Source organism: Mycobacterium bohemicum DSM 44277, assembly GCF_001053185.1.
Lineage (GTDB): Bacteria > Actinomycetota > Actinomycetes > Mycobacteriales > Mycobacteriaceae > Mycobacterium > Mycobacterium bohemicum.
In genome coordinates this window covers 334,858-392,528 of sequence record NZ_CSTD01000005.1, presented here as the reverse complement: position 1 = coordinate 392,528, position 57,671 = coordinate 334,858, and the positions used below count along the sequence as shown (strand labels likewise).

At 69.8% G+C, this 57,671-nt stretch carries 47 protein-coding genes and 7 pseudogenes (1 of these 54 running past the window's edge); 17 read left to right on the top strand and 37 right to left on the bottom strand.

Features of this window, described 5'->3' with window-relative positions:
- Window positions 1–717: the 3' end of a helix-turn-helix transcriptional regulator gene (locus BN971_RS21750; RefSeq protein WP_249262758.1), read on the top strand. Its footprint begins 1,710 nt before the window's first position; the window shows 717 of its 2,427 coding nt (coding positions 1,711–2,427); its start codon lies beyond the left edge, outside the window; it ends in the stop codon at window positions 715–717.
- A gap of 552 nt (window positions 718–1,269) precedes the next feature.
- Window positions 1,270–1,461 carry a hypothetical protein gene (locus BN971_RS21740; protein WP_085178864.1) on the top strand — a complete coding sequence of 64 codons (192 nt, stop codon included), beginning with the start codon at window positions 1,270–1,272 and terminating at the stop codon, window positions 1,459–1,461.
- Between the two features lie 74 nt (window positions 1,462–1,535).
- Here the strand turns inward: BN971_RS21740 and BN971_RS21735 are convergent, their stop codons facing one another.
- A complete protein-coding gene (locus BN971_RS21735) occupies window positions 1,536–3,365 on the bottom strand; it encodes a phosphoenolpyruvate carboxykinase (GTP) (RefSeq protein ID WP_085178865.1) in 1,830 nt (609 codons plus the stop codon).
- Window positions 3,366–3,504: 139 nt separating this feature from the next.
- The gene (locus tag BN971_RS21730; protein WP_249262757.1) at window positions 3,505–4,941 is read right to left on the bottom strand and encodes a hypothetical protein; all 1,437 of its coding nucleotides are present in this window, start codon (window positions 4,939–4,941) and stop codon (window positions 3,505–3,507) included.
- 132 nt (window positions 4,942–5,073) lie between these two features.
- On the opposite strand from BN971_RS21730, the gene trmB reads away from it, so the two are divergent.
- The 4 genes and pseudogenes from trmB to BN971_RS21710 form a co-directional block, all read left to right on the top strand.
- Window positions 5,074–5,871 (top strand): tRNA (guanosine(46)-N7)-methyltransferase TrmB, encoded by a 798-nt coding sequence (trmB, locus tag BN971_RS21725; RefSeq protein ID WP_170322215.1) that lies wholly within the window; start codon window positions 5,074–5,076, stop codon window positions 5,869–5,871.
- A gap of 40 nt (window positions 5,872–5,911) precedes the next feature.
- Window positions 5,912–6,631, top strand: a complete 720-nt coding sequence (locus BN971_RS21720; RefSeq protein ID WP_085178882.1) for a PIN domain-containing protein — start codon at window positions 5,912–5,914, stop codon at window positions 6,629–6,631.
- Between the two features lie 49 nt (window positions 6,632–6,680).
- Window positions 6,681–8,171: pseudogene (locus tag BN971_RS21715) on the top strand (MMPL family transporter); the annotation flags it as partial.
- 386 nt (window positions 8,172–8,557) lie between these two features.
- A pseudogene (locus BN971_RS21710) lies at window positions 8,558–8,950 on the top strand (lysylphosphatidylglycerol synthase domain-containing protein); the annotation flags it as partial.
- Here the strand turns inward: BN971_RS21710 and BN971_RS21705 are convergent.
- The gene (locus BN971_RS21705) at window positions 8,860–9,303 is read right to left on the bottom strand and encodes a hemophore (RefSeq protein ID WP_428978073.1); all 444 of its coding nucleotides are present in this window, start codon (window positions 9,301–9,303) and stop codon (window positions 8,860–8,862) included. The pseudogene BN971_RS21710 and the gene BN971_RS21705 sit on opposite strands and share 91 nt — an antisense overlap.
- Here BN971_RS21705 and BN971_RS26060 point away from each other — a divergent pair.
- Both BN971_RS26060 and BN971_RS21700 read left to right on the top strand, forming a co-directional pair.
- Window positions 9,212–9,475: a hypothetical protein gene (locus BN971_RS26060; RefSeq protein ID WP_249262762.1), complete on the top strand. Its 264-nt coding sequence runs from the start codon at window positions 9,212–9,214 to the stop codon at window positions 9,473–9,475. The genes BN971_RS21705 and BN971_RS26060 overlap by 92 nt on opposite strands.
- A gap of 165 nt (window positions 9,476–9,640) precedes the next feature.
- Window positions 9,641–12,727, top strand: coding sequence for an MMPL family transporter (locus BN971_RS21700; RefSeq protein ID WP_249262756.1), 3,087 nt, complete (start codon window positions 9,641–9,643; stop codon window positions 12,725–12,727).
- A 73-nt stretch (window positions 12,728–12,800) separates the two neighbouring features.
- Here the strand turns inward: BN971_RS21700 and BN971_RS21690 are convergent, their stop codons facing one another.
- Window positions 12,801–13,490 carry a hypothetical protein gene (locus BN971_RS21690; RefSeq protein WP_085178874.1) on the bottom strand — a complete coding sequence of 230 codons (690 nt, stop codon included), beginning with the start codon at window positions 13,488–13,490 and terminating at the stop codon, window positions 12,801–12,803.
- 7 nt (window positions 13,491–13,497) lie between these two features.
- Window positions 13,498–14,151: a hypothetical protein gene (locus BN971_RS21685; RefSeq protein WP_085178875.1), complete on the bottom strand. Its 654-nt coding sequence runs from the start codon at window positions 14,149–14,151 to the stop codon at window positions 13,498–13,500.
- A 42-nt stretch (window positions 14,152–14,193) separates the two neighbouring features.
- On the opposite strand from BN971_RS21685, the gene BN971_RS21680 reads away from it, so the two are divergent.
- On the top strand, window positions 14,194–16,170 hold the full coding sequence (locus tag BN971_RS21680; RefSeq protein ID WP_085178876.1) for a M13 family metallopeptidase: 1,977 nt from the start codon (window positions 14,194–14,196) through the stop codon (window positions 16,168–16,170).
- Between the two features lie 47 nt (window positions 16,171–16,217).
- Here the strand turns inward: BN971_RS21680 and BN971_RS21675 are convergent, their stop codons facing one another.
- From BN971_RS21675 to ricR, 5 genes and pseudogenes are all read right to left on the bottom strand, one after another.
- Window positions 16,218–18,482 (bottom strand): molybdopterin-dependent oxidoreductase, encoded by a 2,265-nt coding sequence (locus tag BN971_RS21675; protein WP_085178877.1) that lies wholly within the window; start codon window positions 18,480–18,482, stop codon window positions 16,218–16,220.
- Window positions 18,479–19,063, bottom strand: coding sequence for a TetR/AcrR family transcriptional regulator (locus tag BN971_RS21670; protein WP_085178878.1), 585 nt, complete (start codon window positions 19,061–19,063; stop codon window positions 18,479–18,481). The genes BN971_RS21675 and BN971_RS21670 overlap by 4 nt, the downstream gene beginning before the upstream one ends.
- Before the next feature lie 144 nt (window positions 19,064–19,207).
- Window positions 19,208–19,735 (bottom strand): annotated as a pseudogene (locus BN971_RS21665) (L,D-transpeptidase); the annotation flags it as partial.
- 267 nt (window positions 19,736–20,002) lie between these two features.
- The gene (locus BN971_RS21660) at window positions 20,003–21,256 is read right to left on the bottom strand and encodes an MFS transporter (protein WP_372512040.1); all 1,254 of its coding nucleotides are present in this window, start codon (window positions 21,254–21,256) and stop codon (window positions 20,003–20,005) included.
- 109 nt (window positions 21,257–21,365) lie between these two features.
- Entirely contained in the window at window positions 21,366–21,674 is a 309-nt protein-coding gene (gene ricR, locus BN971_RS21655; RefSeq protein ID WP_085179516.1) for a copper-sensing transcriptional repressor RicR, read from the bottom strand.
- A gap of 117 nt (window positions 21,675–21,791) precedes the next feature.
- Here ricR and ilvD point away from each other — a divergent pair, with 117 nt between their 5' ends.
- Window positions 21,792–23,483, top strand: a complete 1,692-nt coding sequence (ilvD, locus tag BN971_RS21650) for a dihydroxy-acid dehydratase (protein ID WP_085179517.1) — start codon at window positions 21,792–21,794, stop codon at window positions 23,481–23,483.
- A gap of 16 nt (window positions 23,484–23,499) precedes the next feature.
- Here the strand turns inward: ilvD and BN971_RS26780 are convergent, their stop codons facing one another.
- From BN971_RS26780 to BN971_RS21640, 4 genes and pseudogenes are all read right to left on the bottom strand, one after another.
- On the bottom strand, window positions 23,500–23,700 hold the full coding sequence (locus BN971_RS26780; protein WP_428978072.1) for a fibronectin type III-like domain-contianing protein: 201 nt from the start codon (window positions 23,698–23,700) through the stop codon (window positions 23,500–23,502).
- 108 nt (window positions 23,701–23,808) lie between these two features.
- Window positions 23,809–24,534 (bottom strand): annotated as a pseudogene (locus BN971_RS26775) (glycoside hydrolase family 3 protein); the annotation flags it as partial.
- Between the two features lie 120 nt (window positions 24,535–24,654).
- Window positions 24,655–25,752 (bottom strand): annotated as a pseudogene (locus BN971_RS26770) (glycoside hydrolase family 3 N-terminal domain-containing protein); the annotation flags it as partial.
- A 44-nt stretch (window positions 25,753–25,796) separates the two neighbouring features.
- Window positions 25,797–26,636, bottom strand: coding sequence for an alpha/beta hydrolase (locus tag BN971_RS21640; protein WP_085179521.1), 840 nt, complete (start codon window positions 26,634–26,636; stop codon window positions 25,797–25,799).
- 75 nt (window positions 26,637–26,711) lie between these two features.
- On the opposite strand from BN971_RS21640, the gene BN971_RS21635 reads away from it, so the two are divergent.
- Together BN971_RS21635 and BN971_RS21630 are read left to right on the top strand one after the other, a co-directional pair.
- Window positions 26,712–27,692 carry a sigma-70 family RNA polymerase sigma factor gene (locus tag BN971_RS21635; protein ID WP_085179522.1) on the top strand — a complete coding sequence of 327 codons (981 nt, stop codon included), beginning with the start codon at window positions 26,712–26,714 and terminating at the stop codon, window positions 27,690–27,692.
- A complete protein-coding gene (locus tag BN971_RS21630; protein WP_085179523.1) occupies window positions 27,689–29,110 on the top strand; it encodes an alpha/beta hydrolase domain-containing protein in 1,422 nt (473 codons plus the stop codon). Before BN971_RS21635 ends, BN971_RS21630 begins: the two co-directional genes overlap by 4 nt.
- Here BN971_RS21630 and BN971_RS21625 read toward each other — a convergent pair.
- On the bottom strand, window positions 29,107–30,240 hold the full coding sequence (locus BN971_RS21625; protein ID WP_085179524.1) for an NAD(P)H-dependent amine dehydrogenase family protein: 1,134 nt from the start codon (window positions 30,238–30,240) through the stop codon (window positions 29,107–29,109). The genes BN971_RS21630 and BN971_RS21625 overlap by 4 nt on opposite strands.
- 114 nt (window positions 30,241–30,354) lie before the next feature.
- Here BN971_RS21625 and BN971_RS21620 point away from each other — a divergent pair, with 114 nt between their 5' ends.
- Genes BN971_RS21620 through BN971_RS21605 form a run of 4 tightly spaced genes read left to right on the top strand, consistent with a single transcriptional unit; the run spans window position 30,355 to window position 34,520 of the window.
- Complete coding sequence (locus BN971_RS21620) at window positions 30,355–31,176, top strand: MarR family transcriptional regulator (protein WP_085179832.1); 822 nt, start codon at window positions 30,355–30,357, stop codon at window positions 31,174–31,176.
- A gap of 4 nt (window positions 31,177–31,180) precedes the next feature.
- Entirely contained in the window at window positions 31,181–31,906 is a 726-nt protein-coding gene (locus BN971_RS21615; RefSeq protein ID WP_085179525.1) for a pirin family protein, read from the top strand.
- Window positions 31,907–31,947: 41 nt separating this feature from the next.
- The gene (locus tag BN971_RS21610) at window positions 31,948–33,330 is read left to right on the top strand and encodes a YhgE/Pip domain-containing protein (protein ID WP_085179526.1); all 1,383 of its coding nucleotides are present in this window, start codon (window positions 31,948–31,950) and stop codon (window positions 33,328–33,330) included.
- A 56-nt stretch (window positions 33,331–33,386) separates the two neighbouring features.
- Entirely contained in the window at window positions 33,387–34,520 is a 1,134-nt protein-coding gene (locus BN971_RS21605) for a phosphodiester glycosidase family protein (RefSeq protein ID WP_170322213.1), read from the top strand.
- On the opposite strand, the gene BN971_RS21600 is transcribed toward BN971_RS21605, so the two are convergent.
- From BN971_RS21600 to fadD5, 14 genes are all read right to left on the bottom strand, one after another.
- Complete coding sequence (locus BN971_RS21600) at window positions 34,513–35,199, bottom strand: YoaK family protein (protein ID WP_085179528.1); 687 nt, start codon at window positions 35,197–35,199, stop codon at window positions 34,513–34,515. The two genes, BN971_RS21605 and BN971_RS21600, sit on opposite strands and share 8 nt — an antisense overlap.
- Window positions 35,200–35,212: 13 nt before the next feature.
- A complete protein-coding gene (locus BN971_RS21595; RefSeq protein WP_085179529.1) occupies window positions 35,213–35,908 on the bottom strand; it encodes a hypothetical protein in 696 nt (231 codons plus the stop codon).
- A complete protein-coding gene (locus BN971_RS21590; protein WP_085179530.1) occupies window positions 35,875–36,429 on the bottom strand; it encodes a mammalian cell entry protein in 555 nt (184 codons plus the stop codon). The genes BN971_RS21595 and BN971_RS21590 overlap by 34 nt, the downstream gene beginning before the upstream one ends.
- Window positions 36,426–37,400 carry an RDD family protein gene (locus tag BN971_RS21585; RefSeq protein ID WP_085179531.1) on the bottom strand — a complete coding sequence of 325 codons (975 nt, stop codon included), beginning with the start codon at window positions 37,398–37,400 and terminating at the stop codon, window positions 36,426–36,428. The genes BN971_RS21590 and BN971_RS21585 overlap by 4 nt, the downstream gene beginning before the upstream one ends.
- Window positions 37,397–38,218: an Mce protein gene (locus tag BN971_RS21580; RefSeq protein ID WP_090350551.1), complete on the bottom strand. Its 822-nt coding sequence runs from the start codon at window positions 38,216–38,218 to the stop codon at window positions 37,397–37,399. The genes BN971_RS21585 and BN971_RS21580 overlap by 4 nt, the downstream gene beginning before the upstream one ends.
- A complete protein-coding gene (locus BN971_RS21575; protein ID WP_085179533.1) occupies window positions 38,188–39,738 on the bottom strand; it encodes an MCE family protein in 1,551 nt (516 codons plus the stop codon). Before BN971_RS21575 ends, BN971_RS21580 begins: the two co-directional genes overlap by 31 nt.
- Entirely contained in the window at window positions 39,732–40,898 is a 1,167-nt protein-coding gene (locus BN971_RS21570) for a virulence factor Mce family protein (RefSeq protein WP_170322212.1), read from the bottom strand. Before BN971_RS21570 ends, BN971_RS21575 begins: the two co-directional genes overlap by 7 nt.
- A 50-nt stretch (window positions 40,899–40,948) precedes the next feature.
- On the bottom strand, window positions 40,949–42,520 hold the full coding sequence (locus BN971_RS21565) for a virulence factor Mce family protein (protein ID WP_085179534.1): 1,572 nt from the start codon (window positions 42,518–42,520) through the stop codon (window positions 40,949–40,951).
- A complete protein-coding gene (locus BN971_RS21560; protein WP_090350549.1) occupies window positions 42,517–44,049 on the bottom strand; it encodes a virulence factor Mce family protein in 1,533 nt (510 codons plus the stop codon). The genes BN971_RS21565 and BN971_RS21560 overlap by 4 nt, the downstream gene beginning before the upstream one ends.
- Entirely contained in the window at window positions 44,046–45,086 is a 1,041-nt protein-coding gene (locus BN971_RS21555; protein ID WP_085179536.1) for a virulence factor Mce family protein, read from the bottom strand. Before BN971_RS21555 ends, BN971_RS21560 begins: the two co-directional genes overlap by 4 nt.
- A complete protein-coding gene (locus tag BN971_RS21550; RefSeq protein WP_085179537.1) occupies window positions 45,083–46,405 on the bottom strand; it encodes an MCE family protein in 1,323 nt (440 codons plus the stop codon). Before BN971_RS21550 ends, BN971_RS21555 begins: the two co-directional genes overlap by 4 nt.
- Before the next feature lie 4 nt (window positions 46,406–46,409).
- Window positions 46,410–47,279 carry an MlaE family ABC transporter permease gene (locus tag BN971_RS21545; protein WP_090350548.1) on the bottom strand — a complete coding sequence of 290 codons (870 nt, stop codon included), beginning with the start codon at window positions 47,277–47,279 and terminating at the stop codon, window positions 46,410–46,412.
- Between the two features lies 1 nt (window position 47,280).
- Entirely contained in the window at window positions 47,281–48,048 is a 768-nt protein-coding gene (locus tag BN971_RS21540) for an MlaE family ABC transporter permease (protein ID WP_085179539.1), read from the bottom strand.
- A gap of 281 nt (window positions 48,049–48,329) precedes the next feature.
- Complete coding sequence (fadD5, locus tag BN971_RS21535) at window positions 48,330–49,970, bottom strand: fatty-acid--CoA ligase FadD5 (RefSeq protein ID WP_085179540.1); 1,641 nt, start codon at window positions 49,968–49,970, stop codon at window positions 48,330–48,332.
- Between the two features lie 138 nt (window positions 49,971–50,108).
- Here fadD5 and BN971_RS21530 point away from each other — a divergent pair, with 138 nt between their 5' ends.
- Window positions 50,109–50,813 (top strand): GntR family transcriptional regulator, encoded by a 705-nt coding sequence (locus BN971_RS21530; RefSeq protein ID WP_085179541.1) that lies wholly within the window; start codon window positions 50,109–50,111, stop codon window positions 50,811–50,813.
- A gap of 17 nt (window positions 50,814–50,830) precedes the next feature.
- On the opposite strand, the gene BN971_RS21525 is transcribed toward BN971_RS21530, so the two are convergent.
- From BN971_RS21525 to BN971_RS21490, 8 genes and pseudogenes are all read right to left on the bottom strand, one after another.
- On the bottom strand, window positions 50,831–51,271 hold the full coding sequence (locus BN971_RS21525; protein WP_085179542.1) for an SRPBCC family protein: 441 nt from the start codon (window positions 51,269–51,271) through the stop codon (window positions 50,831–50,833).
- Window positions 51,272–51,280: 9 nt separating this feature from the next.
- The gene (locus tag BN971_RS21520) at window positions 51,281–51,760 is read right to left on the bottom strand and encodes an acyl-CoA thioesterase (protein WP_085179543.1); all 480 of its coding nucleotides are present in this window, start codon (window positions 51,758–51,760) and stop codon (window positions 51,281–51,283) included.
- A gap of 3 nt (window positions 51,761–51,763) precedes the next feature.
- On the bottom strand, window positions 51,764–53,071 hold the full coding sequence (locus tag BN971_RS21515; RefSeq protein WP_085179544.1) for a hydroxyacid-oxoacid transhydrogenase: 1,308 nt from the start codon (window positions 53,069–53,071) through the stop codon (window positions 51,764–51,766).
- 30 nt (window positions 53,072–53,101) lie between these two features.
- Window positions 53,102–54,295, bottom strand: coding sequence for an enolase C-terminal domain-like protein (locus BN971_RS21510; RefSeq protein ID WP_085179545.1), 1,194 nt, complete (start codon window positions 54,293–54,295; stop codon window positions 53,102–53,104).
- Window positions 54,296–54,316: 21 nt separating this feature from the next.
- Window positions 54,317–55,206: pseudogene (locus BN971_RS21505) on the bottom strand (alpha/beta hydrolase).
- Window positions 55,203–56,681 carry a flavin-containing monooxygenase gene (locus BN971_RS21500; protein WP_085179547.1) on the bottom strand — a complete coding sequence of 493 codons (1,479 nt, stop codon included), beginning with the start codon at window positions 56,679–56,681 and terminating at the stop codon, window positions 55,203–55,205. Before BN971_RS21500 ends, BN971_RS21505 begins: the two are co-directional and overlap by 4 nt.
- Window positions 56,663–57,391: an SDR family NAD(P)-dependent oxidoreductase gene (locus BN971_RS21495; protein ID WP_085179548.1), complete on the bottom strand. Its 729-nt coding sequence runs from the start codon at window positions 57,389–57,391 to the stop codon at window positions 56,663–56,665. Before BN971_RS21495 ends, BN971_RS21500 begins: the two co-directional genes overlap by 19 nt.
- An 88-nt stretch (window positions 57,392–57,479) precedes the next feature.
- Window positions 57,480–57,671: pseudogene (locus BN971_RS21490) on the bottom strand (HpcH/HpaI aldolase family protein); the annotation flags it as partial.

Here is a 57,671-nt window from a genome sequence, read left to right as displayed (position 1 = left end):
CTCGACTGGGGACTGGCCAACATGGCGGCGGGCAGCGTCGATCTCGCGCGCGGTCGCTTCGCCGCGGCGGCGTCGCGCATGGAGCAGACGGTGGCGGCGCTCACCAACGAGTCGGCCGCATGGTGGAGCGTGCCCCGAATGTGGCTGGCCCAAGCCTATTGCGGGCTCGGCCGCGCCGAGGCGGCCGACGCCACGATCGCCGAACTGCACAGCCGTGCGGGTGCCCACCGCGCCGTGTTCCGCCCGCAACTCCGCATCATCGAGGCGTGGCTCGCCGCCGCCCGGCAAAACACCAGCGGCGCCGTCGCGGCAGCCACCGAGGCGGCCGATCTGGCCCGGCAATCCGGTCAGCGGGCGATCGAAATGCTGGCCCTGCATCACGCGGCACGTTTCGGGGACCGCAACGGGCTTGCACGTCTCGTCGAGGTCGCCGGAACCGTCGATGGCCGTCTGGCGCCGGCGCACGGCGCCTACGGTGCGGCGCTCCGCGACCGCGACCCGGCGCTCGCCGCGGCGGCCCGGCCGCTGCCGCTGACCACCCGGGAACGCGATGTCGCCAAGCTGGTGGCCGCGGGACTGACCAGCCGCGAGATCGCCCAGCGGCTCAGCCTGTCGGCCCGCACCGTCGAGGGCCACGTGATGCATGCCTGCACCAAGCTCGGCGTCCCGGACCGCAGGGCTTTGGCGGAATTCATGCAACGCGACGGCCGGACGTAGTAGCCTGCCGATCGCCCCTAGGAACCCGATCTCCGAGCCGGGTGAACGCGGGCACGTAGCGGGCTACGCGGTGCCGTCCCGCTTGCCCCCGTGTGGTCGGCGGTCGCTTACGCCTGATGAAGGGGCAAATCCGCGCTGCGGCAGGGCATCTGCGCCATCCCGCGCACGAGCCGACGCCAGGTATCTTGCCGGTCGGTGCGGCCCGCGGGTCCGCGAAATCAGGTAGCCGGCTACGGATGTGCCCGCCGCGGCCACCGTCATAGCGTGACGTCATCGCATCGCCCCGAGGTGAGGACAACAGGTGAAGGAATCACGCGGACTAGTGCACGACTCTTCCCGGCAGCGCTTATCTCTTGCCCAGCCCCATTTTTCGGTGGCGTCGAACGCAACCGGGACCGGAAGGCTCCACGCCGCGGACAGGCGTCTGAAGGACAACATCTGGCTGTCGCCGAGCCTGGCCGCCGGGGCCATCGCCGCCCGGGTCGTGTGCTTCCTCGAAAGGCGCGCACCCATGCGCGCCCGCCAAGCGCGTCAAACGTACCGGGAGGTCTCGTGATCATCGGCCACAATCGCGGTCAATCGGACGAGAAGACGGTCGTGATCGATCTGCTCGCCGCAAAACGCGAGCGGCTCAGGCGGAAGGTCGGGTCGGCGCACCCCGCACTGTGGGAAGCGGAAACGCGAATCGAACTCGCGACGGTCACGCCGATTCGCGGTGCCCGACGGGGGTGGATGACGTCGTGATCGACGCGAGACACTCGCCCCCGCGGGGTGGGGCGAGTGTCTCGGACGGTGTCGCTAGTCGGACCTAGTTGGACCTAGTTGGACTCGGACAGCCGCTGCTTGAGCGCCTCGAACTCGTCCCGGACGCCGGTGGGCAGCTTGTCGCCGACGAACTCGAACCACTCCTCGATCAGCGGCAGCTCCTGGCGCCACTCGTCGGCGTTGACCGCCAGGGCCCGCTCGACGTCCGCGCCTGCGACGTCGAGGCCGTCGAGGTCCAGGTCCTTGGCGGTGGGAACGATGCCGATCGGCGTCTCCTGGCCGCCGGCCCGGTGCTCGATGCGGTCGACGATCCACTTGAGCACCCGGCTGTTCTCGCCGAAGCCCGGCCACAGGAACTGACCCTCGTCGCCGCGGCGGAACCAGTTGACGAAGAACACCTTCGGCAGCTTGGACTCGTCGGAATTCTTGCCCAGGTCGAGCCAGTGCTGGAAGTAGTCACCGACGTGGTAGCCCAGGAACGGCAGCATGGCCATCGGGTCGCGGCGCACCGTGCCGACCTTGCCCTCGGCGGCGGCGGTCTGCTCGCTGCCCATGGTGGCGCCCATGAACACGCCGTGCTGCCAGTCGCGCGCCTCGGTCACCAGCGGCACCGTGGTCTTGCGGCGGGCGCCGAACAGGATGCCCGAGATCGGCACGCCCTGCGGGTCGTCCCACTCCGGCGCCAGGATCGGGCACTGCGACATCGGGGTGCAGTACCGCGAGTTCGGGTGCGCGGCTTTGGTTTCCGTCTCGCGGATGTACCAGTCGTTGCCCTTCCAGTCGATCAGGTGGTCCGGCTCGCCCTCCAGGCCTTCCCACCACACCTCGTCGTCGTCGGTGAGCGCGACGTTGGTGAAGACGGTGTTGCCCGCGGCGATGGTCCGCATGGCGTTGGGGTTGGACTTCCAGTTGGTGCCCGGCGCCACCCCGAAGAAGCCGAACTCGGGGTTGACCGCGTAGAGCCGGCCGTCCTTGCCGAACCGCATCCAGGCGATGTCGTCACCGAGCGTCTCGGCGCGCCAGCCTTCGATGGTCGGCTGCAGCATGGCCAGGTTGGTCTTGCCGCACGCGGACGGGAACGCCGCGGCGAAGTAATAGGCCTTGTTCTCCGGGGAGATCAGCTTGAGGATCAGCATGTGCTCGGCCAGCCAGCCCTCGTCGTGGGCCATCGCCGAGGCGATCCGCAGCGAGTAGCACTTCTTGCCCAGCAGGGCGTTGCCGCCGTAGCCGGAGCCATAGCTCATGATCTCGCGGGTCTCCGGGAAGTGGGTGATGTATTTGGTCTCGTTGCACGGCCACGGCACGTCCTGTTGACCGGGCTCCAGCGGGGCCCCGACGGAGTGCAGCGCCTTGACGAAGAACCCGTCGTCGCCGAGCTTGTCCAGCGCGGCCTTGCCCATGCGGGTCATCACCTTCATCGAGACGACGACGTATTCGGAGTCGGTGATCTCGACGCCCAGCTTGGGGTCGTCGGCGCCGAGCGGCCCCATGCAGAACGGGACCACGTACATGGTGCGGCCGCGCATGCAGCCGCGGTACAGGTCGTTGAGGGTGGACCGCATCTCGGCGGGGTCCATCCAGTTGTTGGTCGGCCCGGCGTCCACCTGGCGCTCGGAGCAGATGAACGTCCGCGACTCGACGCGGGCCACGTCCGAGGGGTCGGACAACGCCAGGAAGGAGTTCGGGTACTCCTTGGGGTTCAGCCGCTTGAACGTGCCCGCGTCGACGAGCTGATCGGTCAGCCGCTTCCACTCCTCGTCGGAGCCGTCGGCGAACACCACGCGGTCGGGCTGGGTTAGCTCGGCGACCTCCTGTACCCACGCCAGCAGCCCGGGATGTTTAGTGGGCGCGGTGTCTAGGCCGGGAATGGTCGCTGAGGTCATCGAACTCTCCTGGATGTCTGCGTACTTCTGCTTCGGTGCATTTGTATGCGTCCGCCCACACAACGGTTTCTATGGTGGCGTTAACTACAGGTTATCGCGGGCGCCTTGTCCGGGAAGCCTCGGGCAGGTATAAGCCTTCTCACAACAACGATTCAGAAGCCGGTTCACCGGGGCCTTCCGGGGGCGCGGGTTCGCCGAGTTCGGCACGCACCGCGTCGAGCGCGGCCCGCACCGCCGGCATCTCCCGGTCCCGCGCCGCCGCCGCCCGCGCCGACGCGATCGCGTGCTCGCGCAGTTCGGTGTCGATCGCGCTGACCTGTGCCGACACCCGAGCCCCCTCGGCCTCGTCGAGCGCCGCCAGCGCCGTGCTCAGCGCCGCCTCGGCGGCCAGCACGCGGGTGGCCACCATTTCCTCCGCCACCGAACGCAGCGACGACGTCACCTCGCCCACCCAGCGGTCCAGCAGCGCGCGGTCGTGCAACAGCCCGCGCAGGTGCACCACCACCAGCGTGAGCACTAGGCCGATCGCCACGCACGCCGCCGCGGCGGCGAGGGCAAGCCCGGGGGCCATCCGCGACGCCACGCCGCTGACCAGGCGGTTCAGCGTGAGGGCCACACCCACCCCGAACCCCGCGCCCAGCAGCGTCATCAGCACCGTTTCCTGCCGCCGCGATGTCAGCGGCGGCGCCGGGACGTCAACGGCCGGCGGCTGCTCCGGCGGCGGCAGCGCGGTCGGCACCCCGAGCGCCCGGCCCACCTCGGCGAGCTGCGCGGTGGTGCCTTCGTCGACCTCGGCGACCACCGCGTCCAGCCGGGCCCGCGCGTGCGCCTCGAAGCCGGGAACCCCGCGCCGCGGCACACCCGCGGCGTCCTCCTGCAGCTCGGTGCGCACCGAGCTGCAGCGGTTGCGCGCGAAGTGCGACAGCTGAACGCGGGCCTGCTGGATCTGGCCGCGCAGCGCGATGCTGCGCCGCGTCTTGTTCTGGCGCCGCTCGTAGAGGACCGTGCCGCGCTGCTCGCGCAGCGTCTCCACCCGCGCGCGCCGGCCGGCGCCCTCGACGTCGCGGTCGAACCGCCGTGCGACCGTGCGGAGCCGGGAATCCCACGCGCGCAACCGGTTGCGGCGCGGCACCTCGGGGTCGGCGAGCTCGTCGCGCACGGCCCGGACCAGGTCGTCGAGGTCGGGTTCGCCCAGGTCCGGCCGCGCGGCGGCGCCCACCCACGGCACCCGGGAGTACCGCGCCGCGTGGGCGGCCAGCGTGTCGCGGTTGGCCGCCACGGTCTCCCGCCACCCGCGGTGCACGTCGGTCTTGGAGACCACGCCGACGATGACGTCGGAGTGTGCCGCGGCGGCGTCGAGCAGGGCGCAGTCGGACCCGGTGAGGTGGGCCGCGGCCGAGACGACGAACACCACCGCCGCCGGCGCGCGGCCCGGTTCCAGCTCCCCCGACTCGACGAACTCGTAGTGCGGCAGCCGGTCGCGCAGCGCCGCGGCGAGAGCGCTCACCCCCGCCAGCCACGGGCCCGTCACCAGCACCGCGTCGCCGGCGAAACCGCCGCGCCCCCCTGGTCTCATCCCGCCCGCTCCCTCCGATCCCCCGATCGTGGCAGCTGCGCCGCCGCCGCGCGAGCCACCGTCACATCTGTTACCAGGCAAAGGCAACTGTTGGGTATCAATCTGGACCTGGGGCGGCTACACCGGCGGTTCATGGGCCACCATGGACAAATGCAGGCGAGGACCGGGGTGGGGATCGATCCCGACACGCCGGTCGAAGGCGACGCCGACGCGGTGGCCGATCCGGATCACCCACGGCGCTACCTGCCTGCTTCCAGCTTCCGCTCGCGGCGTTCGGCGCTGTCGACGGCCCAGCGCCAGACCTGGGACCGGCTCTGGCCCCGGCTGGGCCTGTCGGTGGGGACCGACGCCGATCCGGCCGCCGCGCCGCTGGACACCCGGGCGTGGTTCGGCCGCGAGGCGCCGCTTGTGCTCGAAATCGGTTGCGGCAGTGGAACTTCCACGCTCACAATGGCCAAAGATGAGCCCGGCGTCGACGTGGTTGCGGTGGAGATCTACCGGCGCGGGCTGGCGCAGCTGCTGTGCGCGATGGAGCGCGACGGGGTCGACAACATCCGGTTGATCCGCGCCAACGCGATCGTCGTGCTGCAGGAGCTGATCGCGCCGGGGTCCCTGACCGGGGTCCGGGTCTTCTTTCCCGATCCCTGGCCCAAGGCGCGCCACCACAAACGGCGTTTCCTGCAGCCCGGCACGGTTGGGCTGATCGCCGACCGGCTACTCCCCGGTGGTGTCCTGCACGTGGCGACCGACCATGCCGGCTACGCCGAGCACATCGCCGAGGTCGGCGACGGCGAACCCCGGCTGCACCGCGCCGGGGCGGCCGGCGCGCTGCCGATCTCGACCCAACGGCCCACCACCAAGTACGAGTCCAAGGCCGAACGGGCCGGCAGCGCGGTAACCGAATTCATCTGGCTGCGCCAAGGCCAGTAACGACGACGAGTAGACCGAGTAGACCGAATAGACGATGACCATGAGCCTCATAGAAGACACCCCGGCAGCAGAACCGGTGGCGCCGCCCGCGGTGCTGTCCAGTGAAACCATGGCGGGCTTCTCCCCCGGCGGCCGCGTCCTGCTGGTGTGGGACGCCCCCAACCTCGACATGGGGCTCGGCTCGATCCTCGGGCGGCGCCCGACCGCGCTGGAAAGACCCCGGTTCGACGCGCTGGGCCGCTGGCTGCTGGCCCGCACCGCGGAGGTCAGCGCGGCCCGCCCCGGGATGGTGATCGAACCCGAGGCGACGGTGTTCACCAACATCGCGCCGGGCAGCGCCGACGTGGTCCGGCCCTGGGTGGACGCGCTGCGCAACGTCGGGTTCGCCGTCTTCGCCAAGCCGAAGATCGACGAGGACAGCGACGTCGACCGCGACATGCTCGACCACATCGAACGCCGGCGAAACGAGGGGCTGGCGGCGCTGGTGGTGGCCTCGGCCGACGGCCAGGCGTTCCGGCAGCCCCTGGAGGAGATCGCCCGGGACGGGGTCGGCGGCGGCATCCCTGTCCAGGTGATCGGATTTCGCGAACACGCGAGTTGGGCGCTAGCGTCGGATACCTTGGACTTTGTCGACCTGGAGGACATCGCGGGTGTCTTCCGGGAGCCGCTCCCGCGAATCGGCCTGGATTCGCTACCCGAGCAGGGGGCGTGGCTGCAGCCCTTCCGTCCGCTGTCCGCCCTGTTGTCCGCGCGTGTGTGAGACTGGGAAACCAGTGCGCGGGTCGCTAGTGATCCAGTAAGGAGCTCACGTGTTCGCCTGGTGGGGTCGAACTGTGTACCGGTACCGGTACATCGTCATCGGGGTCATGGTGGCTCTGTGCCTCGGCGGCGGCGTGTTCGGGATGAGCCTGGGCAAACACGTCACGCAGAGCGGTTACTACGACGAGGGCAGCCAGTCGGTGAAGGCGTCGGTGCTGGGTGACCAGGTCTACGGCCGCGATCGAACCAGCCACATCGTGGCGACCTTCACCGCGCCCGCCGGGAAAACGGTCGACGACCCGGCGTGGCGGGACAAGGTCGTCGACGAGCTGAACAAGTTCAAGGACGACCATCCCGACCAGGTCGTCGGCTGGGCCGGCTGGCTGGCGTTGTCGAACCCCGCGGACGCTCCCCCGCTGATCAAGGGGATGGCGACCGAGGACAAGAAGCACACGTTCGTGAGCATCCCGCTGAAGGGCAACGACGACGACACCATCCTCAACAACTACAAGGCCATCGCGCCCGACCTGCAGAAGCTCGACGGCGGCACGGTCGAACTCGCCGGCCTGGAGCCGATCGCCAACGCGTTGACCGGCACCATTGCCACGGACCAGCGCCGCATGGAGGTGCTCGCGCTGCCGCTGGTGACGGTGGTGCTCTTCCTGGTGTTCGGGGGCGCGGTCGCCGCCGGACTGCCGGCCATCGTCGGTGGGCTGAGCATCGCGGGCGCGCTGGGACTCCTGCGGTTCGCGGCCATTTTCGGGCCGGTGCACTTCTTCGCGCAGCCGGTGGTCTCCCTGATCGGCCTTGGTATCGCCATCGACTACGGACTCTTCGTGGTGAGCCGGTTCCGTGAAGAGATAGCGGAGGGCTACGACACCGAAGCCGCCGTGCGACGCACCGTGATGACGGCCGGCCGCACCGTGACCTTTTCGGCTGTGCTGATCATCGCGTCGAGCGCCAGCCTGCTGGTGCTGCCGCAGGGTTTCGTGCATTCGCTGGTCTACGCGATCTTCGCGGCGGTCGGTCTGGCGGCCCTGTTGTCGATCACCTTGCTGCCGGCCTGCCTGGGCATCCTCGGGCGCCACGTCGACGCGCTGGGCGTGCGGACGGCATTGCGCGTTCCCTTCCTGCGGAACTGGAAGGTGTCGCGCGTCTACCTCGAGTGGCTCGCGGAGCGGCTGCAGAAGACCAAGACCCGCGAAGAGGTCGAGGCCGGCTTCTGGGGCAAGCTGGTGAACTTCGTGATGAAGCGCCCGCTGGCGTTCGCCATCCCGATCGCCGTCGGCATGATCCTGCTCGTCATTCCACTGGGCAACCTGTCCTTCGGCGGCATGAGCGAGAAGTATCTGCCGCCCAACAACTCCGTCCGGCTGGCGCAGGAGCACTTCGACAAGCTCTTCCCCGGGTACCGGACCGAGCAACTGACGGTCGTGATCAAGAGCAACAACGGAAGCAAAGTCACCGATCAACAGGTGGCCGACATCCGCAACAGGCTGGCCCCCATCAGCGGGTTCACCGACAAGTCCTGGCAGGAGCGACCCTGCCCGACGATCGCCGGCAATCCCTGCGTCAACGGGCCGAACGGGACGACCCAGCCCAACGCGCCCAACAATGGCGACCCATCGCGTCAGCGGCGCCGCGCCGGCGGCGGGGTGTCCGCCCAGGACCTGCTGCGCCGCGAGGGACGGCTGTAACCGTCAGCTTCTCGCCTCGCGACACATAAACCACGCACACGACACGCCGACAGGCGGTGGCCTTGCGGACGAGGGGGTCGACGGAGGCGTCGTCGAGGTTTGCCGTCATTTGCCAAGCCTATCCGCGCCTTGTCGCGGCGCCCGGCGGCTGGCACGATCCGGTTACGACCCCGACACAGTCGGAACCGCGTGGCGATCACCCCGCCACCTGCACAGTTACCCTAAAGCACGTGCCGCACGACGCACCCGTCCGCAACCCGGACTTGCCACGCGAAGAGGCTTCGCGCGGCAAGTACTGGTGGCTGCGCTGGGTGATCCTCGGGATCGTCGCGATCGTCCTCGCCGTCGAGGTCTCGCTGGGCTTCGACCAGCTCGCCAAGGCCTGGACGACCCTGTACGAGGCCAAGTGGTGGTGGTTGCTGGCGGCGGTGGTCGCGGCCGCCGCATCGATGCACAGCTTCGCCCAGATCCAGCGCACCCTGCTGCGATCGGCCGGGGTGCACGTCAAGCAGCTGCGGTCGGAGGCGGCGTTCTACGCCGCCAATTCGCTGAGCACCACGCTGCCCGGCGGCCCGGTGCTGTCGGCCACGTTCCTGCTGCGCCAGCAGCGGCTGTGGGGAGCGCCGGGCAACGCAGGCAGGCCGCCGCCGGCCTGCGCCTGCTGCATCATGCCCATCGCCTGCGGGATGCTGATCGGCAGCTTGCACTGCGTGGACAGATTGGTCAGCGGCTGCGCGATCGACGTCATGTCGCCGGCCACCTTGGGGTTGGCCTCGAAATAGGATTTCAGCCCCGTCAAGGACTGCGGGCCCGCTTGCTGCTGCAGCATGGACGTCATCGTCTGGTTGGTCTCGGGGTGGGAGTCCAGGTAGTCGCCCATCGACTTGGAGACCGAGCCGATCGTCCGCGCGACCTCGCTGGCCGCGCACGGGTCGGACGCGCCGGTGGCCGCCGGCCCGGAGGAAACCGCGAACACCGCGCCCGGGAGCGCGGCCGCGACCACGCCGGCGAGCAGCCTGCGGCGTCTGGTGGCGCTGCCTGTCGTCATGAAACTCGTCTTCACGAAAGAAGTCCCCCCACTGGTCACGGGGCCCGTGGGCCATCCGACATCCTGCCATCCCCGCCGTGACCCGGGCCAGCCCGTGTGACCGATCTCCCGTTAGTCACCGGTTCGCAACGACTTCGCACCATCTTGGCCACATCGGTGTTGCTGCAGCTCAGCTGGCGAATATGCCGCCATACTCCACAGCCCGCTGCGGTATCCTCGCCTGCACGTTGCGTGACACACCGGGGAGTCCACGATCCAGCAGTTGATGATGCGCCTGAGCCGCAGCTTGCGTCGGTACCGCTGGTTGGTCTTCGCAGGCTGGTTGCTGGCGCTGGTGCCCGCGGTCTACCTGGCCATGACGCAGTCCGGGAACCTCACCGGGGGTGGCTTCGAGGTCGCCGGCTCGCAGTCGCTGCTGGTGCACGACCAGCTCGAGGACCTCTACCACGACCAGGGGGCCTCGTCGCTGGCGCTGGTGGCCGCCCCCCGCCCGGACGCCAGCTACCAGGACATGAACGACGCCGTCGCGCAGCTGCGGCAGATCGCCGGGGAGTTCCCCGGCACCACGGAGGCGCCCAACCCCGCGCAGCGGCCGCCGCAGCCGGACCGCCCCTACGTGATCTCGCTGCGCCTCGACGCCCGCAACGCCGGCACCAGCGACCTCGCCAAGCAGCTGCGGCAGAAGGTCGGCATCTCCGGCGACCAGCCGGGCCAGACCGCCAACGGCCGGGTGCGGCTGTATGTCATCGGGCAGGGCGCGCTGAGCGCCGCCGCCGCGCAGAACACCAAGCACGACATCGCCGCCGCCGAACGCTGGAACCTGCCGATCATCCTGATCGTCCTGCTGGCCGTCTTCGGGTCGCTGGCGGCCGCGGCCATCCCGCTCGCCCTGGGCGTCTGCACCGTCGTGGTGACGATGGGCCTGGTCTACCTGCTGTCCGAGATCACCACCATGTCGGTGTTCGTCACCTCGACGGTGTCGATGTTCGGCATCGCGCTCGCCGTCGACTACTCGCTGTTCATCCTGATGCGTTTCCGCGAGGAACTGCGCACCGGGCGCGAGCCCCGGGAGGCGATCGACGCCGCGATGGCCACGTCCGGCCTGGCGGTCGTGCTGTCGGGGATGACGGTCGTCGCCTCGCTCACCGGGATCTACCTGATCAACACGCCCGCCCTGAAGTCGATGGCCACCGGCGCGATCCTGGCCGTCGCCGTGGCGATGCTGACGGCGGCGACCCTGACCCCCGCGGTGTTGGCGACGTTCGGCCGGTCGGCCGCCAAGCGGTCGGCCCTGCTGCACTGGTCGCGCCGGCCGGAGGCCACCCAGTCGCGGTTCTGGAACCGCTGGATCGGGTGGGTGATGCGCCGGCCCTGGGTGTCGGCGCTGGGCGCGACGCTGGTCCTGCTGGTCATGGCGCTGCCGGCGACGTCGATGGTGCTCGGCAACAGCCTGCTGCGCCAGTTCGACTCCTCGCACGAGATCCGCGCCGGGGTGGCCGCGGCGGCCCAGGCGCTCGGGCCCGGCGCGCTGGGCCCGGTCCGGGTGCTGATCACGTTCCCCGACGGCGGGGCCGCCTCGCCCGAGCACGCGCAGACCGTCGCGGCGATCCGTCAGCGCATGACCCAGGCACCCGACATCGTGTCGGTGAGCCCCCCGCAGTTCGCCGAGGACAACGGCAGCGCGCTGCTGTCGGCGGTGCTGTCGGTGGATCCCGAGGACATGGGCGCCCGCAACACGGTCGGCTGGCTGCGCGCGCAGCTGCCCAGGATCCCGGACCCGGGGACGGCGCGGGTGGACGTCGGCGGTCCCACCGCCCTGATCAAGGACTTCGACGACCGGGTTTCGCAGACCGAGCCGCTGGTGCTGCTGTTCGTGGCGCTGATCGCGTTCGTCATGCTGCTGATCTCGATCCACTCGGTCTTCCTGGCCCTCAAAGGCGTGCTGATGACCCTGCTGTCGGTCGCGGCCGCGTACGGCAGCCTGGTGATGGTGTTCCAGTGGGGCTGGCTGACCGACCTGGGCTTCGCCCACATCAGCTCGATCGACAGCACGGTGCCCCCGCTGGTCCTGGCCATGACGTTCGGGCTGTCGATGGACTACGAGATCTTCCTGCTGACCCGCATCCGGGAACGCTTCCTGCACTCCGGCAACACCCGCGACGCGGTCGCCTACGGCGTGAGCACCAGCGCCCGCACCATCACCAGCGCCGCGCTGATCATGATCGCGGTGTTCATCGGGTTCGCGTTCGCGGGCATGCCGCTGGTCGCCGAGATCGGGGTGGCGTGCGCCGTCGCGATCGCGGTGGACGCGACCGTGGTGCGGCTGGTGCTGGTCCCGGCGCTGATGGCGATGTTCGCCCAGTGGAACTGGTGGATGCCGCCGTGGCTCTTGCGGGTGCTGCCGTCGGTGGACTTCGACCGGCCGCTGCCCGAGGTGGACCTCGGCGACGTCGTGGTCATCCCCGACGACATCTCGGCGCTCGCCGCGCCCACCGCCGACCTGCGGATGGTGCTGAAGTCGGCGGCCAAGCTGAAGAACCTGGCGCCCGACGCCATCTGCGTCGCCGACCCGCTGGCGTTCTCCGGCTGCGGCCGCAACGGCAAGTCGACGCAGGCCGGCGCCGCGTACGACCCGAGCGCGGTGCGCGGGCGCGGCCCCGAGCAGATCCCCCACCAGGTCAACATCAGCGACGAGACGGCGGGCGTCCCGGTGCGCCGGCGCGCGCCCACCGGCCCCGTCGTCGGGCATTCAGGGCACCGCAGGCGGGGCGGCGCGGGTGCGCGCACCGGCGCCGGCGGGGTCGCCCGGGCGATCACCGGGGCGGGCCGGCCCGTGCACCCGGTGACGCTGTGGCGGGGCCGGCTGTCGGTCGCCATCGACGCGCTGCAGACCGGCTGCCCGTCGCCGGAGGGCGCCGACGACCAGCCCCAGTACGAGCGGCGCAGCCCGACCTCGACGGGCCCGGCGGCCCGTCCCCGGCCGAACCGGACCGCCCGGTGGAGTTCTGGCCGACGTCGGCGATCCGTTCGGCGCTGCAGGGCGGTGACATCGCGACCTGGAAGCGCATCGCCGCCGCACTCAAGCGCGACCCCTACGGCCGGACCGCCCGCCAGGTGGAAGAGGTCCTCGAGGGCAGCCGGCCGTACGGCATCTCCAAAGCGCTCTGGGAGGTGCTCGACCGCGCCCGCGCCCACCTGGAGGCCGACGAGCGGGCCGAGGTGGCCCGCCACGTCGCGCTGCTCATCGACCGCTCGGGCCTGGGCCATCAGGAGTTCGCCTCCCGCATCGGCGTGGCCCCCGAGGAGCTCGCCGCCTACCTCGACGGCAGCACCAGCCCGACGGCGTCGCTGATGCTGCGGATGCGTCGGTTGTCGGACCGGTTCGTGAAGGTGAAGTCCGGCCGCTCGCCCGACTCCGCCTGAGCTCAGCGGGAATTCATCGGCAGCACGCCGGCCACCAGCCAGGTGTCGCCGCGTTTGGTCAGCGCCACCCGCACCGCCGGCGCCGCGTGACTCGGCGGCTGGCCGGGCGCGGTCTGGGTGACCCGCAGGATCACCGCCACGCTCGCCGCCGACGGCCCCAGGGCCTCCACGCCCGCCGACAGCGTGGCGGCCTGGGCGGTGACGTTGTGCTGGGCCAGGTCGGCGCCCGTCTTCTTGTACTGCTCGCGGAACGCGTCCGCCTGCTCGGGCACCATCTTGGCCGTGGCCCGGTCGAGGGAACCGGTCGGGTCGCCGGGGGTGTACGACGCCATCGCCTCGGCGACCCCGGTGGCGATCTGCACCACCTCGCGCGAATCCCGCTTGAACTCGCGGTCCGGCCGCGTCCAGTGCAGGTAGCCGGTCACCACCGCGGCCGTCAGGGCGGCCGCGCACAGGAAGACCACGGCCAGGCGCAACCCCGGCGCTTCGTCGTCGGTGCCGACGCTGACCGAGTCACGGCGCAGCAGCCAGAAGTCCACGGCCATGCCCTCGACGATCAGCAGGATCAGCACCGAGCAGGCCGACACCCACCACAGCGGCCAGCCCAGGACCACCCCGATCATGACGAGCGCGCCGGCGGCGACCAGGGGCGCCAGGACGTCGAAGGCGAACAGCCGCCAGAGATTTCTCATCGGATCCTCATCGGATCGACGCCAGTCCGGAGATCATCAGCTTGCCGTCCACGTCGGAGACGTCCAGCCGCAGGTTCCAGTGCACGGTCGTCGGCTTGGCGCCGGCGTTCTCGCTGACCGACGTCGCGACCAGCAGCACCGAGTCCGTGCGGGTGGCGAACGGCGGCAGCTTCGTGGTCACCACGGGCCGGGCGACCCCGGGCTGGGAGTCCAGGTCGCGGTGCACGGTTTCGATGGCCACCCCCTCGATCTGGCCCTTGCTCTGCGACTGCAGCTTCTGCACCACCTGGCGGTAGGGCTGGACGGCCGCGTCGAAGTCGGCGTTGAGTTCCCCGACCGTCCCGTCGTGCAACCGCTGCAGGCTGGCGTCGACGTTGCCGCTGTTCATGTTGATCAGGACGTTCGCCCAGTCGGCGGCGGCCCCCATGACGCGGGTGAGGTACCTGCGTTCGCCGACGTCGTCGCGGTGTGCCGACCAGATGACGAAACCGAGCACCACCGCGGCCACCGACAGCAGCCCGAGCGCGGCCGAGGCGATGCCATAGGGGGAAAACGTCGCGCCGCCCGGGGAATCGGCCGCCGTGACGTCGGCGTCGGAGTCCTCCTCGGCGACGGCGGATTCGTCGTCGCCGGACGGCTCCTGCTGCTCGACGTCGGACATGGCCCGATCGTTGCACCCAAATGAAGATGGAAGGATGGCGGGGTGACAGTAGAGGCCATCCGCTCGGGCATCGACCTGAGCCATGTCGATGAAAACGCCCGCCCCCAGGACGATTTGTTCGGCCACGTCAACGGCCGGTGGCTGGCCGACTACGACATCCCGGCGGACCGCGCGACCGACGGGGCATTCCGCCACCTGTTCGACCGCGCCGAGGAACAGGTGCGCGACCTCATCGCCGAGGCGAGCCGGCAGGGCGCGGCCCGCGGCACTGACCAGCAGCGCATCGGGGACCTCTACGCCAGCTTCCTCGACGAGGACGCCGTCGAAAGCCGGGGCGTGCGGCCACTGCTGGACGAGCTGGCCGTCGTCGACGGCTGCGCCGACGCGTCCGCCCTGGCCGCCGCGCTGGGCGCCCTGCAGCGCACCGGCGTGGGCGGCGGCCTGGCGATGTACGTGGACACCGACTCCAAGAACTCGTCGCGGTACCTGGTGCACGTCACCCAGTCCGGCATCGGGCTGCCCGACGAGTCCTACTTCCGCGACGAGCGGCACGCCGAGGTGCTGGCCGCCTACCCGGGACACATCGCGCGGATGTTCTCCCTGGTGTTCGGCGGGGATCACGCCGAGACGGCCGCCCGCATCGTGGCGCTGGAGACCAAACTGGCCGCGGCGCACTGGGACGTGGTCAAGCGCCGCGACGCCGACCTCACCTACAACCTGCGCACCTTCGCCGACCTGCAGGCGCAGGGTGCCGGCTTCGACTGGGACGGCTGGGTGGGCGCGCTGGGCAGCACCCCCGAGGCCGTCGCGGAACTCATTGTGCGCCAACCGGATTACCTCACCGCATTTGCGGCCCTGTGGTCAACCGAGCCGCTGGAGGACTGGAAGGACTGGGCGCGCTGGCGGGTGATCCGGGCCCGCGCCGCGTGGCTGACCGACGACATCGTCGCCGCGGATTTCGACTTCTACGGGCGGCTGTTGACGGGCGCCGAGCAGATCCGCGACCGCTGGAAGCGCGGGGTGTCCCTGGTCGAGACCCTGATGGGCGACGCCGTCGGAAAGCTTTACGTCCAACGGCATTTCCCGCCGGGCGCCAAGGCACGCATCGACGCGCTGGTGGAGAACCTGAAGGCGGCCTACCGGCAGAGCATCGGCGAGCTGGACTGGATGACGCCGCAGACCCGGCAGCGCGCGCTGGCCAAGCTGGAGAAGTTCACCGCCAAGGTGGGCTACCCGACCAAGTGGCGCGACTACTCCGCGCTCGAGATCGACCGCGGCGACCTGTACGGCAACTACCGGCGCGGCTACGCGGTCAACCACGACCGCGAGCTGGCCAAGCTCGGCGGCCCGGTGGATCGCGAGGAATGGTTCATGACGCCGCAGACCGTCAACGCCTACTACAACCCCGGCATGAACGAGATCGTCTTTCCCGCAGCCATTCTGCAGCCGCCGTTCTTCGACGCCGAGGCCGACGACGCCGCCAACTACGGCGGAATCGGCGCGGTGATCGGCCACGAGATCGGCCACGGCTTCGACGACCAGGGCGCCAAGTACGACGGCGACGGCAACCTGGTGGACTGGTGGACCGACGACGACCGCACCGAATTCGGCGCCCGCACCACGGCGCTGATCGAGCAGTACGACGCCTACACCCCCAGGGACCTCGGCGCCGGCCAGCACGTGAACGGCGCGTTCACCGTCGGGGAGAACATCGGCGACCTGGGCGGGCTGTCCATCGCGCTGCTGGCCTATCAGCTTTCACTGGGGGGTGCGCCCGCCCCCGTCATCGACGGACTGACCGGCGTGCAGCGGGTGTTCTACGGCTGGGCCCAGGTGTGGCGGACCAAATCCCGTGCGGCCGAGGCGATCCGGCGGCTGGCGGTCGACCCGCACTCGCCGCCGGAGTTCCGCTGCAACGGCGTCGTGCGCAACATCGACGCCTTCTACGACGCGTTCGGCGTCACCGACTCCGACGCCCTGTTCCTGGACAAGCAAAGCCGCGTCCGCATCTGGAACTAGCGTCGCGTTTCCTCGCGAGCAGACGCAGAATCGCACAATTGAGGTCTCTAGGCATGCGATTCTGCGTCTTCTCGGCGCGCTTCGATCCGGGCGGGCACGTGCTTGTGCCACGGCGTGCCCGCGTACGGGTCGCGCCACCGGGTCGAGGTGAGCGCGTTGGGTGCGACGCCGGGCGTCACGCTGCGCCCGTCGTCGCCGACGTAGTCCAGCCCGAAACCGTTGGGCAGGGCCGCATGCCCGGCGAGCATGGTCTCGGTGATCTCGACCGTGGCCTCGGCGCTCCCGGCGGCGGTGCTGATGCGGGCCCGGCCGCCATCGACGAGCCCCAGCGCCTGGGCGTCCTCGACGCTGACGCGCAGGGCTCCCTCGGCGTCGCGCTTGCGCCACGACGGGTCGCGGAAGATGTCGTTGGCGGTGTAGGCCCGCCGCTCCCCCACCGACAGCACGACGGGAAACTCGGCCGTGGTGAGCCGGGGCGGTGCCGCGGCCAAAGCCCGCAACTCGTCGAGCATTTCGGGGATTTCGAGGGCGATCTTGTGGTCGGCGTGGCCGATGAGCCCGAAGTCGTCCTCGTAGTTGTGCTCGGTGAACGTCACCCCGGACGGGTTGTCCAGGATCGCGTCGAACAGCGCGTCGCCGTCGGCGTGGCCGGCGCGCCGGACCGCCTCGGGATAGGCCAGCGCGACCTTCTGCGCGAGCCCCCACAGGGCCGCCGCGCCGCGAAGTCCGTCGGGCAGCGTCGGCCCGAGGGTCTCGTACAGCACGTACGGGATAGCCTGCGCGACAGCGGGATTGACCGCGGCCGCCAGGAACGCCTCGGTGTAGGCCTGTCGGCCCGCCTGCGCCGCCTCCCGCAGCGGCCGCAGGTCCGCGTCGTCGACGACGCCCAGCGCCCGCACCAGACGGGCCCAGATCTCCGGTTCCGGCAGGGTCCCGGGCAGCGGCTCGAGCAGCGGGCGGCGCAGTTGAAAGGTGTTGTGCGGGAACTCGAGGTTGAAGAAGGTGGCTTCCGGCTTCTCGAATTGGGACGCGGCCGGCAGGACGTAGTGGGCCAGCCGCGCGGTCTCGGTCATCGCCACGTCGATGACCACCATCAGCTCCAGCGATCGAAACGCCTCGCGGCAGGCGGTGGAATCGGCCAGCGAGTGGGCCGGGTTGCTGCTCTCGACGATCATGGCGCGGAAGCGATCCGGGTGATCGGTCACGATCTCTTCGGGAATCACATTGGACGGCACCAGGCCCGCGATGATGGGCGCGCCCGTGACCGGGGTGCGGCCGGTGTACTGGCCGAACAGCGGGCCGAACGTCGAGTGCAGATGCTGGCCGCCCTTTTTCGCGAAGTTGCCGGTCAGGATCCACAGCAGCTTGTTCAGGTAGGAGCACAGCGTGCTGTTCGGCGACTGCTGGACCCCGAGGTCCTCGAAGACGGCGACGCTGGCCGCGGTGCCGACGCGCCGCGCCGCCGCGCGCACGAGCTCCTCGTCGACCCCACACCGCTCGGCGTAGTCGGCGACCGGGACGTCGTGCAGCGCGGCGCGCACGGTGTCGGCGCCGCGCACATGCTCGTCGAGAAACCGCTCGTTGCAGAGGTTTTCCTGGACGAGGACGGCGGCCAGCGCGGCCAGGCACCAGGCGTCGGTGCCGGGTCGCACCCTCAGGTGGAAGTCGGACATCTTCGCGGTGTCGGTGACCACGGGATCGATCACGATCATCGACCGGGCCGGGTCCTTGGCGATCTCGTTGAGCACCACGCGGGCCCGCGGGAAGCTCTGTGACATCCACGGGTTCTTCCCGACGAACACCGCCACCTCGGCGTGCTCGAACTCGCCGCGCGTGTGTCCGCCGTACAGCTGGGCGTCGATCCAGGCCTCGCCGGTCTTCTCCTGCGCCAGCGCGTTCGAGCGGTAGCGCGATCCGAGCGGCTTCAGGAACGCGCCGCTGTAGGCGCCGCCCAGGTGATTGCCCTGCCCGCCGCCGCCGTAGTAGAAGATCTTGTCGCCGCCGTAGGCGTCGCGAATGTGCTTGAAACCCTCGGCGATCTCGACGATCGCGGTGTCCCAGTCGATCTCCTCGTAGCTGCCGTCGGGGCGCCGGCGCAGCGGGGAGGTGAGGCGCCCGGCGCCGTTCTGGTAGTGGTCGAGCCGCAGCGCCTTGTTGCAGGTGTACCCCTGCGACGCCGGATGCGCCTTATCACCCCGGATGCGGGCCAGGCTGCGGTCCTCGACCTGCACGACGATGCCGCAGTTGCACTCGCACAGGATGCAGGCGGTGGGCTGCCACGCCTGGCGCGTCTCGGTGGCCTCGGTAGTCACTGCGGGAGATCCTTTCTCGGCGTCTCCGCCAACAGCAGGTCGCGCATCTGGCGATGGACGACGTCCAGCGGCGTGAGGTCGCGCCGCACCCGGGCCAGCACGATGGCCCCCTCGAGCGCCGAGGTGGCCAGCACCCCGAGTTCGTGGGCCCGCTCCGCCGGTATCCCGTCGGCGATGAACCGCTCGCCGATCAGGTCGGACCAGCGGCCGAAGGCCGCCGCCGCGCGCTCGATCAACGTGCGGTCGCGCTCCTGTTCGTCGCCCGCCTCCACCGCGACGGCCATGACGGGGCAGCCCGCGCGAAAGTCGCTGGCGCGCAACTGCTCCCGGTACGTGTCGACCAGGGTGTCCAGCAGTTCGAGACCGCCCTGCGCCCCGGCGATGATCGCGGCCACATAGTCGCCGGCGTAATCCACCGCCTCACAGAGCAATTGGGTGCGCCCGCCCGGGAAGTAGTGATAGGCCGATCCGCGGGGGGCGCCGCTGTGCGCCAGCACGTCCGAGATGGCGGTGGCGTGGGCGCCGCGCTCCCGGATCAACAGCGCGGCGGAGACCACCATCTGCTCACGTGGACTCCGCATGGGCGCTCCTCGGCTACCGGACACTATGTATGATGCTATACATAATCGCCCGGGCGCAACAGGCCCCGGCCCGCGCCAGCAGACGCAAAAGCGCCCGATTTCCTCAGGGGAAATGGGCGCTTTTGCGTCTGCTCGGCGAGGCGGCTAGTTCATCCAGTCGGCGGAGCCGTCGTTCTTCTTGTAGTCGCCGCCGGTGGAGTTCTTCACGACGATCGGGTCACCGGGCCCGAAGTTGTCGAAGAACCACTTCGCGTTGGTGGGGCTGATGTTGATGCAGCCGTGGCTGACATCCCGCTTGCCCTGGTCGTCGACCGACCACGGCGCGCTGTGCACGTAGTCGCCGACGTTGTCGAAGCGGACCGCGTCCTCCACGGTCACCTTGTAGCCGTAGGTGGAATTGACCGGGACCCCGTAGGTCGACGAGTCCATCACCACCGACGCCTTCTTGTCCTGGACGTAGTAGGTGCCGTTGGGGGTCTGGTGGCCGCCCGCCGTCATGCCCATCGACATCGGGAAGGTCTTCTCCACGACCCCGTTGCGGGTGATGGTCAGCTGGTGGGTGGAGTCGTCGGCGGTGGCGATCAGCGTGTCGCCGGTCTGGAAGCTCGACACCGTGCCGCCGGCGTCGACGGTCACCGCGGTGTGGGCGGGCCAGAAACTCAGCGGCCACCACGCCGGGGTCACCGGGGGCCGGGTCGGGATCGGCCGCCGCGGAACCGGCGGCGACCAACACCATCGCGCCCACGGCCGAAACCAATCCGGCTGCCTTCAGAGCGGCCAAGAGGCCCCTCCCAGTCCAGGCCCTCGTCCAGCCCGACATACGCATACCTCCAGTCACTTTCTTCCGGACAAGTGTCGCATAGCGAACCGAACAGCAAACAAATCCCGACCCTCAACGCGGTGCCCCCCGGCCGCCAGAAACGCCGCTGAGCAGGCCAGCTATGAATTGCGTGAGCTCGGCGGCGCAACGTCCAGAACGCGCCGGTTGGCCGCGGTCGCGGCCAGCGCGACGGCCACCAGGCCCGCCGAGGCGGTCAGCATCAGCGCGACGCTGCGCTCGTACAACAGCCCGCCCGCCAGCGACCCGGCCATGATGCCCACCTGGAACGCCGTCACGTACAGCCCGGAGGCGCCGTCGGGGTCGTCGGCCCCGGTGCGCATCGCGGCCGACTGCATCATCGGCGACACCGCGGTGGCCATCGCTCCCCACAGCACCATCGCGCAGGTCCCGATCACCACTACGGAGAGTCGGGTCACCGCTCCGGCTTCGCCGCCGAACGCCAGCGCGGTCAGCACGGCGAACGCCAGCGTCAGCCCGGCCATGCAGAGGAGGACGGCGCCGCGCGGACGGCGGTCCAGCGGTCGCGCCACCATGGCGACGGCGACGACCCCGGCGGCGCCGTACGCGGCCAGCACCCACGCCAGGTTGGCGCCGCGCACGCCGACGACCTCGCGGATGATGACGACGATGTAGGTGTAGGACACGAAGTGCCCCGTGACACCCACCATGGTGATGAGGCTGACGACGATCAGGGCGCGGTTGCGGTGGTGGCGGGCCCGCGGGCCGACGCAGGCCAGCTGGTCGTCGGTGAGCACCAGCTCGGGCAGGAGCAGCCGGGCCGCCACGGTCACCACGGCCGCGGCGACGGTCACGCACACCGCGGCCAGCCGCCAGCCCCACATCAGGCTTAGGGCGGCCGTCAGCGGGCTACCGACGACCAGGGCGAGGCTGGTGCCGACGTAGATCGACATCGTGGCGCGACCGGCGTGGCTCGGCGGCACCAGCCGGGTGGCGATCGGGGCGATGACCGACCACAGCAGGCCGTGGGTGACCGCGCACAGCACCCGCCCGGCGGCCAGCACGGCGAAGTTGGGGGCCACGGCGGAGATGAGCTGCGAGGCGGTCAGGCAGACCAGGCTGAAGACCAGCGCGCGCCGCCGCGGCCAGTGCGCCGTCCAGCGCACCAGCGGGAACGTCGTCAGGGCCGCCACCAGCGCGTACCACGTCAGCAGCGTGCCCACCAGGACGACGCTGACGTGCAAATTGCGGGCGATCGAGGACAGCGCCCCCACCGGGAGGATCTCCGCGGTGACATAGGTGAACGCGGCCGCCCCCAGCACGGCGAGCTGCCCCGCGACCCGTGGCGTCCACGTTCGCGCGGCGACGGCGGTTTCGGAGGTCATGGCAGTCATCGGTCGGGGCGCGCCACCGCTGGTTGAGCCGGCCGCGGCACGCTGTTCCTACCGTACGCACCGCGCCAACGGTTTCACGCATCTTGCTCGTTTAACACGCAGTGCGGAATCAGGAACGAACCAGCCGGGCGATCGCGGCGGACGCCTCGGCGAGCTTCTGGTCGGCCTCGTCGCCGCCCTCGGCGACCGCGTTCGTGACGCAGTGGGTCAGGTGCTCGTCGAGCAGGTTGAGGGCGACCGATCGCAGGGCGCTGCTGACCGCGCTGATCTGGGTGAGGACGTCGATGCAGTACTTGTCCTCGTCGATCATCCGGGCGATGCCCCGCACCTGGCCCTCGATGCGCCGCAGCCGCTTGGCGTAGTTGTCCTTTTGCTCGGAATATCCGTGTGCGCCTGTCGCGGTCGTCGCGGTCGTCACCGTCGTCCTGCCTCTCACCTGCCGCGCCCGGGGGCGCCATGCCGTCGCCCGGCAGTATACCCCGCCAGGGTATGACCCCCTTGCCGGCCGCGAGGCTGGCCAGCGCATACTTGCACGATGCCCGTCGACATCAAGCCCCGTAGTCGTGACGTCACCGATGGCCTGGAGAAGGCCGCCGCCCGCGGCATGTTGCGGGCGGTAGGGATGGGCGACGAGGACTTCGCCAAGCCGCAGATCGGGGTCGCGTCGTCCTGGAACGAGATCACCCCGTGCAACCTCTCGCTGGACCGCCTCGCCACGGCGGTCAAGGAGGGGGTGTTCGCGGCCGGCGGGTACCCGCTGGAGTTCGGGACGATCTCGGTCTCCGACGGCATCTCGATGGGCCACGAGGGGATGCACTTCTCGCTGCCGTCACGCGAGCTGATCGCGGACAGCGTCGAAACCGTGATGCAGGCCGAGCGCCTCGACGGCTCGGTGCTGCTGGCCGGCTGCGACAAGTCGCTGCCCGGAATGCTGATGGCCGCCGCGCGGCTGGACCTGGCGGCGGTGTTCCTCTACGCGGGCTCGATCCTGCCGGGGGTGGCCAAGCTGTCCGACGGCACCGAGCGCGAGGTCACCATCATCGACGCGTTCGAGGCGGTGGGCGCCTGCGCCCGCGGGTTGATGCCGCGCGAGGACGTCGACGCCATCGAGCGGGCGATCTGCCCCGGCGAGGGCGCGTGCGGCGGCATGTACACCGCCAACACTATGGCGTGTTCCGCCGAGGCGCTGGGCATGTCGCTGCCGGGCAGCGCGGCCCCGCCGGCGACCGACCGCCGCCGCGACGGGTTCGCCCGCCGCAGCGGTCAGGCCGTCGTCGAGCTGCTGCGGCGCGGCATCACCGCCCGCGACATTCTCACCAAGGAGGCCTTCGAGAACGCGATCGCGGTGGTGATGGCGTTCGGCGGCTCCACCAACGCGGTGCTGCACCTGCTGGCCATCGCGCACGAGGCCGGTGTCGCGCTGTCGCTGGACGACTTCAGCCGGATCGGGTCGAAGGTGCCGCACCTGGCCGACGTCAAGCCGTTCGGCCGGCACGTGATGTCCCACGTGGACCACATCGGCGGGGTTCCGGTGGTGATGAAGGCACTGCTGGATGCGGGCCTGATGAACGGGGACTGCCTGACGGTGACCGGACGGACCGTCGCCGAGAACCTTGCCGCGATCGACCCGCCCGACCCCGACGGCAAGGTGCTCCGGGCGCTGAGCAACCCGATCCACCCGACGGGGGGCATCACGATCCTGCGCGGGTCGCTGGCTCCCGAGGGCGCGGTGGTCAAGACGGCCGGCTTCGACTCCGACGTGTTCGAGGGCACCGCAAGGGTTTTCGACGGCGAGCGCGCCGCGCTGGACGCCCTCGAGGACGGGACGATCACCCAGGGCGACGCCGTGGTGATCCGTTACGAGGGCCCCAAGGGTGGGCCCGGGATGCGCGAGATGCTCGCCATCACCGGCGCGATCAAGGGCGCCGGCCTGGGCAAGGACGTGCTGCTGCTCACCGACGGCCGCTTCTCCGGCGGCACCACCGGGCTGTGCGTGGGGCACATCGCGCCGGAGGCGGTCGACGGCGGACCGATCGCCCTGTTGCGCGACGGCGACCGGATCCGGCTCGACGTCGCCAACCGCACCCTGGACGTCCTGGCCGACCCGGCCGAATTCGAGTCCAGGCGAAGCGATTTCAGCCCTCCACCGCCGCGCTACACGACCGGTGTGCTGGCAAAGTACGTCAAGCTCGTCAGCTCGGCGGCGATCGGCGCGGTCTGCGGGTAGCCCGCCGCGGCCCCCGCTAACGCACCGACGCGATCGCGAAGCCGTCCCAGTGCTTGGCCCCCACGGTCTGGATCACCGCCGTGTCCAGCCGGGGGTGGCTCCCCATCGCCTCGATGCTCACGCGGCGGCTCTCCCCCGGCGCGAGCTCGACCCGCCGGAAGCCCAGCAGCCGCAGGCGCGGCCCGTCGGGCGCATCGGTCAGGTACAGCTGCGGCACGTCCGCCCCGAACCGCTGCCCGACGTTGACCACCTCGAAGGTCACGGTCACGGTGTCGGTGCCGGTGACCGTCAGGTCGCGGTAGGAAAAGCCCGTGTACGAAAGGCCGTGACCGAACGCGAACAGCGGGACTTCGCCCGTGGCGGCGAACCAGCGGTAGCCGACCTCGGCCCCCTCGGTGTAGGCGATGGTGGTCGGTGTCCCCCACGGCTCGTCGCCGCCGGGCAGCCGCGGGCGCGGCGCCCCGGCGAGGTCGACCGGGAATGTCATCGGCAGCCGGCCCGACGGATTCACTTGTCCGGTAAGAACTTCCGCGATAGCCCGGCCGCCGGCCTGGCCCGGATACCACGCCTGCAGGACGGCGTTCACCGAGTCGAGCCACGGCATCGTCACCGGGTTGCCGGTCTCGAGCACCACCACGGTGTTGGCATTGGCGGCGGCCACCGCGGCGATCACCGCGTCCTGTCCCCAGGGCAGCGACAGGTCGGCGCCGTCGAAGCCCTCGCCCTCGGCGCGGATCGCGAACACGATCGCGAGGTCGGCGCGGCGCGCCGCCGACGCCGCCTCGGCGGGACTGGCGCCGGGGTCGAACTCGATCTGCGCGTGGGGAAGTCGCGTCCTGAGCTCCTCGAGCGGGCTGGACGGTAGCAGGTAGAGCTTGCGCATCCCCGCCTCCAGCCCCGTCCCGCCGATCGGGATGACTGCGGCGTACCCGCCCGGGGGGACGACGGCGCTCGACCCGAAGCCGGCCGGGACCCCCAGCTGCGCGTAGCCGCCGATGACGGCGATCCGCGCGGTCGATTCGGGCGCTATCGGCAGCGCCCCGCGGTTGGTGAGCAGCACGATGCCCTGGCGGGCGACCCGCAGGGCCACCTCGTTGTGCGCGGCCGAATCGAATTCCACTGCGCCGCGGGATTTGTCGATCCCGACGGCATAGATCGACCGCAGGATCCGGCGGACCATGTCCGACAGCCGCTCGTCGGCGAACCTGCCGTCGGCGTGCGCGGCGCGCAGGGGCGCGCCGAAGGCCTCGGACTGCCAGAGCATGGCGTCGATCTGGGCGCCGCATTCCTGGTCCAGGCCCGCCGGCGCGCACTCCCAGGTGGGCGTTGCGCCCCAGTCCGACATGACCCAGCCGCGGTAGCCCCAGGCGCCCTTGAGCACCTCGTTGAGCAGAACGTGGTTGGCGGCGGCGTAGTGGCCGTTGACCTTGTTGTAGGCCGTCATCACGGCGCCCGGCCGGGATCGCTCGATGGCGATTTCGAAGGCCAGCAGGTCGGATTCGCGATGCGCCGCGGGATCGATCACCGCGTCCAGGAAATGCCGGTTGGTCTCGTTGCAGTTCAGCGAGTAGTGCTTCACCGTCGAGATGACGCCGTTGTCTTGAATCCCGTTGACCGACTCCGCCGCCATCGTCGCCGTCAAAAGCGGGTCCTCGGAAAGGTATTCGAAGTTGCGGCCGTTGCGCGGGTCGCGCGCCAGGTTCATCGCCCCGGCGAGCTGCACGTTGAACCCGCGGCTGCGGGCCTCACGGCCGATCACCTCGCCGGCGGCGCGGGCCTCGGCCAGGCGCTGCCCGACCCGGGCGCCGAACGCCAACTGGAAGTTCAGCCGGGCGGTGATCGTCGGGGTCGGCCGGTGCGCGCCGGAGGCGAGGTAGGCGTCGGACGCGCGAACCATCTGAACGACCAGGCTGGCGTAGAGCGCGTGGGTGGCGTCGATGTCCTCGGGAAACCCGTAGGCGTACAGGAACGTCGAATTGGACGCCACGTCACACTTCACGTCATTGGCGGCCGCGATCAGCACGAACAGCTGCACGTAGGTGCGCAGCCCCTTGGTGCCCGCCGCGCCGACGGTGATGGTGCGCTGGGTGGGCGCCTGAGCGGGGGACCGATCGGCCGCGTGGGACCGGGCCACCGCCAGATCGATGGAGGCGGCCGTGGCCAGCCGTTGGGCGGCGGTCATGAACGCGTCGGCCTCGTGCGGGTTGTCCGTGCCTTCGGCCTGACGCAGCAGCGCGGCGATGCGAGCCAGCATTTTGTCGTCGGTCATAGCGCCAAACTACTCAAGCGGTGCGACAGCTCGCGTGCGCCGGCTCACAGCCGCTTGGTGATCCAGGAGACCACGTCGTTGAGCACCTGCTCCCGCTCGGGTTCGTTGAACACCTCGTGATACAGGCCGGGATAGACCTTCAACTCGACGTCGGCCGAACCCACGCACTCGACCAGACGCCGGCTGCCGGCGACCGGGATCAGCCGGTCATCGGAGCCGTGCACCACCAGCAGCGGGGCGGTCAGCGCGGGCGCCCGCCGCGGCATCGTCTCGCCGACCTGGAGCAGGGCCCGCCCGATGCCGGCCGGAACCTTCCCGTGGTACACCAGCGGGTCGTTCTTGTAGGCCGCCACCACCTGCGGGTCCCGGGAGATGGCGTCGACGTCGAGCTCCTGCACGGGCAGGCCCGGGACGAGCACGCCGAGGATCCGGGCGGCCACCCGCAACGGCGGCGAGACCTGATCCTGGGCGGCCACGGCGGGCCCGGACAGCACCATCAGGTCGTAGTTGTCGGGGCGTTCCACGCCGTAGGCGAAGACGATTGCGCCACCCATGCTGTGCCCCAGCACGATGCACTTGAGCCCCGGATTCTCGCGGGTGGCGATGCCGACCAGCGTGTCGAAATCCCCGGTGTACTCGGAGATGTCCCGCACCAGCACCCGCTTGCCGCCCGAGCGGCCGTGCCCGCGGTGGTCCAGCGCGTAGGTGGCCAGCCCCGCCTCGCCGAAGCATTGCGCGACGTGGTCGTAGCGGCGGGCGTATTCGCCGAGGCCGTGTGACAGCACGACCACCGCCCGCGCGGGCGTTTCCGGCGTCCAGACGTCGTACACGATGCGCACGCCGCCGACACCGTCGAAGCTCCGTTCCGACCGGGTGGTTGTCATCACGCGCAAGCGTAGTGGCTGCCCGGCCCGGACACCGGTTTTGGGTGTCGCCGGCACTGCGTAGGCTCATCGCTCGTGAGGCTTCTAGCGCAGACCGCCGACGACCCGGGGGTCGGGGACGGGTTCGCCACCCGGGCCGAGCCGTACCGTCGTGAACTGCTGGCGCACTGCTACCGGATGACCGGCTCGTTGCACGACGCCGAGGACCTGGTGCAGGAGACGCTGGTTCGCGCCTGGAGGGCCTACGACGGTTTCGAGGGCAAGTCGTCGATGCGGACCTGGCTGCACCGCATCGCCACCAACACCTGCCTGACCGCCCTGGAGGGCCGGCAACGCCGCCCGCTGCCGACCGGGCTCGGCGCGCCCAACGCGGATCCCACCGCCGAGCTGGTGGAGCGTGCCGAGGTGCCGTGGCTGGAGCCGCTGCCCGACGTGGCCGGCGACCCGTCGGTCATCATCGGGTCGCGCGAGTCGGTGCGGCTGGCGTTTGTGGCCGCGCTGCAGCACCTTTCCCCGCGACAGCGCGCCGTGTTGGTGCTGCGCGACGTGCTGCAGTGGAAGGCCGCCGAGGTGGCCGAGGCCGTCGGCACCACCACCGTCGCCGTCAACAGCCTGCTCCAGCGGGCGCGGTCCCAGCTCGAGGCGGCCGGGCCCAGCACCGAGGACCGGCTGGACGCGCCCGACTCGTCGGAGGCCCGGGACCTGCTGGCCCGCTACATCGCCGCGTTCGAGGCCTACGACATCGACCGGCTGGTGGAAATGTTCACCGCCGAAGCGATCTGGGAGATGCCGCCGTACGTCGGCTGGTATCGGGGCGCGCGCGACATCATCACGCTCATTCACCAGCAGTGCCCCGCAGAGCACGCCGGCGACATGCGCCTGATCCCGTTGATCGCCAACGGCCAGCCCGCCGCGGCCATGTACATGCGGGCGGGGAACGCGCACATGCCGTTCCAGTTGCACGTGCTGGACATGATCGGGAACCGGATCACGCACGTGGTGGCGTTCCTGGACGGCACGCTGTTTCCCAAATTCGGTCTGCCCGAAGCGCTGTGACGACCACCGAGCCCGCGCGCGTGGCGCCCGTCACCGGGAGGCCGCTGCTGCTGTTGGGCGCCTTCGGTCTCGACGCCGTGGGCTACGTCGCGAAGGAGTACTTCGTCTCGGGAAGCGCCCACTCCTACGCCCCGGCCGGCGAGCTCGGTGCCGACGGCGCCTGGCCGGTAAACCCTTGCGACACCGCCGATTACACCACCCGGATGGTGGCGCTGACCCCCGCCGATCCGGCGCGCTTCAACGGGACCGTGCTGGTCGAATGGCTCAACGTGAGCGGCGGCATCGACGCCCCGGCGGTGTGGATGATGGCGCACCGCGAGATCCTTCGCTCGGGCTACGCGTACGTCGCGGTCTCGGCCCAGCGGGTCGGCGTCGAGGGCGGTCCCAGCATGCTCGGCGTGGACATGTCCCTCAAGAGCCAGGATCCGGCGCGCTACGGGCCGCTGCACCATCCCGGCGACGCCTTCGCCTATGACATCTTCTCCCAAATCGGCGCCGTGCTCACGAGTCCCGAACACGGTGACGTCTTGCGCGGCCTGCGCCCGCGACACGTCGTCGCCCTCGGCGAGTCCCAGTCGGCCATGTTCTTGACGACCTACGTCAACGCGGTCGATCCGCTCGCCGGGGTCTACGACGGCTTTCTGGTCCATTCCCGCTTCGCCTCGGCCGCACCGCTGGATGGCAGTTCCATTTTCGACCGGCTCGCCGGCCCGCAGGCGGTCGCCTTCCGCCGCGACCTGCGGGTCCCGCTCCTGGCGATCATCACCGAGACCGACCTCGTCAGCGACACCCTCGGGGGCTACTACTTCGCGCGCCGGCCCGACGACGACCTGCTGCGGGTCTGGGAGATCCCCGGGGCCGCCCACGCCGACAACTACACGATCCTGGTGGCGCCGATCGACAGCGGGTCGGCGCCGCTGGCCGACATCGTGGAGGCCTACCGGCCGACGAACGTGTTGATGGGCCAACAGCTTTCGCACTACATCAACTTCGCCCCGCAGCACCACTACGTCGTGCAGGCGGCCGTGGCGGCCTTGAGCGCCTGGGTGCGCACCGGTCGGCCGGCTCCCTCGGCGCCGACCATCGACGTCGGCGCGGCCGATCAGCCCCGGCCCGTGCTGGACGCCAACGGCCTGGCCCTGGGCGGGGTGCGGACACCCTGGGTGGACGTGCCGATCGCCCGGACATCCGGATCGGCCGGCCCGGACGGACTGCCCGAGAGCGAGATGGCCGCGATCTTCGGCTCGGGCGAGCCCTTCGACGCCGCCACGGTGAACCGGCTGTACCCGGGCGGCGTGGAGGAGTACCTGGCGCGTTTCGCGGCCGCGCTCGACAAGGCGATCGACTCCGGGTTCATCCTGCCCGCCGATCGCGGCGAAATCCTCGAGCTGGCCGCCGCGACGTACCCGGGCGGCTAGAACAGCCGGCTGTCCGGCGGGGGACCCTCGACCGGGCGGAGCAGCCCCGCCCCGGTGACGAGCGGCAGGTCAAGCGCGGACAGCAGGCCGGGAGGGGCCGCGCAGACCGCCGGGATGGCGTTGACCATCCGGCAGGCGCCGGCGATGCGCGCGCCCAGGTCGTGGTCGTTGTCCTCGGCCATTTCGAATTCGCAACGCATGCTTGGTGATCCGTCGATCTCTACGCGGTAGAGCCCCCGGCCCGAGGCCGGCCCGTACCCCAGGTCCTTCGGCGGGATGCGGATGTTGGGCTGCGGCCAGTGCGGGGCGAGGTCGTCGCGCATGCGGGTCACGTGGTCGAGCACGAACGTTGGCGTGGCCCCGACGAAACCGGTGAGGGTGGACCGCATCGCCGCGATGGTCCCGGCGGCGATGTGACCGGTCGGGGTGTCGAACGCCTCGCCGGCGGGGATGCGCTCGACGCTCTCGTCGATGGTGTCGATAGTGACGCCCAGCCCGGCGGCGAGCTGGTGCAGCACCGGACCCCAGGCGAAGGCGAACATGCCGGGCTGGGCCGCGAAGGCCTGGTAGTCCGGCGGCCGGCCGAACCCGAGGATGTCGTAGACCGCGGAGGAGTCGGGGTACGTCGCGTAGTTGAACATCTCGGTGACCCGCACCGACTCGATGACCCGCGAGACCCCCGTGAGCACCAGGGGCAGAACGTCATTGGCGAATCCGGAGTCGATCCCGGTGGTGAAGAAAGACGCGCCGCCGTCCAGCGCCGCCCGGCGCAGCGGATCGGTGAACGCCGCCTCGAGCGCGTCGGGAAAGACCAGCGGCACCACCGAACACGACACCACGTTCTTGCCGGCCCGCAGGATCGACACCATGTCCGCGACGGCCTCCAGCGGCCGCAGGTTGGCGCCGGCCGCATAGACCACGGCGTCGGCGTCACCCGCCAGCATCGCGGCCGGGTCTTGCGTGGCCGCCACCCCCACCGGCGCGATTCCGCACAGCTCCCCCGCGTCCCGGCCCGCTTTGGCGTCGCTGTGCACCACGACGTCCGTCAGCTGCAGTTCCGGATGGTCGATCACCGCGCGCAGGGCGATCACGCCCATCGACCCGGGCCCCCAGATCCCCACCTTCAACACGGATGCTCCTAATATTAGGACGTTAGTTTTGATTATTTGGACGGATCGTAGGAGCGTGCCGTGGCCACGTCAACGCGCGACTCGGCGCCGAAATCGCCGCCGACCGCCCGCGTGATGGATGTGCTTGCCGCGCTGGCGGATTCGCCGCACGGACGCACGTCAGCCGAGTTGGCGAAGCGTTGCGGGATCAGCACCTCCACCTGCGCGCTGGTGCTGGCGGAGCTGGAACGGCGCGCCTGGGTGGCCCGCCGGGCGGACCGGCGATACGTGCTGGGCAGCGGGTTGTTCGGGGTGGTGCACGGGCTGCGGGCGCAGTTTCCGCTGCTGGACCGCGGCCGCGACGCGCTGCGCTTCCTGCACGAAACGCTGGGCGCCGGCTGCTCGATGTCGAAGGTCGGCGACCGGCACCTGACCACCGTCGACACGGTCGGCCACGGCGCCGACGGCGAACACGCCGTCGGGCAGCGCTTCCCCATCGACCCGCCGTTCGGGCTGGTCGCGATGGCCTGGCGCGACCACGATTCCGTCCGGGCGTGGCTGCACCGGGTGATGCCACCGCCGACCCGCGCCGAAGTCGCCGAGCATCAGCGGGTGCTGGCCGACATCCGGGCGCGCGGCTACGGGGCGTGGCGGTTCGACGACACCCACCGATCGCTGCACGCGCGGCTGGCCGAGGTGCTGGCCTCGCTCGAGCCGACCGCGCAGGTGGCCCGCCGGCTCACCACGCTGATGACCATGGTCACGTTGCGATCCGTCACCGGCGAGCTCGAAACGGAGCTGGACGCAACCGAATTCGTCGTGCTGCCGATATTCGGGCCGGGCGGCCAGCCCGAATACCAGATCGAGATCCACCTCGGCCGGCCCACCGGCCTGACCCTGGCCGGCCTGGACGACGCGCTGCGCCGGGCCCAGGGCCTGCTCACTGACCTACGCTGAGCCCATGGCTGCCCTCGCAGAGATCCGGCGTGCGGCCGGCAGAGCCGTCACCACCACGCCCTGGCTGCAGTCCCGGCATTCGTTCTCCTTCGGCGACCACTACGACCCCGACAACACCCATTACGGCGTGCTCCTGGTGAACAACGACGACGTGGTGCGGCCGGGCGCCGGCTTCGCCACCCACGCCCACCGCGACATGGAGATCGTGACGTGGGTGCTGCGTGGCGCACTGCGGCACGAGGATTCCGCGGGCCACCGCGGCGTCATCTATCCGGGCCTGGCGCAACGCATGTCGGCCGGCACCGGCATCCTGCACTCGGAGATGAACGACTCCGGCACGGAGCCCGTGCATTTCGTGCAGATGTGGGTGGTTCCCGACGCGACCGGAATGGCGCCCGGTTACCAACAGCGCGAGATCGACGACGGCGCCCTGCACGCCGGCCTGACGACGATCGCCTCGGGCATGCCCGGCGGCGACGCCGCCATCGCCCTGCACAACCGCGACGCGGCCCTGCACTGCGCGCGACTGCGGCCGGGTGACGCGGTGAACCTGCCGAGCGCGCCGTATGTGCACGTCTTCGCGGCCCGCGGCCGGGTCGGCGTCGAAGCGGTCGGCGAGGTAAGCGAAGGCGACGCGGTCCGGTTCACCGACGCCGACGGCCGCCGCGTCACCGCCGTCGAGCCGGCGGAGCTGCTGGTCTGGGAGATGCACGCCAAGCTCGGCGACTAGAACGCGCCCCATAGAGTGGGCACGACAAGACAGGAGCCCGCATGTCCCCATCGCAGCCGCGGCACGCGGCGCCGAATCCCAACCGGAACATCAAGGCGATTCGGACTGTGCGGTTCTGGGCGGCACCGCTGCTCATCACGCTGGCCCTGATGTCGGCCCTGTGCGCGCTGTACCTCGGCGGCATCGTCAACCCGATGACCAACCTGCGGCATTTCCCCATCGCCGTGGTGAACGAGGACGCCGGACCGACGGGGGCGCAGATCGTCGACGGCCTCGTCGCCGGGTTGGACAAGAACAAGTTCGACGTCCGCGTGGTGTCCCACGACGAGGCTCAGCGACTGATGGACACCGCACAGGTGTACGGACAGGCAGTCATACCGCCGACCTTCTCCTCGCGCCTGCGCGACTTCGGGCAAAGCGCCGTCGCGCCCACCCGCGCCGAACGGCCCGCGGTCACCATCTCCACCAACCCGCGCGCCGGCACGTTGGGCTCGAGCATCGCCGGCCAGACCCTGACGCAGGCGATGACGGTGGCCAATAGCCGAGTGGGCCAACGGCTTTCGGCCGAGGTTGCCGCCCAGACCGGCAACGCCCCGCTGACCGGGGTGTCGCGGCTCGGGCTGGCCAACCCCATCGACATCAAGTCGACCGTGTACCAGCCGCTGCCGAACGGCACGGGCAACGGGCTTTCTGCGTTCTACTACGCCCTGCTGCTGTTGCTGGCCGGTTTCACCGGCAGCGTCGTGGTCAGCACGCTGGTCGACGCGCTCCTGGGCTACGTGCCCGCGGAGTTCGGCCCGGTGTATCGCTTCGCCGAGCAGGTCCGCATCTCGCGGTTCCAGACGCTGCTGGTCAAGTGGGCGATGATGGTGCTGCTGGCGCTGTTGACCTCGGCCGTGTACCTTGCGATCGCCCACGGACTCGGGATGCCCATCGAGCTTGGCTGGCAGTTGTGGGCGTTCGGGGTCTTCGCGATCGCCGCGGTCGGCATCACGTCGGCGTCCGTGCTGTCGGTGCTGGGCTCGATGGGCCTGCTGGTGAGCATGCTGATCTTCGTGATCCTCGGATTGCCCTCGGCGGGCGCGACGGTGCCGCTGGAGGCCACGCCGCCGTTGTTCCGCTGGCTGGCCGAATTCGAGCCCATGCACCAGGTCTTCCTGGGCGTGCGGTCGCTGGTCTACCTCGGCGGCCGCACCGGTACCGGCCTGGCCCAGGCGCTGACCATGACGGCCGTCGGGCTGGTGATCGGCGTTCTGCTGGGCGGGATCGTCACCCACCTGTACGACCGCAAGGGCTTCCACCGGATCCAGGGGGCGGCCGCCATGGCGATCGCCGCGGAGCACCAGGCGCAGTACCAGGCCCGGCGGGGCAAGGGCGACCAGGCAGCCGAACCCGCACCCGAAAGTTCAAGCGCGGAAACGTAATTCGGGCGCGGCCTAACCGTCACCCACCTGTTACAGAAGTTGACAGTGTGGTCTGTGTGACTGATGCTTGCTGTACTGCATCCCCTACCAGGTCCGAAAGGGCGATCGTGCTGACCCCAAGCGCCGGCTTGCGCAAGGTGGTGGCCGGTTGCGCTGCCGTGGTCGCGTGCGTCGCGCTGGCCGGCGTCACCGGGCAGCCCGTCGCGCACGCCGCGGACGGGCGCGACCTGCTGGCCAACGCCATCAACACGACCAAGGGGTCCTACCTGGTTTACAACTTCGGGCCGGGTCATCCCGCCCCCATGCTCAACGCCTCGGGCAGCTGGTACGAGATGGACAACGGCGGCCACCTGATGGTCATCAAGAACGCCGCGGGCCGGCTCGCCCCGCACCTGCTGGTCGACACCCACCAGGGGGACCAGGCCCGGTGCGAGAACAACCCGGCGGCCCGCACCGGCGAGGGCCTGTGGCAGGCATCGGAGGTCTACACGCCGCTGCAGGCGTGGCAGCGCATGGGCCAGCCGACCATCGCCATCAACGCCAACTTCTTCGACGTGCGCGGGCAGAAGGGCGGGTCGTGGCGCCAGACGGGCTGCACCTCGCCGCTGGGCGCCTTCGTCGACAACACCCACGGCCAGGGCCGCGCCAATCAGGCCGTCACCGGCACGGTCGCCTATCCCGGCAAGCAGGGCCTCTCCGGGGGCGGTGAGAGCTGGAGCGCGCTGACGACGATGATCCTGCCGTCGGGCGGCGCGCCCTACGTCGTGTGGCCCAAGAGCAAGCAGGATTACGACGCCGCGACTCCGGTGGTCGAAAACCTGCTCAACAAGAACGAGAGGTTCGTCGCGGTGTCCGGGATCGGGCTGCTGGCGCCCGGCAACACCGGACAGCTCCACGACGGCGGTCCCAGCGCGGCGCGGACGGCGCTGGCCTACGTGCGCCAACGCGACGAGATGTATGTGTTCCAGGGCGGCAACTACACGCCCGACAACATGCAGGACCTGTTCCGCGGCCTCGGTAGCGACACGGCGGTGCTGCTGGACGGCGGCGGGTCGTCGGCGATCGTCCTGCGCCGCGACACCGGCGGCATGTGGGCCGGCGCCGGCTCCCCGCGCGGATCGTGCGACACGCGACAGGTGCTCTGCGACTCCCACGAGCGGGCGCTGCCCAGCTGGCTGGCCTTCAACTAGACGGCGGCCCGGTCGCCCCGAAGCGGAAGATCAGCAGGCTGGCCGCCACCACCGCCGCGGTGACGGCGAAGACGGGGGCGACGACGAACCGCGACATGGTCGCGCCGAGGAAGGCGCCGGCACACATGGTCGCCACCACGCCCACGCGCAGCTTCTGGCGGCCGCCCGTGCCGCCGGCCAGTCGGCTGTCGAGACCGAGGCTGACGATCGTCGACGTCAGAACCGTGGTGGACAGTTCCTGGATGCCGAACTGGCGGGCGCTGGAGTGCTGCAGCCCGAAGGTCACCGCCAGCATGCCGATCATGACGAGCTTGCTGTTGTCGTGATAGTGCAGCGCGCCGATCCCGGCCAGGACCGAAAGCGCCAGCAGCAGCGCGATTTCCGTGGCGAGCACCGAGGTGATCCAGGCGCGCGCCCGGTCGCCGAAGTGCCGCGACACCCGGCCGCTGACGATCGTCGTGCACACGAACGTGGGCAGCGCCACCACCACGGCGGTCAGGTCGATGCTGGTTCGCGGGGCGAGCCAGAAGCCGAGGAAGATCACGTTGCCGGTCATGTTGGCCACGAACACGTGGCCGAGCACCAGGATGCTCAGCGCGTCGGCCAAGCCGGTGGCGAAGGTCAGCAGCAACAGCGCCGCGACGGTCGATCGCTCCGATACCGGGGAGGTTACGGCCATGGGCGGCAGCGCTTTACAGGTGCGGGGTCAGGTCCAGCGAGGTGATGGTCGTCATCCGGTTGACCAGCCAGCGGCCGTTGGTCCGTTTCATGAACAACCGGTAGGACAGGTATTTCAGCGACGGGATGTTCTTGGTCAGGGGGCTGGTGGAGGACGTGTTGGTATAGACGATCACGACCGCGTTGGGGTCCTCCAGCGATTCGACCGCCGCCCCGGTGACCTCGGTGCTGTTGGTGACCTTGGCCTGTTTGTTGGGCGCGACGATCGCGTCGACGAATTTGCGGTACTGGGCCTCGAAGTCGCCGCTGAGATACGTTGCCGCGCGGTCGGCCAGGCCGTCCATGTTCTCCGGCGTGTAGGTCCACAGCGTCGTGATCGCATTCGCCGCGGTGCGAGCCACTTTCATCTTGGTGGCCGCGGTGGCCCGGTCGGCCAGATACGGCTGCACGGTCGCCCCCGCGAACGCCGCCGCGCCCACGAACAGCGCGACGGTCAGCGCGACGGTGATCGCTCGCAGCTTCCCGCCCAGCCGTCCGGTGCGGTGCGCTTCGTCCTCTCGAGCGTCGACGCCTGGGGCGGAGTCCTCCGAGTCCGGCTCCACACCTTCTCCGGCCTCGTCGGTGGGTGTGCCCTCGTCGGTGGACGCGTCGTCGGCCTCGTCGGCCGTCGCGACCTTCAGATCACCTGTTGCAGGTTGCTGATCTTCCACTGCTTCCCTTCCCGCGTGGCGGTTGCCGTCCACCGATTCGTGTTCTCCACAACCTGTTTCTCGTCGGCCGACTTGGTGGTCACGGCGGTAGCGACGATCACGTTGACGCTGCCGTCATCGTTCCATCGTTCGACGCCGGCACCCAGAACCGTGCCCGTCGCGGGTTCGGCGCGCGCGATCTGCAGCAGGATCGAGTTGGCGTTGTCGTGGTACTTCTTGGCGAAGTCCCCGGTCGCCTGGGCCAGCACCCGCTCGACGTAGTCGTTGGCGTGGAACGGATCGATGGAAGTGAACTGCTCCATGAAGCCGGTGACGTAGCTCAGCACCTCGCGATCCTTCGACGCCGCGGCCTCGCGCGATTCGTGGGAGATCAGCATCAACGTCGACACCGTGATCGCCGCCGCCATCAGCGACGCGGCGGCGGCCCCGACCACCGGCAGGATCCGCGACGGTCGCGGGGGCACCGACTGCTCGACGAGCAGCGGTTGCTCCCCCGGTTCGAACTTGCGCCGTGGGCTCATTTGCCGTTCCCGTTCGCGGGCGGCTTCGGCTTGGTCAGGACGGTGAGATCGTCTACCCGCCAACGGTTGTCGCCGCCCTTGAGGAAGGCCACCCGGACGGTGGCGCTGATGTAGCGCTCCTCGGGCGCGGCGCCGCGCCGGCCCTGCAGGAACATCAGCATCGTCGCGCGATCCGGCGCCGCCGATTGGATCGCGCTGTCGGTGACCCAGTACTCATTGATGACCGGGTTGCCCTTCTGGACGATGTCCTGCTGGGCAGCCAGCTGGCCGCGGTACTTGTCGGTGGCCAGCGACCGGGCGCGCACGAAGTCGTCCGCCAACGACTTCGGGTCATAGGTCAGCATCTGCGCGACGATCTTCGGCCCCTGGGTGGAGATGTCCGCCCTGGTGCGGTCGGTGGCCCGGTCCGGCGAGTAGACCGCGGCATAACCCACGGCGGCGCCCGCGACGCACACCGCCGCCGCGGTCAGCACCGCCACCGCGGTCCACCGCCGGACGTTGGGGATCGGCTCTCGGGGTTCGGCGCGTTGCGCCTCGGTGCGCAACAGCAGGTCGGCGAAGGTGCGGCCCCGGGGGTCCCACATCGGCCAGAGCCAGCCCACCACCGAGACCGTGTCGAGCAGGTGGGCCAGGTCGCGCAGCAGCAACGCCCACGGCGCCGGACTCGTCCCGTCGCGCCCCGTCACCGTGATCGCGAAGAGGGCGCGGCCCAGGCTCCACCCGGTGACCGCCGGCAGCAGCAGCCGGTTCAGCAGCGTCAGCAGGATCGCCAGGCCGCCGATCGCGACACACACCCACCACCAGACGGCGCGCTGCGGCAGCGCCAAGGCGACCAGAGCCATCGTCGTCGCCACCGCCCCGCCGGGCAGCACGTCCACCGCGAACGCGCCCACGCGAATGCGCCAGGGGGCCAGCGCTTTTGGCGCCGGTTCGGGAATCGTGGTCTGGATGTCCTCGACCACTGCCGTCACTTGGTCACCTGGTCGAGCTTGGATATCTTGTACTGACCCTCGTCGAGCGCCATCTTCACCCGCAGCCGATACCCGGTTTCCTTCTGGGACTGATCGCTGTCCACCTTGACGCGCATCGCGACGAGCACATCGATCGAACCGTCACTGTTGTTGCGCTCCACCGCAGCCCGCACGTCGGCGACCTGAACGTGAACGTTGGCCGCCTGGTATGCCTGCACGATCATGCTGGTGTAGAGCAGCGCCTGGGACCGGAAAGCGTCTGTGCCGCAATCGATTATCTTTCGCTCGCTGGCGGCCATCGCGGTGGTGTCCGGCGCCTGGGTCGCCGATACGCAATCGACCGCGGCCTTGAGCGCGGCGGCGTCCTCGCGGGCGATGGCCTGCGCCTTGTGGTGGTAGCGCAGCGCCAAGTAGCCGCCCGCCCCGATTCCGCCGGCCGACAGCACGAGCAACGCGGCGATCCCGGCCAGCCAGCGGCGGCTGCTCAACCGCGAGGGGCGACGCCCGCCGCCCGACGCCGGCGCCTCCGCCTCAGACGCGTCGCCGGCCGCCGACTCAGATGGGCCCTCGGCCGTCACCTCGGTGTCCGTCGGGTCGGCTCCGTCCTCGGATCCTGACGGATCCTCGGCCGTCACCTCGGTGTCCGTCGGGTCGGCTCCGTCCTCGGATCCTGACGGATCCTCGGCCGTCACCTCGGTGGGCGCGGGCGAGGGCTCCGCACTACTGGTGGGCTTGAACGTTCGGTTGCGCCTACGCAGACGACGATTCGTCGGCATGGGTGGGGGGTTCAGCCGGCCGGCGCCAGCATCTCCTTCCATCCGTCGTCTCCTGTTTTGGTCGAGTTTTCGACGGAGTATTTGACCCCGTCCGGCCCTACCAATTCGCCGCTTTGAGGACTGTATATCGCCGCGGGGGGCCCGCCCGGAGTGTAGACACACGGGTTTGGCTGCTGGCCGTTGCACTGCACGGTACCCGATCCCGGCCGGGACAAGGGGTCACTGGTCGGAGGCGGCGTCCCCGCCACCCGATCGGACGGGGCGGGGTTCATGCCGTTGTTGATGGACGGCGCGGGAATCACCAGGCCCGGTTTCACCGGCTGGTCGCAGCGCGCGGCCGGCGCGGGGCAGGTCAGGTTCTGGTTCGGGTCGCCGTACCAGGGGTTGGTGCCCGCCGGGACGTACGGCCGGGGGTCGCGGCATTCCCGCGGCGTGGCCGCCCGCTTCCCGGGCACGTCGGTGCACGGGATGTTGCGCGACCCGCGCACGCCGTTGGCCGGGGTGTCCATCGGGATCTTGCAGTAGGTGCCCGACGGCAACGGCTGGATGCTGGTGTCGGCCGGGGACCGCCATTCGGCCGCCGGGATGAACCCGGTCAGACACGGCGGCGGCTGGTTGATCGACAAGGCCAGGTCGAGCGCGGCCTGGTTCGGGAAGGGCGCGGCCACCGTCTGTGCGATCGACGCGCCCTGGGGCAGGAACACCAGCACCTGCTCCACCCCGGCGTGGTAGCGCTTGAGCAGGTCGAACACGACCTCGAGGTTCGCCAACGTCTGCGGCAGCGAGTCGCGCACGTCGTTGAACACCTCGTTGACCTGATCGGCGGTCGGCGCGGCCTGGGACAGGATGCTCCTGACGTGCTGGTCGTTCTGGGCGGTCTGGGCAGCCAGCCTGTTGAGGTTGCGCGCCCAGCGCTCGATGGCGCTGCTCGAGTCGACCTGGCTGTCCAGGATGGGCCCGGAGTGCTGGATGAGGTCGTTGACATCGGTGATGTTAATCTTGAAGTCACCGACGATCGCCTGCGTCCCGTCGACCAGCCGCTGCAGGGAGGGACCCAACCCCCCGACGGCCTGCGCCGTCTCGTCGAGCAGCGCGCTGATCTTGTCCTTCGGCAGCGCGGCCAGCCCCCGGTTGGCCGTGTCCAGGGCCGGACCGATCTCGGACGGGACCGTGCCTTTGGTGATGGTCTGCCCGGGGGAGAAGTCCTTGCCCGGGTTGCCGGTCGATTCCAGGTCCAGGTACTGCTCACCGACCGCCGACACCGAGTGCACGTTCGCCGTGGCGTCGACCGGGATCTTGTAGCGGCTGTCGATGCTCATCGTCGCCTCGGCGCCCCACTCCGTCGGCTCGACGTCTGTGACCCTGCCGATCGTGATGCCGCGATAGGTCACGTTGGCCGTCGGATACAGGCCACCGGAGGCCGGCAGATTGGCCTTCAGCGTGTACCGGCCGATCCCCACGAGGCTGGGAATCTGCAGGTAGTACACGCCCAGCACCGAGATCGAGACCACGGTCATGATCGCGAAGATGATCAGCTGGCGTCGGACAAAGGGGGTCAGCAATTCCGGTCCGCCCTTTCCACCAGCGGCCCACCCTGCGCGTCGTTCGGGTTCGGGGTGTAGCGCACGTCGGGGATCATCGACTCGGGGTCGCGGCCGTAGGACTGCTCGATGGCACGCAGCGACCCGGACAACCCGGTGCCGGTGAGGAACGCGTTGTCGACGGCGCTCAGCGTGACGTCGAGGTTCACCGAAATGTTGATGTAGTCACCCCGGAAGATCTTCGGCACCGTGTCGATGTCGAACGGCTGGGTCAGGATCAGCTTCAGCGCGCCGATCAGGTACGGCGAGGCGCGGCCCAGTTCCCGAAGCGGGCACTGCAGAGCCTGCAGGTCGGTGTGCAACGGCCCCCGCGCCTCCGACAGGTACTGGTCGGCGGCCTGGCTGAGCCGGCCCACCGAGTCGACGGCGTTGATCAGCAGCTGCTTGGTGTCGGCGAAGTGCTTGAGCAGCGGCGGGAAGTCGGTGAGCACCCGGTCGAGAACGTCGGCCCGGTTCGCCACGTAGGCCAGCAGCCGGTTGGTGGAGTCGATTGCATGGGTGATGTCATCGCGCTGCTGGTTGAGCTGATCGGTGAAGGTGTCCAGCTTGCCCAGGAAGGCCCGGATCTGGTTTCCCCGCCCGTTGAAGATGTTGAAGACCTCGTTCTGCAGCACTTCCAGGTTCGGGATGCCGCCGCCGCGCAGGATCAGCGAAAGGCTCGCCAGCGTCTGCTCGGTGGTGGGGAAGGCCGAGGAGTTCTTCAGTGGGATGGTGTCGCCGTCCTTCAGCAGCTCCGGGGACGGGTTCGGCGGCGAGGCCAACTCGATGTGCTGGGAGCCCAGCAGAGACGTCTGACCGATCTTGGCCGTGGCGTTCTTCGGCAGCTTGACGGCCTTGTCGACCCCCAACGTCAGCGTCGCGACCCAGTTCTTCAGCTCGATCTTCTTGATGGACCCGACGAAGACGTCGGCCACCATCACCTTGCTGTTGCCGTTGATCGCCAACGTGTCGGGCACCTGGACGTAGATCGTCATGGCTCCCGACCCGCTGCCCGGACCGCCCGGGATCGGCACGTTGGAGATGCCCTTCCACCCGCAGGAGCTCAGCGCCACAGCCGCCGACGCCAGCACCAGCCCCTGCCAGGCCCGGTGCCTGATCCGCCGGATCACGTTGCTCCGCACAGCCTCATGGTTCGGCTTGCTCCTCGCGCGTCCCGCGCTCGTCGCGCGCCTCACTGGCCCAGTCCTGCGTCAAGGGGAGCGGGTGTCGGCGCCACGGGTCCGGGGACCACTTCGGGCCCCGGCGGCGGTGGCGGGATCGGAACCTGCGGCGGGTTCTGCCCGATCACCGGAGACGGGCTCTCGTCGTAGGCGTTCGGCGGCCCCGGCGGGGTCTGCAGGTTCGACTGGACGGGCGCGATGTCGGGGCCGCCCATCAGCTCGCCGAGCGAGTCCGGCGTCATCAACCCGCCGGTGATCGGCCCCACCTGCTGGCCCTGCATGCCGGGGGCGACGATCCAGCCCGGCTGCGTGTTGCGGTGCGACGTCGGGGTGTCGGGAACCCAGATCCCGGGCACGGTGGTGTCCTTATAACCGTTCGGTGGGTGCAGCCGCGGCTCGGAGTAGGCGACTTCCTTCGGCAGCGTCTCGGCGGTGCTGAACAGGTTCAGGCCGAAGGGCGGGTAGTTGAACTTGATCGCGTCGAGGATCGGCGCCAGGTATTGCGCGCACAACTCGGCCGACTCCTGATACCCCAGGCGGCTGCCCGCCTGGATCGAGCTGCAGATGAACTGCATCGGGTTGGCGAAGTTGGTGATCGACGGGATGGCGACCACGGCGCCGTGCGACGGGTGGTAGATCTGGTTGATGTTGGAGGCGGCCGTCGGCAGGACGTGCAGCGCCGTCTCCAGCCCGTTCAGCGGGTCCGGCTGAAGCAGGGTGTTCGTCACGGTCGCCAGGTTGTCGATGTCGTGGGTGAGCACCTCGCGGTTCTTGTCGAGGAACGGCCGCACGGTCGAGAGCAGGCCGTCGAACTGCTGGACGGCGTTGGCCAGGTCGGTGTCGTTGTGCGCCAGCCGGGTCGTGACGTCGGCGAGGTTCTGGTTCAACGCCACGAACTGCTGATCGTCCTGGTGCAGCGCGTTGACGAACAGCGCCAGGCTTTTGAGCACCGCGAAGAAGTCGCCGCGCCCCTCGTTGAGGGCGGTCACCGCCTGAGACAGGCTGCTCAGCGTCGTGTTGATCTGCTTGCCCTTACCGGCGAGCCCGTCGGCGAACGACTCGATCACCTCGCCGAACGGGCCCTTCGGCTGCTCGGGTGTGGGACCCAGCTTGGAGATGATGTTGGTGATGCTGTTGCGCAGCTGGTCCCACTCCACCGGCACCTGCGTGCGGTCCTCGGGGATCACCGCGTTGTCGGCCAGCACCGGGCCGCCCTTGTAGGTCGGCTCCAGCTGGATGGCGCGCGATGCGACCAGGGTGGGGTTGAGGATCACCGCCGAGGCGTTGGCGGGCACCTTGTATTTGTTCTGGTAATGGAAGGTGACCTTCATCTTGTCGCCGGCGGGCTCGATCTTGTCGATCGCACCGACCCGGTAACCCATGATCTGGACCTTGTCGCCCGGGTATAGCGCGTTGGCCGCCGAGAAGTACGCCACCACGGTGTTGGTGGTCAGCTTCTCGTAGAGCTTCCAGCCGACGAATCCGACGACGAGGGCGAGTACCACGACGATCGACCCGATGATCACGGTCGCGCGGGTCAGCTTCGGCAGCCGGATGTTGCGGACGTCAAAGATGGTGCTCAATTCTGGCTACCCCCTCCCGCAGCGCCGCTGCCTCCGGTTCCCCCGGGGTTGATCAATGGTGCCGGCAACTGGTTGCCGGGTCCCGGCGGTGCCGGGGGACCCGGCGGCAGGCCGGGCGCGAACGTGTATAAGGAGACAGGCACCGGGGTGCCCGGCACGTTCGGCGGCGGGTCGCCCGGCCGGCCGGCGATCGGCATGCCGGGCGTGGGCGGCAGGCCGTCGGGGTTGGGCGGCGACGACGCGACGTCGGTCGGAGCCGGGAAGCCCACACCGCCGAAGGGGCCGACGTCCGCGCCGGCGCAGGGCAGCGGGTTCCACGGCCGCGGCAACCCCTCGTCGCCGACGGTGACGTTGCCGCCGGGATTGGCCGGCGTGTACGAGCACGGCGAGCCCGGGGGTACGGCCGGTCCGGGATGGTCCGGGGTGCCCTCCAGCGCCGGGGGCGCGGGCGGCGGGGCGCCGTTGGGGAACCGGGTGCCGTTGGGGTCGGGCCAGCGGAACTCGGGCAGCCCGGCGCTGCGCCAGAAGTTCTCCGGGTCGATGCCACGCTTCTTGAAGGCGGCGTCGACGAAGGGCTGCAGGATCTGGCCTGGGAGCAGGTTGTGCAGGACCACCTTGAAGAACGGCCCCGACGCGATCGCCTCGTTCAGCGACGGGAGGAACTTGCCGACCTCGGTGAATCCCGTCGCCAGGTCGTCCTTGCGCTGGACCAGGATGTCGCTGACGGTGCGCAGCTGCTCCAGCACGTGGTTGAGGTTGGGATTGTCGTTGATCAGCCCCTTGACCTGTTCGGAGAACGCGGCGACGTTGGACAACAACGCGTCGATCGCCCGGCCCCGCTCGTTGAACGCGGCGAGCAGCGTCTTGGCGTTGACCAGCAACCGGTCCACCTGCTCGCTGCGGTCGCCCAGAACGCTCGCCACCTGGTTGGCCTGGGCGAGCAGGTGCTTGATCTGTTCGTCGCGCTTGCCGATCGTGTCGGAGAACTTGGCCACCCCGTCGAGGGCGGCGCTCAGGTGCGGGTACGTCTGGTCGACGGTGTCGGACAACACGTGCAGCGACTGCTTGACCGTGTCGATGTTCCACCCGGAGGCGGCCTTGGTGACGTCGAAGAACGCGTCGTAGATCTGGTAGGGCGTGGTGCTCTGGCCGATCGGCAGGCTGTTGCCGGGGCGCAGCTGCTGGCTGCCCCGGGCCTCGACTTCGAGGACCTTCTTGCCGAGGATCGTGTCGGTCTTGATGGCCAGCCGGCTCTCGGTGCCGATCCGCTGGGTGCCGATGTTGAACTTGACCAGGATGTGGTCCCCGTCGATCTTGAGGCTCTCCACCTTGCCGACGTCCACGCCCGCCAGGCGGACCTTGTCACCCGTGCTGAGGCCGCCGGTGTCGGTGAACTGCCCGTAGTACTCGGGCTTGGCCGTCAGCATGGGCACGCTGGTGATGCTCTGCCCGACGCCGATGACGAGCACGGTGACGAGGATGCCCATCAGGCCGATGCGGACCCGGTTGGGTGGCTCCAGCGTTCTCATTGGGGCGTGCACCTGCCCGTCGGCTGCTGGAAGAGCCGGACCGTGCGGATCGGCCCGCCCGGCTGCAGCCCGTTCAACTTCAGGGTGATGTCGCAGGAGTAGAAGTTGACGAAGTCGCCGTAGGAACCGATCGCGCGCCCGATCATGTTCAGCGCGGTCGGCACCCGCTTGAGGTAGTCCTGCAGCTGGTCCTGCTGGTCGATGAGCGGCTGCTGTATCGCGTCCAGATAGTTGATCGTCTTGTGCAGCAACGGGCGGTCCTCGGCCAGCAGGTCGGCGACGGTGCCGGCGGCGTTGCTGATGTGCGCGGTCCCGGCGGCCAGCGGGTCGGCGTGGTCCTTCAGCCCGGTGACCAGCACCTCGAGGTTGTTGACGGTCTGGTCGAACTGCTGGCGGTGGCGAACCGTGGTGTCCAGCACGATGTTGAGGTTCTTGACCACCTCGCCGATCGCCTGGTCGCGCTCGCCGAGTTGCGAGGTCAGCTGCGCGGTCTGGTCGAGGATGTCGTTGATGGTGCCGCCCTGCCCCTGGAAGACGGTGATGAGCGCCGTCGCGATGGTGTTCACCTTCTGCGGGTCCAGCGCCCGGAACAGCGGCTTGAAGCCACCGATCAGCGCGTCGAGGTCCAGCGCCGGCGACGTCCGCGCCAGCGGGATGAGACCCCCGGGCGGCAAGACCCGGTCGGCGCCCTCACCCTGGCCGCGCTTGAGTTCCAGGTAGCGGTTGCCGATCAGGTCCAGGTACCGGATCTGCGCGGTGGTCGACTGGTAGAGCGGTATCGAGCGGTCGACCCTGATCTCGACCAGGGCCCGCTTGCCGCCGTCGATCACCTTGACCGAACCGACCTTGCCGACCTCGACGCCGGAGGCTCGGACGAACTGGCCCTCCCGCAGGCCGCTGGCATTGGCGAACTCCGCCGAGTACGCATACGTGCGTTGGAAACGGAGCTGACCGAACACCACGATGATCATCACAGTGAAAGCCAGCAGCACCGACGCGAAGATGCTGAGTCGAACGAGCGTACCGGTGATTTTCATGGGTTGATCGTGTTATCCCCTACCTGGCGGCCCCAGACATACTCGATCGCGTACGGCGACCCGGTGTCCAGGTGGTTGTACGGAGCGATGCTGTTGCCGGTGTCCATCACCAGCTCGGGTGCGGGCCACAGATCGTGGGTGATCTGCTGCCAGCAGCCCGGCGCGCCACCAGGCCCGCCGCGGGCGTTCACCCGGGGCAGGTTTTCCGGGTACGTGTAGGGGTTCGGCGCCCCGCCGATCAGCCCGGCGAGGGGACCCAGGCCGTTGGTGAACAGCGCCAGGGGGACCAGCGATATCGGGTTGGCGAGCAGGCCCAACCCGGACAGCGCTTCGGACTCGGTGTTCAACGAGTAGCCGTTGCCGCCGAGGAACGACGCGGCCTTGGGCTCGATGTCGTGATAGTTGCGAACCGTGCAGAAAAGCTCCGGGCTGTAGGTGTCCAGCAACTGCGCCGTCGGCACCAGGTCCCTGGCACCCCGCGCCAGATACGGGCCGCCGCGCTCGAAGATGTCGGCGCCGGTGTTGCCGAACCCGGCCGCCGCCAGCAGGGCCTGGTCCAGATCCTTCTGCCGCGCGTTGATGGTGCGGGCGGTGACGTCGGCGTTGTTGAGGAATTCGATCAGGTCCGGCGCGGCGTTGGCGTAGGTGTCGCCCAGCGCGGCCAAGGCCTGGATGTCGTGGCGGGCCTGCGGCATCTGCGGGTTGACGTCGTCGAGGATCGCGTTGGCGTTGACGATCGACTGACCGAACTTGTCACCCAGGCCGGACAGCGCCTGCGCGGCCGCGCTCAGTGTCAGGTTCAGCTTGACGGGGTCCACCTTCTGCGCGATCTCGGTGATCGTCTGGAAGACGGTGTTGATCTCCGTCGTCACCGACCTGGCGTCGATCACCGACTTCGGGTTCAGGTGCCCCTTGGCGACGACGTTGCCCTGGGCGTCCCTGGGCGTCGTCAGGGAGACGTATTTGCCGCCGAACACCGTGGTGGCCTTGATGTCGGCGTTCACGTTCGCCGGGATCAGCGAGAGGTACCTGGGGTACACGTCGAGGGTGAATTTGGCGGCCGGCTTGCCGTCGCGCACCGTCTCGGCGATGTTGGCGACCCGGCCGATCTCCACCCCGTTGTAGGTGACCTTGGAACCGGGGTCCATCACCAGTCCGGCGCGCGACGCCACCATCGTCAGCTTGTCCTTGGGCGTGAAGTCCCCCCGGAACTGCCCGTACACCAGCACCAGGATGATCGCGAGCACCACCAGCATCGCCACCCCGGCCAGCTTGTACGGCGGGTTCCTCGGGGCGTTGACCTTCACCGGTGACGTCATCGCGCTACACCGTCAGGGCGAAGTTGGGGTTGACGCCGTACAGCGCCAACGCGGCAGCCAGAACGACGACCTGAACCGACACCAGCGAGAAGCGCATGGACCGGCCGACGGCCTCGCCGACGCCGACGGGTCCGCCGCCGGCGTTGTAGCCGTAGAAGCAGTGGGTGATCATCACCACCGCGGTGATGATGATGGCCTCCAGGAATGACCAGAACACGTCGTCGGGTCGCAGGAATGTCCGGAAATAGTGCTCATAGGTGCCCTGCGACTGGGAGTAGAAGACCGTGGTGGTGATCTGCGGGGACAGGAACGACATGATCATCGCGAGCGCATACAGGGGAATGATGACGACCAGTCCGGCCATGATCAGGGTGGTGGCCAGGAACGAAATCGACTTGATGCCCATGACTTCCAGCGCGTCGATCTCCTCGCTGATCCGCATGGCGCCGAGTTCCGCGGTGGCGCCGGCCCCGACGGTGGCGGCCATGGCGATCCCGGTGACGACGGGCGCGGCGATGCGCACGTTGATCAGCGCGGCGAAGAACCCGGTGAAGGCCTCGACACCGATGTTGCCCAGCGACGCGAAGCCCTGGATGGCCACGAGCGAGCTGCCCGACAGCGTCACGAACCCGACGATCGCGACGGTGCCGCCGATGACGGCCATGGCGCCGGTGCCCATGCCGATCTGGGCGATCAGCCGCAACGTCTCCTTACGGTAGAGGCGCAGCGCGTGCGGGATGTTCCCGACGGCGACCACCCCGAACCAGGCCATCTGGCCGATGTCGTCGATCCCGCGGACCAAAGCGCCGCCGTAGCGGCGGACGTTCTCTACCGCCCGGGGATAGCGGGCGCGGACTACGGCGGCGGTCGACACGTCAGTGCCCCGTCCCGAACCGCACGCCGATGGTGGTCAGCACGACGTTGACCGCGTACAGCGCGACCACGCAGAGCACGACGGTCTCGTTGACGGCGGTTCCCAGACCCTTCGAGCCGCCGCGCACGGTCAGCCCGCGGAAGCAGCCGACCAGACCGGCGATGAGGCCGAAGATCGCCGCCTTGATGGTCGCGATGATCACCTCGGGCAGGCCGGTGATGGTGGTCAGGGTCGCCAGATACGCGCCCCCCGAGACGTTTTGCAGGTAGACGCCGAACAGGTATCCGCCCACGAGGCCGACGGTGATCACCAGGCCGTTGAGGAGCGTGGCGACGAGGGTCGCGGCGATCACGCGCGGGACCACCAGGCGGTGGATGGGGTCGATGCCCAGCACCTCCATCGCGTCGATCTCTTCGCGGATGGTGCGCGCGCCCAGGTCCGCGCAGATCGCCGTGGACCCGGCGCCGGCGACCACCAGCACCGTGGTCAGCGGGCCGAGCTGGGTGACCGCGCCGATCGCCGCGCCGGCGCCGGACAGGTCGGCGGCCCCGAACTGGGCCAGCAGGACGTTGAGGGTGAAGATCAGCAGAACGGTCAGCGGGATCGAGACCATGATGGTCGGCAAGAACGCCACCCGCATGATGAACCAGCACTGCAGGACGAATTCGCGCCATTGAAACGGCCAGCGGAACAACGCCCGCCCGGTCAGCACGCACATCCGGAAGAACCCGCCGATCAGGGTCAGCGGCGTCTGCAGCTGGTCGCGCATGAAGCTGACCAGATAGGGTCCGCGCCGACTCGTCGAAGTCGAAGCCGTCGACGTCACCGCATCCCCCTCGCACCCGAGTCGCCCGCCCCACCGCGCCGCGGCGAACCCTGTTGTCGGCCACTCCGTGGGCCTCCCCGCCCAGACCCTACAAGTGTGACCATCGGCTCCCTACTCGCAGGTAGTAACGGCGACCACAGGAATGTACCCGATGGTCTCGCACGTGTGAACCGCATCTGCACAATTAACCCTTCGTCAACAGCTGGCAAACGTTACAGGTCCCGTCAATCACCCTCACTCGTTGTGGAATCCCTTATTTCAGAACGCATTTCGGTGACAGTCACGGACCCGTACCGCACCCGCAGCTCAGTCTTGAGGACCTTCCCGGAGGGGTTGCGGGGCAGGGCATCGACGATCTCGAGCGCCTTGGGGTGCTTGTACCGGGCCAGCCGTTCGGCCAGGAATTCGGCCAGGTGCTCCAGCCGCAAATCCTCGTCGGTGACCGCCGCGACCGCGATGGGCACCTCGCCCCACTTCTCGTGGGCGCGGCCGATCACGGCCACCTCCGCGATCGCGGGATGGCTGGCGAGCACGTTCTCGACCTCGGCGCAGTAGATGTTCTCGCCGCCGGAGATGATCATGTCCTTCTTGCGGTCGACGACCCAGACGTAGCCCTCCTCGTCCATCCGCACGAGGTCCCCGGAGTGAAACCAGCCGCCCGCGAAGGCCTCCGCGCTGGCCTCCGGGTTGTTCCAGTAGCCGCTCATCAGTGTCGGTGCGCGATAGACGATTTCGCCGACCTCGCCCACGGGCACGTCGTTCATGTTCTCGTCGACCACTCGGGCGGCGACGGTGGGAATCACCTTGCCGACGGATCCGCGCTTCCGGATGGCGTCCTCGCCGAGCAGCATGCAGGTGACCGGCGACATCTCGGTCTGCCCGAACGCGGCCAGGATGTGGGTGCCCGGGAAGGTCGCCGACATCTCGCGCAGCAACGCGTCGGGCGCCGGCGCGGCGCCCCAGGACATCGCCCGCAACCTCAGCTCGCGCGGCCGGGCCCGCTGCTCGGCGCAGACCGCCTGCCACTGCGCCGGAACCAGGAAGATCCCGGTGACCTTCTCCGCGGCCAGCACGTCGAGCAACTGGCCCGGGTCGAACGCGCCGAGCGGGTAGATCACCGTGGGCGTCCCCAGCGTGATCCCGGTGAGCAGGTTGCCGATCCCGGCGATGTGGAAGAACGGGACGCCGACGAATCCGACGTCGCTGTTGATGTCGGCGCCGGTGGTGTAGAGGCCGGTCATCGTCTGCCCGGTCAAGTTGGTGTGGGTCAGCACGGCGCCCTTCGGCCGGCCGGTGGTGCCGGAGGTGTACATGATCAGGGCGGGCGAGTCGTTGGGGATGTCGACGGGCTCGTGGGACCCGCCGGGTTCGTCGATCAGGTCCTGGTAACCCAGCACGCGGTCACCGGTCGGATCACCGGCGACGACGATGGTTTCCAGCAGCGGCTGAACCTCGCGGACGCCGGTGGCCACGGGGGCCAGCACGGTTTCGGTGATCACCACGCGGGCCTCGCAGTCCTCGACCAGGAACGCGATCTCGGGCGCGGTGAGCCGGAAGTTCAGCGGGACCGCGATCGCGCCGAGCATGTTGACGGCGAGCACGGACTCGACGAATTCGGGGCGGTTGAGCATCAGGACCATCACCCGGTCGCCGAAGCCGACCCCGCGGCGGCTCAGCGCGTCGGCCAGCGCCGCGACCCGCCGCTGCAGCCCCGACCACGTCACGGTGTTGCCCAGGTACCGCAGCGCCGTCGCGTCCGGTTGCATCAGGGCGTGCCGCTCCAGCTGGTTGACCCAGTTCTGCCGCCGGGCCCGGTACAGCTCGTCGGTGGCCCGGGTCGCACGGCCGGCCAGTTGCGCGGTCACGGAACACCTCCCCTTCACTCGCGCACCGCTTGCGCCAGGTTGATATTTGATAAAACATGGTGTTGTCTGGGTCACACTATGGCTTTAACGGTCCCCTGACAAGACCCGGCCAAGTCCCCGAAAGCCCTGGCAGCTGACGTGAACGCACCGATATCGACACAACCCTCGTCGACGATGAGGAGCCGGCGCCCGGTGCGCCGGGCGCAGTTGTCGGACGAGGTGACGGCCCGCCTGCGCGCGGCGATCATGTCCGGGACGCTGCGCCCGGGGACGTTCATCCGGCTCGACGAGACCGCCGCCGAGCTCGGGGTGAGCATCACCCCGGTGCGCGAGGCGCTGCTCAAGCTGCGCGGCGAGGGCATGGTGCAGCTCGAGCCGCATCGCGGTCACGTGGTGCTGCCGCTCACCCGGCAGGACATCCAGGACATCTTCTGGCTGCAGGCGACCATCGCCCGGGAGCTGGCGGCCGCGGCCACCGAACACATCACCGACGCCCAGATCGACGAGCTCGAGCGCATCAACCAGGGCCTCGCGGCGGCGGTCAACGCCGGCGACGCCGAAACCATCGCGGGCATCGAGTTCGCGTTCCACCGCGTCTTCAATCACGCCAGCGGCCGGATCAAGCTGGCCTGGTTCCTGCTCAACGCGGCGCGTTACATGCCCGTGCAGGTGTACGCCTCCGACCCGCTGTGGGGTGCGGCGGCGGTCGACAATCACCACCAGCTGATCGCCGCGCTGCGCCGCCGGGACGCCGCCGCCGTCATCGAGCACACCGTCTGGCAGTTCACCGACGCGGCCAACCGGCTCAGCGAGATGCGCGAGCGGATGGGTATTCCGGGCTGACTCCCCGGCCTGACCAACTAGCCGGCCGCGAGCTCCTCGGCGCGCCGCTTGAGGTTCTCGGCGAGGTGATCCAGGACGTTGCCGGCGAGCGACTTCACCATCGGCGCGGGGATCGGCATCGTCGTCTCGACGTCCATGTCGACGGTCAGCAGGCTCGACGAGCCGGCGCCCACCACGCTGAACAGCTGCTCCTGCTTGGAGAAGAGGTCACCCTGCTGCAGCACCGTCTGGATCTGGTTCTCGCCCGGGTAGTACACGGCCTGAATGAACGTCGCCTTCATCCCCTGGTAGTCGGCGTCGAGCCGCAGCTGGCTGGGACGCCCGTCGTCGTAGCGGGCGAGCACCCAAAGTCCTTGGACCTCTTCGTTCCACTGCGGGTAGGCCTCGAAGTCGGCGACGATGCCCAGGATCACCGATGCGTCGGCGACGACCTCGACCGTCTTGCTCAAAACTGGCATGCGCCAACCTTAGGTGACCGCCCCGACGCACGCGGTCGCGAGCAGCGCACGGATGGCGTCGGGGATGGGGACCGGCTTGCGGTTCTCGCGGTCGACGTAGACGTGCACCCAGTGGCCCAGCGCGGTGATCGGCTGCGGGCGGCCGGGCTCGGCCGGCCGGAACACGCCGAGGCGGTAGGTGACGCTGCTGCGGCCCAGCCGCGTGACGGCCAGGCCCACCATGAGGCCCTCCGGGAAGTGCAGTTCGGAGAAATAGCGGCAGCCGGACTCGGCGACGATCCCCAGCGCCGGGATGGTCAGCGGGTCCAGCCCGGTGCCGGTGTTGATCCACGCGTTGATCGCGGTGTCGAACAGCTGGTAGTAGACCGCGTTGTTCAGGTGGCCGAACATGTCGTTGTCGGCCCACCGCGTTCCCACCGGCCACCGCACCGGAAAGTCGTCGCTCGTGAGGCCGTCCGGCGCGGGGGGAACCGAAGGAGCTGAACTCATGGCCTACCAATACCTCAGGGCTTGCCGGAACAACTGCGCCAGAACGGGTTTGCTCATCTCGCGCGGAGCGTTCTGCAGGAGGCGCTGCTGCGGGTGGGCGCCCTCGGTGAGCGCCGCCACGTCGTCCTCGGTGTAGCCGAGCGCGCTCAGCCCGTTCGGCATGCCCACCGCTCGCATGATGCGGATGAGTTGGCCCGCCAGCACCTCGCCCGCATCCGTAGCGCCGGCACCCCGCGTGTCGGCGCCGAGCAGCCGGGCGCCTTCCAGGTGCCGCGCCGGGCTGACCTCCGCGGTGAAGCGGAATGCCGACGGCGCGTTGACGATGACGGCCATTCCATGCGGCACGAGCGGCTCGCCGGCCGGGTAGCCCGAGGGACGGAAATCCCGGACCAGCCCCGCCACCGCGTAGGCCATGCCGTGCGGCGCGTGGACGCCCGCGTTGCCGAAGGCGATGCCGGCCAGGGTCGCGGCCCACATCATGTCTTCGCGGGCCGAGCTGTCCGAGGCGTCGTGCACGGCGCGTTCCAGGGACTGGCCCAAGATGCGCAACGCCTCGCGGCAGCCCATGTCGCTCCACGGATTGGCGCCCTGGCTCATGGGTCGCAGGCTGGGCCGTTCGGGGGCCCGCCGCCGGCCATAGGGTCGCGCGGTGTAGGACTCCAACGCGTGCGACAGCACATCGAGGCCCGCCGCGGCGACGACCTCGGGGGGCAGGGTCGCGGTGCAGGCGGGGTCGACGAGCGCCTCCGTGGGACGCAGCGCGTGAGAAGCGATGCCGGTCTTGGCCTTTAGCGCCAACAGGTCGAAGATCGCGATCCCGGTGACCTCGCTGCCGGTGCCCGCGGTGGTGGGGCATGCGATGTGCGGCCTGAGCGGGCCGGGTACGCCCCTGCCCTCGCCGATCGGCGCGTTGACGTAGGCAAGCAGGTCGGCGGGGTGGGTGGCGTAGAGGTTGGCGGCCTTGCAGGTGTCGATGACGGAGCCGCCGCCCAGTGACACGTAGCCGTCGGGGCTGCACTCCCGCGCGAAACGCGCGGCGTCCGCAAAGGAGGCGTCGGTCGGCTCGACGTGGACGTCGGTGTAGGTGACGACGTCCAGTCCCGCCGCGATCAGCGAGTCGTACGCCGTCGCGAAGACGGGCAGCGCGCCGACGCGGGGATCGGTGAACAGGGCCACCCGCCGCAGCCCGAGCGCGGCGGCCCGGTCGCCCACCTCCGCCAGGCATCCGCGCCCGAAAGTCACCCGCGACGAGTCGATGGTGAAGGCGCCGTCGCAGCCGTCAGCGGGAATCGGGACATCGCAGCAGGACATCACCCGCCATCCTGTCAGACCGCATCATGGCTACCGGAGATGCATGGGCGCCACCGGTTCCACCGGGGTGTCGGGGAGGCGGTGCTGCTCGATGTAGTCCCAGCGGATCTGGTAGCCGAGGCCGGGCGCCGACGGCAGCGTGACGAACCCGTCCGCACCGAGCGGATCGCACGGCGCATCGAGGTAGGGTGGCGCGGCGTCGTAGCGGACGCCGGGCCCGAGCAGGCCGCGCTCGTAGTATTCGCACACGTCTTCGCTTGTGGCCCCGAGGATTTGCATGTTGCCGAAGCCGCTCATGTGGAGTTCGCAGCGAATGCCGAACGCCTCGCACATCCCGGTCGCCTTCAGCACGCCGGTGATGCCGCCGCGCAGCACGTCGATGCGGCTGATGTCCGACGCGTGGCGCCGGATCCACTCCGCGCGGGTGTAGATCCCGCCCTCCGCGACCTCCGGCGAGCAGATGGGGATGTCGAGATCGCGCGCGAGCCGAACGTAGGAATCCACCTGGTATTCGGGCATCGGGTGTTCGTACCAGTAGAAGCCCAGCCGTTCGAGTTCGCGGCCGACCCGCAGGGCGTCGGCGTAGGTGTGGTAGGTGCCCCAGGGGTCGAACATCAGCACCATGTCGTCACCCACCGCGGCCCGCACCTTCCGGCACACCTCGATGTCCCAGTCGACGTACGACGGCCGGGGCAGGGCGAATTGGCCCGTCTCGGGATTCCAGTAATGGTAGGGGTGAATCTTGTAGGCGCGGTAGCCCTGGCGGCGGCAGTCGGCGGCGTGGGCGGCGTAGTCGTCGGGTGATCCGAGGTTGTTGAAGCTGCTCGCGTAAGCCTTGACCCGATCACGGGCGCCGCCCAGCAGCTTGCGAACCGGCAGCCCGGTCACCCGGCCGGCCAGGTCCCACAGCGCCAGATCGATGACGCTGCAGACGTTTTCGGGCAGCTTCGCCGCCCACAATTGCCGCCAGATCTCGGCGCGGTCAAACGGGTCCTGCCCGGTCAGCAGCGGGCTCAGGAATTGCGATACCAGCGCCCGGTCCCCGGGGAGCAGCCCGTCCTGGTCACCGTGGAAATGCCCGCCGAAGTAGTAGCCCTCGGCGCCTTCGTCCGTGCGGACCGTCGTCACCGTCTGGGTCACCCGGTAGTCGGTCATCAATTGCCCGAAGGAGATTCGGTCGACGAAGGTTTCGAACGGTACGACGTCCACGCCGGTGATCTTCATGACTGCACATCCTGCCCCGGCTCAGGCGAAGGCGCGCCGCAGGGCGTCGCCCTGCAGGGCGTACAGCCGCCGGGACTCCGACCAGTCGGGCAGTAGCGAATCGAATCCGTGGCAGGCGCCCGCGAACACGTGCAGCTCGGCGGGCGCTCCGGCGCGCAGCAGCGCCCGGGCGTAGTGGACGGCCTCGTCGCGGAAAGGATCGATCTCCGCGCAGGTGATCAGGGCCGGCGGGTGATCGCCCGAGGCGGGTCGCCGCGCGGGAACGGCTGCGGGCGGCGGGTCCGCCGTGCCCAGGTAGTAGCGCCACATCAGCTCCGCCGCTTCGCCGTCGAATGCCGGGCTGGCGCGAAACTCCCCCTTTGACGGGGTCGGCCGGTCGTCGAGCACCGGCTGGTGCAGCAACTGGAACGCCACCGGCGGTGCCGCGCCGCGGCGCTGCTGCCCGCAACGGCCAGGCGCGCCGCGTCGACGCCCAGTTCTGCAGCGCTCGCCGCGACCCAGCGCAGCACGGCCCGCGCGTCGTCCAGGGCGGCGGGGTAGGGGTGTTCCGGCGCCAGCCGGTAGTCGACCGACACGACGGTGCACCGCCCGCGGTCCGCCAGTTCCACGCACTGCCGGTGATCCGTGTCGAGGTTGCCCAGGGCGAACCCGCCGGCGTGGCAGTAGACCACCGCCGGCGCCGGCGGCGGCGCGCCGCGATAGATGCGGACCGGCACCGATCGGCCCGGTGCGGGAGCGGCGTCGTCGGCGATCAGCACGCCGCGGGCGTCGGTTTGTGCGGCGGCGACGCGGCGGCGTTCGTTGAAGGGTTCGCGCATCAGCGCGATGGCGGCCGGCGTGAAGTCGGTCCGCGTCGTCGCGACCGCACGCAACGCCGGGTCGAGCCGCTCGGCGCCGTCCAGCTCGCTCACCGGGCGCCGCCCTCGGGGCCCGCGAACGTGAAGTCGGCGGGCTTGAACCTGCGCGTCATCCCCCAAAAGGTACGCGCGCTTCGGGGCCACTGCGTGACCACCCGCCCGTTTGGGGCGCGAAAGTAGTTGCTGCACTGGGTGGTCCAGACGGTGCCGATCATCCAGTGGTCCACCTTGGCGACGAACTTGGCCAGCGCCGACGGCCGCACCGCGACGGAGGTCTTTCCCTTGCGCCGCATGTACTTCAGCAGCCGGACGATGTAGCGCGCCTGGGCCTCGAGCATGAAGATGACGCTGTTGGAGCCGACGTTGGTGTTGGGGCCGTAGAGCATGAAGAAGTTCGGAAAGCCGGGAACGGCCATGCCGAGGTAGGCCTGCGCCCCGTCGCGCCACACCTCGCGCAGGGTCACGCCGCCCTGTCCGCAGACCTCGAGCTCGCCGAGGTAGTCGGCCGCGGCGTAGCCGGTGGCGCACACGACGATGTCGACCTCGCGCTCGGCGCCGTCGCCGGTGACCAGGCTGCCGGCCCGCAGGCAGCGCGCGGGGCTGTCGAGCACCTCGACGTTCGGGCGGGTCAGCGCGGGCAGGAACTCCGACGAGAACACCAGCCGCTTGCAGCCCATCGGGTAGTCCGGGGTCAGCTTGCGGCGCAGTTCCTCGTCTCGCACCGTGCGCTCCAGCAGGTCCAGGGCGACGTCGGTGTAATCCCGGGTCTTCTTGCTGCCGTCGCGGATCACCGAGATGTTGGACTCGCTGCGCCACCACAACCTGGTCCGGTACAGCCTTTTGGCGAGCGGAACGTGGGCGAATACCCAGCGTTCCCGCGCGGTGTACGGCCGGTCGGGCTTGGGCAACACCCAGGTCGCCGAGCGCTGCACCGAATAGACCTTGGCGGCGACCTTGGCCAGCTCCGGTATCAGCTGCGAGGCCGTCGAACCCGTGCCCAGCACGGCGATCCGCTTGCCCGCCAGGTCAACCGAATGATCCCAGCGCGCCGAGTGCATCAGTGTGCCGGTGAACCGCTCCTGGCCCACCAGGTCCGGCAGCGTGGGCCGGCTGAACACTCCGACGGCCGAGACCACCACGTCGACGTGGTGTTGCTCCCCGCCGCCGGTGGTCAGGCCCCACCGCCGGGTGTCCGGATCCCAGCGCGCGGAGCGGATTTCGGTGTTCAGCCGCAGGTGGGGCCGGAGCCCATAGTCGTCGGCGCATTGTTGAAAGTAGGCCAGGATCTCGCGCTGCCCGGGCCACATGCGCGACCACTGCGAGTTCAGCTTGAACGAGTACGAGTACAGGTGTGACTTGACGTCGCAGGCCAGCCCCGGGTAGGTGTTGACCAGCCAGGTCCCCCCGACCTCGCCCTCGCGGTCGAAGATGGTGAAGTCGTGAAAACCGGCGCGGCGCAGCAGTATTCCGAGCGCGAGTCCGCCGGGTCCGGCGCCGATGATGCCGACCTTCATGGGATCTGCAGGCATTGCCCGCCGTCGACGACCAGTTCCGAGCCGGTGATGAACGAGGCCTCCTCGGAGACCAGGAACGCCACGGCGTCGGCCACCTCCCCCGGGCGGCCGATCCGGCCGAACGCCGACGCGGCGGCCAGCCGCAGCTGGGTGGCGTCGTCGAGCATGGGGGTGGCGATCGGCCCCGGGAACACGGCGTTGACCCGGACGCCGAACGGGGCCAGCTCGGCCGCGGCGCTCTGGGTCAGCCCCCGCAGCGCCCACTTCGACGAACCGTAGGCGCTGTGCCGCGGGAAGGGGCGGATCGCCCCCGTGCTGCAGGTGTTGACAACGGCGGCGTTCGGCGCGGTGCGCAGCTGCCCCAGGGCCGCCCGCATGCCGAGGAAGGCCCCCAGACAGTTGACGCGCCAGGCGGTTTCGAAGCCCTCCGGCGTCTCGTCGGCCAGCGACGCGCGGTGCAGCACGCCGGCGTTGTTCACCAGCGTGCTCAGCGACCCGAAGCGATCGACGACGAGTTCGACGGCCGCGTCCCACCGGGCCGGCGAGGTGACGTCGAGGTCGACGGCGATCACGTCGGCGTCGCCTAGCTTGTGCACCGAGTGGGCCAGCTCATCGGCCCGCCGATCGCACGCCGCGACCGAAAACCCGTTATCCAGTAGCCTTGTGACGATGGCCCAGCCCTGGCCCCCGGCGGCGCCGGTGACCAGGGCGACACGCTGATTCATGGCTGCTCCTCGGGGCTGTCGATGCCGCCCCCGTCCAGGGCGAGCGCGGAGTCGGCGATCAGGGCGCGGATGGCGGCGTGATCGTCGGTCACTGCTCGGCCGCCTCGCGCAGGTGCTCGGCAGCGCCGCGGCGCAGCGCCTGTGACTCCGAGGTCAGCGTGATCATCCGGAATCCCAGCCGTGCCATGGCGTGGCCGATCTTCCCGTCGCCGGCGTGGATGCCGGTGACCAGCCCGGCGTCGGTGGCCGCCCGGTGGCTGCGCACGATCGCGTCGAGCAC

Coding starts and splice junctions, on each gene's coding strand:
- BN971_RS21550 (WP_085179537.1), bottom strand. CDS start 46,405: ATGACGTCACCGGTGAAGGTCAACGCCCCGAGGAACCCGCCGTACAAG.
- BN971_RS21510 (WP_085179545.1), bottom strand. CDS start 54,295: ATGAAGATCACCGGCGTGGACGTCGTACCGTTCGAAACCTTCGTCGAC.
- BN971_RS21690 (WP_085178874.1), bottom strand. CDS start 13,490: ATGAGAAATCTCTGGCGGCTGTTCGCCTTCGACGTCCTGGCGCCCCTG.
- BN971_RS21700 (WP_249262756.1), top strand. CDS start 9,641: ATGATGCGCCTGAGCCGCAGCTTGCGTCGGTACCGCTGGTTGGTCTTC.
- BN971_RS21640 (WP_085179521.1), bottom strand. CDS start 26,636: ATGACAACCACCCGGTCGGAACGGAGCTTCGACGGTGTCGGCGGCGTG.
- ilvD (WP_085179517.1), top strand. CDS start 21,792: ATGCCCGTCGACATCAAGCCCCGTAGTCGTGACGTCACCGATGGCCTG.
- BN971_RS21730 (WP_249262757.1), bottom strand. CDS start 4,941: ATGAGACCAGGGGGGCGCGGCGGTTTCGCCGGCGACGCGGTGCTGGTG.
- BN971_RS21495 (WP_085179548.1), bottom strand. CDS start 57,391: ATGAATCAGCGTGTCGCCCTGGTCACCGGCGCCGCCGGGGGCCAGGGC.
- BN971_RS21500 (WP_085179547.1), bottom strand. CDS start 56,681: ATGCCTGCAGATCCCATGAAGGTCGGCATCATCGGCGCCGGACCCGGC.
- BN971_RS21720 (WP_085178882.1), top strand. CDS start 5,912: ATGAGCCTCATAGAAGACACCCCGGCAGCAGAACCGGTGGCGCCGCCC.
- BN971_RS21610 (WP_085179526.1), top strand. CDS start 31,948: ATGTCCCCATCGCAGCCGCGGCACGCGGCGCCGAATCCCAACCGGAAC.
- BN971_RS21515 (WP_085179544.1), bottom strand. CDS start 53,071: ATGTCCTGCTGCGATGTCCCGATTCCCGCTGACGGCTGCGACGGCGCC.
- BN971_RS21580 (WP_090350551.1), bottom strand. CDS start 38,218: ATGGAAGGAGATGCTGGCGCCGGCCGGCTGAACCCCCCACCCATGCCG.
- BN971_RS21590 (WP_085179530.1), bottom strand. CDS start 36,429: ATGAGCCCACGGCGCAAGTTCGAACCGGGGGAGCAACCGCTGCTCGTC.
- trmB (WP_170322215.1), top strand. CDS start 5,074: ATGGGCCACCATGGACAAATGCAGGCGAGGACCGGGGTGGGGATCGAT.
- BN971_RS21520 (WP_085179543.1), bottom strand. CDS start 51,760: ATGAGTTCAGCTCCTTCGGTTCCCCCCGCGCCGGACGGCCTCACGAGC.
- BN971_RS21735 (WP_085178865.1), bottom strand. CDS start 3,365: ATGACCTCAGCGACCATTCCCGGCCTAGACACCGCGCCCACTAAACAT.
- BN971_RS21600 (WP_085179528.1), bottom strand. CDS start 35,199: ATGGCCGTAACCTCCCCGGTATCGGAGCGATCGACCGTCGCGGCGCTG.
- BN971_RS21615 (WP_085179525.1), top strand. CDS start 31,181: ATGGCTGCCCTCGCAGAGATCCGGCGTGCGGCCGGCAGAGCCGTCACC.
- BN971_RS21660 (WP_372512040.1), bottom strand. CDS start 21,256: ATGACTGCCATGACCTCCGAAACCGCCGTCGCCGCGCGAACGTGGACG.
- BN971_RS21525 (WP_085179542.1), bottom strand. CDS start 51,271: ATGCCAGTTTTGAGCAAGACGGTCGAGGTCGTCGCCGACGCATCGGTG.
- BN971_RS21685 (WP_085178875.1), bottom strand. CDS start 14,151: ATGTCCGACGTCGAGCAGCAGGAGCCGTCCGGCGACGACGAATCCGCC.
- BN971_RS21620 (WP_085179832.1), top strand. CDS start 30,355: ATGGATGTGCTTGCCGCGCTGGCGGATTCGCCGCACGGACGCACGTCA.
- BN971_RS21540 (WP_085179539.1), bottom strand. CDS start 48,048: ATGCGCGACCAGCTGCAGACGCCGCTGACCCTGATCGGCGGGTTCTTC.
- BN971_RS21555 (WP_085179536.1), bottom strand. CDS start 45,086: ATGAAAATCACCGGTACGCTCGTTCGACTCAGCATCTTCGCGTCGGTG.
- BN971_RS21560 (WP_090350549.1), bottom strand. CDS start 44,049: ATGAGAACGCTGGAGCCACCCAACCGGGTCCGCATCGGCCTGATGGGC.
- BN971_RS21670 (WP_085178878.1), bottom strand. CDS start 19,063: ATGCGGAGTCCACGTGAGCAGATGGTGGTCTCCGCCGCGCTGTTGATC.